The organism is Nocardia sp. NPDC057440, from assembly GCF_042802915.1.
GTDB lineage: Bacteria > Actinomycetota > Actinomycetes > Mycobacteriales > Mycobacteriaceae > Nocardia.
This window is the reverse complement of the sequence record NZ_JBHVDF010000007.1, coordinates 184,201-240,864: the sequence shown is the minus strand read 5'-3', so window position 1 is coordinate 240,864 and position 56,664 is coordinate 184,201. Positions and strand designations below refer to the sequence as shown.

Annotated in this window: 52 protein-coding genes (1 of these 52 only partly in view); 20 read left to right on the top strand and 32 right to left on the bottom strand. The window is 66.6% G+C overall.

Annotation, left to right across the window (positions count from 1 at the left end; translation table 11 throughout):
* Window positions 1-152: 152 nt before the first annotated feature.
* The 6 genes from ACFU4Z_RS17135 to ACFU4Z_RS17110 form a co-directional block, all read right to left on the bottom strand.
* A complete protein-coding gene (locus ACFU4Z_RS17135) occupies window positions 153-1,751 on the bottom strand; it encodes an amidohydrolase (RefSeq protein ID WP_379063901.1) in 1,599 nt (532 codons plus the stop codon).
* 28 nt (window positions 1,752-1,779) lie between these two features.
* A complete protein-coding gene (locus ACFU4Z_RS17130) occupies window positions 1,780-2,031 on the bottom strand; it encodes a hypothetical protein (protein WP_379063899.1) in 252 nt (83 codons plus the stop codon).
* Window positions 2,032-2,092: 61 nt separating this feature from the next.
* Complete coding sequence (locus tag ACFU4Z_RS17125; protein WP_379063897.1) at window positions 2,093-2,395, bottom strand: chorismate mutase; 303 nt, start codon at window positions 2,393-2,395, stop codon at window positions 2,093-2,095.
* Window positions 2,396-2,447: 52 nt separating this feature from the next.
* Complete coding sequence (locus ACFU4Z_RS17120; protein ID WP_379063895.1) at window positions 2,448-2,927, bottom strand: FxsA family protein; 480 nt, start codon at window positions 2,925-2,927, stop codon at window positions 2,448-2,450.
* Window positions 2,928-3,017: 90 nt separating this feature from the next.
* The gene (locus ACFU4Z_RS17115) at window positions 3,018-3,677 is read right to left on the bottom strand and encodes a response regulator transcription factor (protein WP_328400561.1); all 660 of its coding nucleotides are present in this window, start codon (window positions 3,675-3,677) and stop codon (window positions 3,018-3,020) included.
* Between the two features lie 150 nt (window positions 3,678-3,827).
* Window positions 3,828-5,003, bottom strand: coding sequence for a sensor histidine kinase (locus ACFU4Z_RS17110; RefSeq protein WP_379063892.1), 1,176 nt, complete (start codon window positions 5,001-5,003; stop codon window positions 3,828-3,830).
* Between the two features lie 298 nt (window positions 5,004-5,301).
* Between ACFU4Z_RS17110 and ACFU4Z_RS17105 the strand changes: the two genes are divergently transcribed.
* On the top strand, window positions 5,302-6,069 hold the full coding sequence (locus ACFU4Z_RS17105) for a sulfite exporter TauE/SafE family protein (protein ID WP_379063890.1): 768 nt from the start codon (window positions 5,302-5,304) through the stop codon (window positions 6,067-6,069).
* A 17-nt stretch (window positions 6,070-6,086) separates the two neighbouring features.
* On the opposite strand, the gene ACFU4Z_RS17100 is transcribed toward ACFU4Z_RS17105, so the two are convergent.
* Window positions 6,087-6,638 (bottom strand): TetR/AcrR family transcriptional regulator, encoded by a 552-nt coding sequence (locus ACFU4Z_RS17100; protein ID WP_379063888.1) that lies wholly within the window; start codon window positions 6,636-6,638, stop codon window positions 6,087-6,089.
* Window positions 6,639-7,097: 459 nt separating this feature from the next.
* On the opposite strand from ACFU4Z_RS17100, the gene ACFU4Z_RS17095 reads away from it, so the two are divergent.
* Window positions 7,098-8,627 (top strand): TldD/PmbA family protein, encoded by a 1,530-nt coding sequence (locus ACFU4Z_RS17095; protein ID WP_379063886.1) that lies wholly within the window; start codon window positions 7,098-7,100, stop codon window positions 8,625-8,627.
* Window positions 8,628-8,647: 20 nt separating this feature from the next.
* A complete protein-coding gene (locus ACFU4Z_RS17090; protein WP_379064301.1) occupies window positions 8,648-10,024 on the top strand; it encodes a metallopeptidase TldD-related protein in 1,377 nt (458 codons plus the stop codon).
* A gap of 52 nt (window positions 10,025-10,076) precedes the next feature.
* Here the strand turns inward: ACFU4Z_RS17090 and ACFU4Z_RS17085 are convergent, their stop codons facing one another.
* Both ACFU4Z_RS17085 and ACFU4Z_RS17080 read right to left on the bottom strand, forming a co-directional pair.
* Window positions 10,077-10,460 (bottom strand): PPOX class F420-dependent oxidoreductase, encoded by a 384-nt coding sequence (locus ACFU4Z_RS17085; RefSeq protein ID WP_379063884.1) that lies wholly within the window; start codon window positions 10,458-10,460, stop codon window positions 10,077-10,079.
* Window positions 10,457-11,026: a PadR family transcriptional regulator gene (locus ACFU4Z_RS17080; RefSeq protein WP_379063882.1), complete on the bottom strand. Its 570-nt coding sequence runs from the start codon at window positions 11,024-11,026 to the stop codon at window positions 10,457-10,459. Before ACFU4Z_RS17080 ends, ACFU4Z_RS17085 begins: the two co-directional genes overlap by 4 nt.
* Window positions 11,027-11,137: 111 nt before the next feature.
* Here ACFU4Z_RS17080 and ACFU4Z_RS17075 point away from each other — a divergent pair, with 111 nt between their 5' ends.
* On the top strand, window positions 11,138-11,857 hold the full coding sequence (locus ACFU4Z_RS17075; RefSeq protein ID WP_379063880.1) for a glyoxalase: 720 nt from the start codon (window positions 11,138-11,140) through the stop codon (window positions 11,855-11,857).
* A 14-nt stretch (window positions 11,858-11,871) separates the two neighbouring features.
* On the opposite strand, the gene map is transcribed toward ACFU4Z_RS17075, so the two are convergent.
* On the bottom strand, window positions 11,872-12,639 hold the full coding sequence (map, locus tag ACFU4Z_RS17070; protein WP_379063878.1) for a type I methionyl aminopeptidase: 768 nt from the start codon (window positions 12,637-12,639) through the stop codon (window positions 11,872-11,874).
* 98 nt (window positions 12,640-12,737) lie between these two features.
* Between map and ACFU4Z_RS17065 the strand changes: the two genes are divergently transcribed.
* Window positions 12,738-13,001 (top strand): helix-turn-helix transcriptional regulator, encoded by a 264-nt coding sequence (locus ACFU4Z_RS17065; protein ID WP_379063876.1) that lies wholly within the window; start codon window positions 12,738-12,740, stop codon window positions 12,999-13,001.
* Between the two features lie 19 nt (window positions 13,002-13,020).
* Here the strand turns inward: ACFU4Z_RS17065 and ACFU4Z_RS17060 are convergent, their stop codons facing one another.
* Window positions 13,021-13,299, bottom strand: coding sequence for a hypothetical protein (locus tag ACFU4Z_RS17060; RefSeq protein WP_379063874.1), 279 nt, complete (start codon window positions 13,297-13,299; stop codon window positions 13,021-13,023).
* 220 nt (window positions 13,300-13,519) lie between these two features.
* Here ACFU4Z_RS17060 and ACFU4Z_RS17055 point away from each other — a divergent pair, with 220 nt between their 5' ends.
* Entirely contained in the window at window positions 13,520-14,170 is a 651-nt protein-coding gene (locus tag ACFU4Z_RS17055; protein ID WP_379063872.1) for a histidine phosphatase family protein, read from the top strand.
* A gap of 269 nt (window positions 14,171-14,439) precedes the next feature.
* Complete coding sequence (locus ACFU4Z_RS17050; protein WP_379063870.1) at window positions 14,440-15,102, top strand: hypothetical protein; 663 nt, start codon at window positions 14,440-14,442, stop codon at window positions 15,100-15,102.
* A gap of 178 nt (window positions 15,103-15,280) precedes the next feature.
* On the opposite strand, the gene ACFU4Z_RS17045 is transcribed toward ACFU4Z_RS17050, so the two are convergent.
* The 3 genes from ACFU4Z_RS17045 to ACFU4Z_RS17035 all read right to left on the bottom strand — a co-directional run bounded on the left by ACFU4Z_RS17045 (window position 15,281) and on the right by ACFU4Z_RS17035 (window position 19,383).
* Complete coding sequence (locus ACFU4Z_RS17045; RefSeq protein ID WP_378674295.1) at window positions 15,281-15,970, bottom strand: alpha/beta fold hydrolase; 690 nt, start codon at window positions 15,968-15,970, stop codon at window positions 15,281-15,283.
* An 87-nt stretch (window positions 15,971-16,057) separates the two neighbouring features.
* A complete protein-coding gene (locus tag ACFU4Z_RS17040) occupies window positions 16,058-18,787 on the bottom strand; it encodes a LuxR C-terminal-related transcriptional regulator (RefSeq protein ID WP_379063867.1) in 2,730 nt (909 codons plus the stop codon).
* Window positions 18,788-18,861: 74 nt separating this feature from the next.
* Window positions 18,862-19,383, bottom strand: a complete 522-nt coding sequence (locus ACFU4Z_RS17035) for a MarR family winged helix-turn-helix transcriptional regulator (protein WP_379063865.1) — start codon at window positions 19,381-19,383, stop codon at window positions 18,862-18,864.
* A 575-nt stretch (window positions 19,384-19,958) separates the two neighbouring features.
* Here ACFU4Z_RS17035 and ACFU4Z_RS17030 point away from each other — a divergent pair.
* A complete protein-coding gene (locus ACFU4Z_RS17030; protein ID WP_379063863.1) occupies window positions 19,959-21,191 on the top strand; it encodes an MFS transporter in 1,233 nt (410 codons plus the stop codon).
* Window positions 21,192-21,274: 83 nt separating this feature from the next.
* Here ACFU4Z_RS17030 and ACFU4Z_RS17025 read toward each other — a convergent pair whose 3' ends face one another.
* Both ACFU4Z_RS17025 and ACFU4Z_RS17020 read right to left on the bottom strand, forming a co-directional pair.
* Complete coding sequence (locus ACFU4Z_RS17025; protein ID WP_379063861.1) at window positions 21,275-22,231, bottom strand: hypothetical protein; 957 nt, start codon at window positions 22,229-22,231, stop codon at window positions 21,275-21,277.
* A 259-nt stretch (window positions 22,232-22,490) separates the two neighbouring features.
* Complete coding sequence (locus tag ACFU4Z_RS17020; protein ID WP_379063859.1) at window positions 22,491-25,388, bottom strand: UPF0182 family protein; 2,898 nt, start codon at window positions 25,386-25,388, stop codon at window positions 22,491-22,493.
* Between the two features lie 168 nt (window positions 25,389-25,556).
* Here ACFU4Z_RS17020 and ACFU4Z_RS17015 point away from each other — a divergent pair, with 168 nt between their 5' ends.
* Window positions 25,557-25,838: a hypothetical protein gene (locus ACFU4Z_RS17015; protein ID WP_379063857.1), complete on the top strand. Its 282-nt coding sequence runs from the start codon at window positions 25,557-25,559 to the stop codon at window positions 25,836-25,838.
* 34 nt (window positions 25,839-25,872) lie between these two features.
* Window positions 25,873-27,417, top strand: coding sequence for a hypothetical protein (locus ACFU4Z_RS17010; protein ID WP_379063855.1), 1,545 nt, complete (start codon window positions 25,873-25,875; stop codon window positions 27,415-27,417).
* Between the two features lie 137 nt (window positions 27,418-27,554).
* On the opposite strand, the gene ACFU4Z_RS17005 is transcribed toward ACFU4Z_RS17010, so the two are convergent.
* Window positions 27,555-30,146, bottom strand: a complete 2,592-nt coding sequence (locus ACFU4Z_RS17005) for an MFS transporter (protein ID WP_379063853.1) — start codon at window positions 30,144-30,146, stop codon at window positions 27,555-27,557.
* Between the two features lie 483 nt (window positions 30,147-30,629).
* Here ACFU4Z_RS17005 and ACFU4Z_RS17000 point away from each other — a divergent pair, with 483 nt between their 5' ends.
* Window positions 30,630-30,788: a hypothetical protein gene (locus tag ACFU4Z_RS17000; RefSeq protein ID WP_379063851.1), complete on the top strand. Its 159-nt coding sequence runs from the start codon at window positions 30,630-30,632 to the stop codon at window positions 30,786-30,788.
* 112 nt (window positions 30,789-30,900) lie between these two features.
* On the opposite strand, the gene ACFU4Z_RS16995 is transcribed toward ACFU4Z_RS17000, so the two are convergent.
* From ACFU4Z_RS16995 to ACFU4Z_RS16980, 4 genes are all read right to left on the bottom strand, one after another.
* Window positions 30,901-31,431, bottom strand: a complete 531-nt coding sequence (locus ACFU4Z_RS16995; RefSeq protein WP_379063849.1) for a hypothetical protein — start codon at window positions 31,429-31,431, stop codon at window positions 30,901-30,903.
* Between the two features lie 539 nt (window positions 31,432-31,970).
* On the bottom strand, window positions 31,971-35,543 hold the full coding sequence (gene cobN, locus ACFU4Z_RS16990; protein WP_379063847.1) for a cobaltochelatase subunit CobN: 3,573 nt from the start codon (window positions 35,541-35,543) through the stop codon (window positions 31,971-31,973).
* A 245-nt stretch (window positions 35,544-35,788) separates the two neighbouring features.
* The gene (locus tag ACFU4Z_RS16985) at window positions 35,789-36,043 is read right to left on the bottom strand and encodes a hypothetical protein (protein ID WP_379063845.1); all 255 of its coding nucleotides are present in this window, start codon (window positions 36,041-36,043) and stop codon (window positions 35,789-35,791) included.
* Between the two features lie 166 nt (window positions 36,044-36,209).
* Window positions 36,210-36,650 (bottom strand): nuclear transport factor 2 family protein, encoded by a 441-nt coding sequence (locus tag ACFU4Z_RS16980; RefSeq protein ID WP_379063843.1) that lies wholly within the window; start codon window positions 36,648-36,650, stop codon window positions 36,210-36,212.
* 120 nt (window positions 36,651-36,770) lie between these two features.
* Here ACFU4Z_RS16980 and ACFU4Z_RS16975 point away from each other — a divergent pair, with 120 nt between their 5' ends.
* From ACFU4Z_RS16975 to ACFU4Z_RS16965, 3 genes are all read left to right on the top strand, one after another.
* Entirely contained in the window at window positions 36,771-38,009 is a 1,239-nt protein-coding gene (locus tag ACFU4Z_RS16975) for a precorrin-3B synthase (RefSeq protein ID WP_379063841.1), read from the top strand.
* 29 nt (window positions 38,010-38,038) lie between these two features.
* Entirely contained in the window at window positions 38,039-38,590 is a 552-nt protein-coding gene (locus tag ACFU4Z_RS16970) for a hypothetical protein (RefSeq protein ID WP_379063839.1), read from the top strand.
* A gap of 94 nt (window positions 38,591-38,684) precedes the next feature.
* Window positions 38,685-39,233: a hypothetical protein gene (locus tag ACFU4Z_RS16965; protein WP_379063837.1), complete on the top strand. Its 549-nt coding sequence runs from the start codon at window positions 38,685-38,687 to the stop codon at window positions 39,231-39,233.
* A gap of 142 nt (window positions 39,234-39,375) precedes the next feature.
* On the opposite strand, the gene ddaH is transcribed toward ACFU4Z_RS16965, so the two are convergent.
* On the bottom strand, window positions 39,376-40,248 hold the full coding sequence (ddaH, locus tag ACFU4Z_RS16960; RefSeq protein WP_379063835.1) for a dimethylargininase: 873 nt from the start codon (window positions 40,246-40,248) through the stop codon (window positions 39,376-39,378).
* A gap of 137 nt (window positions 40,249-40,385) precedes the next feature.
* Here ddaH and ACFU4Z_RS16955 point away from each other — a divergent pair, with 137 nt between their 5' ends.
* The 3 genes from ACFU4Z_RS16955 to ACFU4Z_RS16945 are packed head-to-tail and all read left to right on the top strand — an operon-like array spanning window position 40,386 to window position 43,058.
* A complete protein-coding gene (locus tag ACFU4Z_RS16955) occupies window positions 40,386-40,823 on the top strand; it encodes an Lrp/AsnC family transcriptional regulator (protein WP_379063833.1) in 438 nt (145 codons plus the stop codon).
* 43 nt (window positions 40,824-40,866) lie between these two features.
* Window positions 40,867-41,502, top strand: a complete 636-nt coding sequence (locus ACFU4Z_RS16950; protein WP_379063831.1) for a precorrin-8X methylmutase — start codon at window positions 40,867-40,869, stop codon at window positions 41,500-41,502.
* Window positions 41,499-43,058, top strand: coding sequence for a precorrin-2 C(20)-methyltransferase (locus ACFU4Z_RS16945; protein ID WP_379063829.1), 1,560 nt, complete (start codon window positions 41,499-41,501; stop codon window positions 43,056-43,058). The genes ACFU4Z_RS16950 and ACFU4Z_RS16945 overlap by 4 nt, the downstream gene beginning before the upstream one ends.
* Window positions 43,059-43,103: 45 nt before the next feature.
* On the opposite strand, the gene ACFU4Z_RS16940 is transcribed toward ACFU4Z_RS16945, so the two are convergent.
* Window positions 43,104-44,330, bottom strand: coding sequence for an MFS transporter (locus ACFU4Z_RS16940; protein ID WP_379063827.1), 1,227 nt, complete (start codon window positions 44,328-44,330; stop codon window positions 43,104-43,106).
* A complete protein-coding gene (locus tag ACFU4Z_RS16935; RefSeq protein ID WP_379063825.1) occupies window positions 44,330-44,980 on the bottom strand; it encodes a GntR family transcriptional regulator in 651 nt (216 codons plus the stop codon). The genes ACFU4Z_RS16940 and ACFU4Z_RS16935 overlap by 1 nt, the downstream gene beginning before the upstream one ends.
* Before the next feature lie 90 nt (window positions 44,981-45,070).
* Between ACFU4Z_RS16935 and ACFU4Z_RS16930 the strand changes: the two genes are divergently transcribed.
* Complete coding sequence (locus ACFU4Z_RS16930; RefSeq protein WP_379063823.1) at window positions 45,071-45,601, top strand: PadR family transcriptional regulator; 531 nt, start codon at window positions 45,071-45,073, stop codon at window positions 45,599-45,601.
* A gap of 20 nt (window positions 45,602-45,621) precedes the next feature.
* On the opposite strand, the gene ACFU4Z_RS16925 is transcribed toward ACFU4Z_RS16930, so the two are convergent.
* The 4 genes from ACFU4Z_RS16925 to ACFU4Z_RS16910 form a co-directional block, all read right to left on the bottom strand.
* On the bottom strand, window positions 45,622-46,371 hold the full coding sequence (locus ACFU4Z_RS16925; RefSeq protein WP_379064299.1) for a cobalt-precorrin-6A reductase: 750 nt from the start codon (window positions 46,369-46,371) through the stop codon (window positions 45,622-45,624).
* Window positions 46,368-46,961, bottom strand: a complete 594-nt coding sequence (locus ACFU4Z_RS16920; RefSeq protein WP_379063821.1) for a hypothetical protein — start codon at window positions 46,959-46,961, stop codon at window positions 46,368-46,370. Before ACFU4Z_RS16920 ends, ACFU4Z_RS16925 begins: the two co-directional genes overlap by 4 nt.
* A 99-nt stretch (window positions 46,962-47,060) precedes the next feature.
* Window positions 47,061-48,311, bottom strand: a complete 1,251-nt coding sequence (cbiE, locus tag ACFU4Z_RS16915; protein ID WP_379063819.1) for a precorrin-6y C5,15-methyltransferase (decarboxylating) subunit CbiE — start codon at window positions 48,309-48,311, stop codon at window positions 47,061-47,063.
* Between the two features lie 224 nt (window positions 48,312-48,535).
* Window positions 48,536-49,297 (bottom strand): SDR family NAD(P)-dependent oxidoreductase, encoded by a 762-nt coding sequence (locus ACFU4Z_RS16910; protein ID WP_379063817.1) that lies wholly within the window; start codon window positions 49,295-49,297, stop codon window positions 48,536-48,538.
* 156 nt (window positions 49,298-49,453) lie between these two features.
* On the opposite strand from ACFU4Z_RS16910, the gene ACFU4Z_RS16905 reads away from it, so the two are divergent.
* A complete protein-coding gene (locus ACFU4Z_RS16905) occupies window positions 49,454-49,861 on the top strand; it encodes a PPOX class F420-dependent oxidoreductase (protein WP_379063815.1) in 408 nt (135 codons plus the stop codon).
* Between the two features lie 60 nt (window positions 49,862-49,921).
* Here ACFU4Z_RS16905 and ACFU4Z_RS16900 read toward each other — a convergent pair whose 3' ends face one another.
* Window positions 49,922-51,049 (bottom strand): M24 family metallopeptidase, encoded by a 1,128-nt coding sequence (locus ACFU4Z_RS16900; protein WP_379063813.1) that lies wholly within the window; start codon window positions 51,047-51,049, stop codon window positions 49,922-49,924.
* 292 nt (window positions 51,050-51,341) lie between these two features.
* On the opposite strand from ACFU4Z_RS16900, the gene ACFU4Z_RS16895 reads away from it, so the two are divergent.
* Complete coding sequence (locus tag ACFU4Z_RS16895; RefSeq protein WP_379063811.1) at window positions 51,342-52,316, top strand: 5'-3' exonuclease H3TH domain-containing protein; 975 nt, start codon at window positions 51,342-51,344, stop codon at window positions 52,314-52,316.
* 138 nt (window positions 52,317-52,454) lie between these two features.
* On the opposite strand, the gene ACFU4Z_RS16890 is transcribed toward ACFU4Z_RS16895, so the two are convergent.
* The 3 genes from ACFU4Z_RS16890 to tatC all read right to left on the bottom strand — a co-directional run.
* Entirely contained in the window at window positions 52,455-53,225 is a 771-nt protein-coding gene (locus tag ACFU4Z_RS16890; protein ID WP_379063809.1) for a DUF4333 domain-containing protein, read from the bottom strand.
* Window positions 53,226-53,375: 150 nt separating this feature from the next.
* Complete coding sequence (locus ACFU4Z_RS16885) at window positions 53,376-56,081, bottom strand: DEAD/DEAH box helicase (RefSeq protein WP_379063807.1); 2,706 nt, start codon at window positions 56,079-56,081, stop codon at window positions 53,376-53,378.
* A gap of 2 nt (window positions 56,082-56,083) precedes the next feature.
* Window positions 56,084-56,664, bottom strand: the 3' portion of a protein-coding gene (gene tatC, locus ACFU4Z_RS16880; RefSeq protein WP_379063805.1) for a twin-arginine translocase subunit TatC. It continues 373 nt past the right edge of the window; the window shows 581 of its 954 coding nt (coding positions 374-954); its start codon lies off the right edge, out of view; its stop codon occupies window positions 56,084-56,086.

The following is a 56,664-nucleotide window of genomic DNA, read 5'->3' as shown; positions in this document are numbered from 1 at the left end:
CCCGCCGGCCCGTCCACCGGGTCCCCGCTGGTCATCGACCACAAATCCGATCGCATCGACCCGCGGCCCGCTGCGTGCGTCACGGTCGCGCACTCCGCGATGCAGGCAGCGTGGCGGCATCGAGATCCGATGTCATTGCGATACCGCTGGTTTCACGCTTCATGGATCGTTACTCCGCGGTGCACGGTCCGCAGACAGGTCGGCAGTACCGCATGCAGTTCCAGCGGGGGCAGTCCGGGGACTCGGGAACGCGGGTCGGTGGACCAGCGCTGCACCGTGTCCGCGGCTGCGGCGACGACGAGTTCGTCGGCGTCCCACACCGCGTAGGAGGCGGGAGCGCCGGGAACCAGCGTGCCCGCGATGCCGTCGCGGACGCCGCCTGCTCGCCACGCTCCTCTGGTTGCGGCCGCGAACGCGGCGCGCGGCGAGAGGCCGTGACCGGAAGTACGGTGCTGGACTGCGGAGCGGACGGCCGACCAGGGGTCGAGAGCGGTGACCGGTGCGTCCGATCCGATCGCGAGCGCGATACCGGCAGCGGCCATCGCGGCGAAGGGATTCAAGGTGGCAGCGCGGTGGCCGCCGAGGCGGGCGGCGTACATTCCGTCCCGCCCACCCCAGGTCGCATCGAAAACGGGTTGCACGCTGGCGATTACACCCCAGGCGGCGAGTTTGCCGATCTGCTCGGCATCGATCATCTCCGCATGTTCGACGCGGTGCGCGCGCGCGGCGACGGCCGGTCCGCCCAGAGCTGTCACCACCCGGTCGAATCCGGCGACGACCGCGTCCATCGCGGCGTCGCCGATAACATGGAAGCCCGCCTGGATGCCTGCCTCGGTGCACGCCTGCACGTGTGCGGCAATCGCGTCGGCGTCGATGTAGCCGATGCCGGAGCCGCTGGAGTCGGCATACGGCTCGCGCAGCCAGGCGGTGTGCGAACCGAGCGAGCCGTCGACGAATAGATCGCCACCCAGTGCGTGCACACCGAGTTCGCCGACCAGAGCCCGCGCCTCGTCCGCGGTGCGCACCAGCTCACCCCAGTAAGCACGAACTTCCACACCGTGCTTGAACTCGAGCAGTTCGCGCACGTCGGTGCGACCAGCGATCTCCGGTCCCGCGCACTCGTGCACGGCGACGATGCCGTGGGCGGCCGCGGCATCCAGAGCCGCCCGGCGGGCCCGATCACGATGAGCCCGATCCAATCCCGCGAGCACCGTCGTGCGCACCAGGTGATGCGCGGTGGCGCGCAAGGGTTCACCCCGGGTGAATCCGGTCGCTCCGGTCACCTGGGGCACGGCGTTCAACAGCGCGGTGGACACCACCGCCGAATGCGCGTCGACCCGCGACAGATAGACCTGACGGCCGCCCCCCACCGCGGCGTCGATCTCCTCGATAGTCGGCGGCCTGCCCTCGGCCCAGCGCGTCTCGTCCCAGCCGTCACCGAGGATCGCCCCTTCAGGATGTGCTGTCGCGTACTCGCGCAGCAGTTCCAGGCAGTGGGCGAGCGAACGCGCGAGCGACAGGTCCAATCCCGTCAGCTTCAAGCCGAGCGCCGTCACATGCACGTGCGGATCGACAAACGCCGGTGCCACGAACGCACCGCCGAGGTCGATGATCTCCGCATCGGGATGCAGCGCCCGGCCCGGTTGCTCGGCGCCGAGCCACACCACGGTCCCATCGGTCACCGCCATCGCCGTCGCGTCGGGTGAACTGGAACTGTAGAAGCGACCGCCGATCAGCAACTGGGTACTCACGGGAGACCAGTCTGCCGTATGTGGTTCGTCAGCCTTTCAGCGCCGCTTGCGGTGACTCGTCGGGCGGCAAGGCCAACAGCGCCATGACTTCGGCATAAGCGGGCGGCGACACACCGTGCCCACTGCCGGAAGCGCGGCAACCCGCCGCCATGGCGATCAGCTCCAGCCGTAGCGCCGCGGCCGTGAATCCGGAAATAGATTGTCCCGCAGCCGCCGCCGCCTGTCGGACGGCTGCGGCCAGCTCCTGACTCACCGTCACGGTGAGCTGCTCGGTGACCATCTGGGCACGATAGCCCTTCGGACCGCCGTGGGGAAAGGCCTGTGCCCAGCGGTCGAAAGCACTATGTGCCGACCCGGTCGCGAATCGCGGCCTGCTCCGCCAGTTCGAGTTCGATGAAGGCGCCGATCATTGCCCGCCATACCGATTCGGCGACCGCGGGCGCCAACCCCGCCGCTGCGGCGCGCTCCCGCGCCAGAGCGACTACCTGCTCTACCCGGGCCGGTGCTCGCACCGCTTGCTCATCGGTCTTGTGTGTGGCGGCCATGCGCACCAGCTCCTGGCGGTCGGCCAGGAGCCGGACCAGGTCCGCGTCGATCGCGTCGATGCGGGAGCGGACCTGTGGGAGTGACACCGGATCGGACATAGCGCTGAACCCTAGGGCACGGCGCGCCCTTCGGCAGTCCGACCTCGACCGTTCAGTCCTCGATCGCGCGCCGAGTCGACGGCCGACCGTCGTCGGACCACTCGGAGACGACCACGCCGTCGACGACATTCTCACCGTCGATGACCACGCCGCGGTAGGGCATCGCGGCGGCCAGGCGGCTGATGCGCCGCGCGCCGAGGGCGGTCACCAACGGCCGAATCACGAAGCGGGTCGGCGGCAGGAGGAGAAGCAGGCCGATAACCGAGGTGACCAGGCCGGGGATGGAGATCAGGAAGGTGCCTGCGGCAACGAGTACGCCGTTGGCGACAGCGGCGCCGGGGGCGGCCTCACCACGGCCCACGCGGCCGAGCTGCTCGAACACGCGCCGGCCCTGGGACCGGATCAGCAGCACCCCCGCGGCAGATACCCCGATCAGCACAAGGATGGCGGGAAAGGTGCCGATCAGCTGGCTGAGACCGAAGAGCGCGGCGAACTCGACGACCAGATAGAGCACGAACAACACGGCAGGCATAGCGCCCCTTTCGGACGATCTCGTTCATTCCAACGCACCATGGGCCTGCTTTTCTCCCGAGTGAGCCTGATATCTCGCTGAGACTCCCGCTTACCCGCCCGGCCGAACCAGACCGGTCTCGTACGCCAGCACGACCGCCTGGACTCGATCGCGTAGACCGAGTTTCGTCAACACCCGGCCTACATGCGTCTTGACGGTCGCCTCCGAAAGATACAACTGCTCGGCGATCTCCGCGTTGGAGCGACCAGCGGCGATCTGCTCGAGCACCTCACGCTCCCTCGCGGTCAGCACGTCGAGGACGCCGGGGTCGCGCATCCCACCCGGATCGTCGGCAATGAGCCGATCCAGCAGCCGCTTGGTCACTTTGGGTGAGACCACCGCGTCCCCCGCCGCCACGCTCCGAATAGCGGAGATCAGATCCTCGGGTGGGGTGTCTTTGAGCAGGAAGCCGCTCGCCCCTGCCCGCAACGCCCCCAAGGCGTGCTCGTCGAGATCGAACGTCGTCATCACCAGCACTCGGCAGCCGTCACCCGCGTCGACGATCCGCCCGGTCGCGGTGACACCGTCGACGACGGGCATCCGCACGTCCATCAACACCACGTCCGGCCGCAGCTCCTTGGCTCGTGACACCGCCATGGCGCCGTTCTCGGCCTCTCCGATCACCTCGATGTCGGGATGCGCACCCAGCACCATCTTCAACCCCATGCGCATGAGTTCCTGGTCATCGACAACGAGAACGGTGATCGGCACCTGCCCAATCTATCGTCCCTGCGGGTCCGCCCCGCCGGTCCCGCTTCGCCCGCCTTCCGATCCCCCGCCGCCCTTTTTCATTCCCCGACCGGCAGTCTCGCCCGCCATATCACGAAAGCCGTTGCACTGCTGCATGATTCCTGCCCAGCCTCAGGTCTCATCGGAGATGTCGAGCGGAATGGTCGCGCACACGCGCCAGGCGCCGTCGGGAGCGCGGCCCGTTTCGAGGGTGCCGCCGAGGACGGCGATGCGTTCGCGCATTCCGGCCAGCCCCATTCCGCCACCCTTGATCGCGTTGCCGTTCGGGTCCTGGACCGGGATGCCGCCGGAGTCGGTGACCTCGATCAGGACGTCGGTCTCACGCCGCAGTACCCGGACCCAGGCTTTCGGGTGCGGGCCTGCGTGGCGCAGGGTGTTGGTCAGTGATTCCTGGACGATGCGGTGCACGCCGAGGCTGACCTCGGGCGAGATGGTGTCGAGTTCCCCGGTCAGCTCGAGTTCGACGGCGAGGCCGGTGCCGCGCATCATCTCGACGAGCTTGGCGATGCCCGCGGTCCCGTGCTGCGGCACCTGCTCGAGCGCTGGTTCGATACGCAGCAGCGCGACGGTGCGGCGGAGTTCGCGCAGTGCCTCGCGGCCGGTGCTTGCGATGGTGGTGAGGGCTTGTTCGGCGGCGTCGGGGTCGCGGCGCAGTGCATACCTCGCGCCGTCGGCCTGCACGATAATCACGCTCACCGCGTGCGCGACGACGTCGTGGAGTTCACGCGCGATACGGGTGCGTTCGAAGGACACCGCGTCGTGCGCACGCCGTTCCCGGTCGTAGTCGGCGACCGCGAGTCGCGCCGCGACCTCGGTGTCGTAGGCGTGCCGTGCGCCGATGAACTCCGCGAGTGTCCAGCACAGCAGGAAGAACATCGCAGTGAAGATGGCGTCACTGCCCGCGGGCTTGTGTAAGAGCAGAAAGGAAAAGCTGCTGTCCACCGCGAGTCCCGCGGCGAACCACAGACCCTCGCGGCGGCCGACATAGGCGACCAATGTGTACAGCATGATGCCGAGCCCGAACAGCGCGATGTGGTCGGCCTTGTCCTCGGCCAAATATCCGACGACCGTGGAGGTGATCGACAGCGCCAGCATCGCGGCCGCCATCGCCCGCGGATACAGCCGGCGGAAGGCCACCGGACCGGGCAGTAGCACTCCGATTCCGAGGTAGGCGAGCTTGTGATCGGAGTTGGCCACGCCGAGCACCTCGAGCAGCAACAACGCCATGGCCAGCGCCGAATCCGCGACAAGGGGCCTACCGCGAAGCCACAGACTGAATCGGCGCACGAACATCAGCCTATGTCGGGGTCGAACGCACTCGATGGGCCTGTCGGGAGATCCCGCGTGTCAGACGGCCGCGATCGGCTCGGCGCGCCGGTTCGACTTTCCCCGCATGTCCGGCCCGGCTCTCACAGACCGGCGCGCCCGCCGATCTCGTCGATGCGGCCGACCCCGGCTCGGGCATGCCGGGCGATCCCAGTGCCGCATGGTGAACGCTTGAGAGATCCGCACGAAGCGGCAGGTCCACCACCGCAGCGCATGGGTACCGGCGAACCGGCCCACGATCGTCTGGTTTCCTGACCGCGTGGAATTTGCAGACTGGGCGGCCCTACTGGTCGCCGCGACCGCCGCGGGTTGGGTCGACGCGGTGGTCGGCGGCGGCGGATTGATCATCTTGCCGACCTTGTTCTTGGTCGCGCCGGGGATCACGCCGCAAACCGCGCTCGGCACAAACAAATTCGCGGCCGTCGCCGGCACGGGAGCCTCGGTGGCGACCTTCGCGCGGAAGGTTCCGATGCGCTGGCGGGTGCTGCTGCCCGCCGCGGGCATCGCCGCGGTGACCGCGGCGGCCGGTGCTGCCGCGGTCTCCCTCATTGACCGCGACCTGTTCATTCCGATCGTGATGGTGGTGCTGGTCGGGGTCGCGGTCTTCGTCACCGTGCGCCCCGCGATCGGTGTCACGATCGCGACACATCCGCCGACACGGCGCAAATTCATCTTGGTGGTCGCGCTCGCCGCCGGGCTTGTCGGTTTCTACGACGGCCTGCTCGGACCGGGCACCGGCACGTTTCTGATCATCACCTTCGCGACGCTGCTCGGCACCGAGTTCGTGCGCGCTGCGGCGATGGCGAAGGTGATCAACTGCGGGTCGAACGTCGGCGCGCTGATCTTCTTCGGCGTGACCGGTCACATCATGTTCGGGCTCGGCGCGGCCATGGCCGTGTGCAATGTGGCGGGCGCGATCGCCGGCTCACGCATGGCCTTGCGCAAGGGCGCGGAGTTCGTGCGGATCGTGCTGCTCGTGGTGGTGATCGTGATGGTGGTTCGGTTGGGCTGGCAGCAATTCGGCTGACGCGGGAAGCGCAGTGCTCAGCCGACCGGATGGGCGTGCATGGTGGAGTTCGAGGCCAGCCAGGGTTGCAGCACCCGCGAGGTCGTTTCGTGGATGTGCTGGTGCAGTCGCTCGCCGTCCTCCGCACCGGCGTGCGGACTCTGGAACAGCACGGTGAGCGCACCAGAGACAGCACCGACAACCGCACCGACCAGCGCCGCGGCGCCGACCTCGTCCAGTTCCGAGGGAAACGCGTGGTGCAGTTGCCTGGCGATCTCTCGCTGGGCGACCAACTGCGCGTGCGCCGCACGCCCGCTCACCGCGGGCACGATCCGCGAGACCTGTGCGCGCAATGCGGCGATCCGCGCGCTCAGATCGTCGACGAGATGTTCGCCGGGATTGTCGCCCGCCGCGCGCAGCGCACGCAGCAGCACCTCCACCGGACGTTCGCCGGGGCGACGGCTGGCAATCGCGACCACCGCCGCGCGCACGCGCTCGTCCTGCTCGGGGAACAGCAGTTCTTCTTTGCTCGCGAAGTAATTGAAGAACGTGCGGGTGCCGACCTCCGCCGCGGCGGCGATGTCGGCCACCGTCGTTTCCTCGTAACCTCTATTCTCGAATAGTTCGACGGCTGCCGCGAGGAGGGCGCGGCGGGTACGTTCTCGTTTGCGATCGCGGAGGGCGGATGGCGGCACGCGGGCACAGTACGGCATTTGGCGACTTGGGTCCGGTAGGCACCGTTTTCGCGCGTGCCGTTACCCCTTTGCGATGGTCGAAGCGCGATCCGTCCCGATTTGCGACGACCGGCGCAGCGTCCTGCAGCCTGTCCTTCCGATAGTGGCGAACCTCCGATCCTCGCGTCGCGGTGCGCCAGGGCGCGGCCGAAAATTCGCCCATTCAAGCGTTTTGGGCGGTCGTGATACCGGGCACCACGCAAGCACCGTGTGCCGCTTTACAGTTCATGCAACATTGCGCTGTGGGCATACGCGCGCGGCGTGTATGCGCTGTGCTGCGCCACCGCACCGAGCAGAGCGACTAAGTTGGTCCGGGTGAGCATCGTGACTTCCAAGGATGTGGACGCCGAGTTCCTTTCGCTTCCGCTGACCGCGCTCGCCGATGCCGCGTTGTCCGCGGCGAAGGCGGCGGGGGCCGAGCACGCGGATCTGCGGGTGCACAGGCTGGTCACCCAGTCGATCCGCCTGCGTGACGGCCGGGTGGAGGCGATCACGAATGCGACCGATCTCGGTTTCGCGGTACGCGTGGTGGTCGACGGCACGTGGGGCTTCGCCTCGCACGCCGCGCTCACCGCACCGGCCGCGGCCGAGGTGGCCCGCCGCGCGGTGACAGTGGCAACGACGCTGCGCGCGCTGAACCGTGAGCGCGTCGAGCTCGCCGCGGAACCCCGCTACGACAATGCGCGATGGGTGTCGTCCTACGACCTCGACCCTTTCGCCGTGCCGACCACCGACAAGGTCACGCTGCTGCAGGACTATTCGGGCCGCCTGGCCGCCGCCGACGGCGTCGACCATGTCACAGCCTCGGTGCTGCAGGTCAAGGAACAGACCTTCTACGCCGACACCGTGGGCTCGACCATCACCCAGCAGCGGGTACGGCTGTATCCGCAATTCGAAGCGATCACCGTCGATTCCGGGGCGGGAGTCTTCGAAACGATGCGCACCCTCGCGCCCCCCGCGGGACGCGGCTGGGAGTACCTCACCGGCGCCGACGACACGTGGGACTGGGGCGGCGAGCTCGCACAGATCCCCGGGTGGCTGGCCGAGAAGGTGAAAGCCCCGACCGTGCAGGCAGGCCCCACCGATCTGGTCATCGACCCGACCAACCTGTGGCTGACCATCCACGAGTCCATCGGCCACGCCACCGAATACGACCGCGCCATCGGCTACGAATCCGCCTACGCAGGCACCTCGTTCGCGACGCCGGACAAGCTCGGCACCCTGCGGTACGGCACCCCGATCATGCATGTCACGGGCGACCGAACCCAGGAGCACGGTCTTGCTACCGTCGGTTACGACGACGAAGGCGTTGCCGGGCAGCGCTGGGATCTGGTGCGTGACGGCGTCCTCGTCGGCTATCAACTCGACCGCGTGTTCGCTCCGCGTCTCGGGCTGGACCGCTCGAACGGCTGCTCCTACGCCGACTCCCCGCACCACGTTCCGATCCAGCGCATGGCCAACGTCTCGCTACAACCGGATCCCACCCGCGACACCACGACCGAAGAACTCATTTCGCGCGTCGAGAACGGCATCTACATCGTCGGCGACAAGTCGTGGTCGATCGATATGCAGCGCTACAACTTCCAGTTCACCGGCCAGCGGTTCTTCCGCATCCGGGACGGCAAGCTCGACGGCCAGCTCCGCGACGCCGCCTACCAGGCGACAACCACCGACTTCTGGGGCTCGATGGAGGCGGTGGGCGGACCGTCCACCTGGCGGCTCGGCGGTGCGTTCAACTGCGGCAAGGCCCAGCCGGGCCAGGTCGCCGCAGTCAGTCATGGCTGCCCGTCGATTCTGGTGCGCGGCATCAACATTCTCAACACCCGGACGGAGGCGGGCCAGTGAACGCGATCGGTACCGGCCTGATGCCCGCGGGCGCGGTCGTCGAGCAGGCGCTCGCTCTCTCGCGCGCGGACGAGGCAATAGTGATCGTCACCGACGCCAACGAGGCTTCACTGCGGTGGGCCGGCAATTCGATGACCACCAACGGTTCCTCGATTTCCCGCGACTGGGCGGTGATCTCGGTCTTCCGCGACGGACCTAACTCCGCGCGGGTCGGCAGCATCAGCTCGACCAGCGTCGACCCGAACGACATCGAGGCGATGGTGCGTGCCAGCGAGGCAGCCGCCCGCACCGCAGAACCCGCCAAAGACGCGATGCCGCTGCTCACTCCCGACATCGACGACGCCGCCGACTGGGCGGTGGCGCCGGGCAGCACCGGCATCGAGGTTTTCACCGACCTCGCCCGCGACCTGTCCAAGGGTTTCGACGGAGCCGATCGCCTCTACGGCTTCGCCCACCACCAGATCCACACCACCTGGCTGGGCACCTCAACCGGTATCCGACGCCGGTTCGTGCAGCCCACCGGTTCGGTGGAAATCAATGGAAAACGCGGCGCAGGCACCGACCTGGCCAGCGCCTGGGTTGGCGTCGGCACCGCGGACTTCACCGATGTCGACATTCCCCGCCTGCTCACCGAGCTCGCGCGGCGCCTCGATTGGTCCAAGCGTCGCGTCGAGCTGCCCGCCGGCCGCTACGAAACGCTGCTGCCGCCCTCGGCGGTCGCCGACCTGATGATCTACATGGCCTGGGAAATGGAGGGCCGCGGCGCGCGAGAGGGCCACACCGCCTTCGCCCGCGCGGGCGGCACCCGAATCGGCGAGCGGCTCACCGACATTCCGCTGACCCTGTACTCCGACCCGACGGCCGGTGGACTCGAATACCGTCCGTTCGTCGCGACATCCGCTTCCTCGGAGGCGCTCTCGGTCTTCGACAACGGCATGCCCGCGCAGCGGGTCGACTGGTTGCGCGACGGCGTCATCGAATCTCTTGTCTATCCACGCGCCACCGCCGCCGAATTCGATGCGCCCACCACGCTGCCCGCCGAGAACCTGCTGCTCACCGGCGGCTCCGGCGCCGATCTCGACGATATGATCGCCCGCACCGAACGCGGTCTGCTGCTCACCACGCTCTGGTACATCCGCGAGGTCGACCCGGCCACACTGCTGCTGACCGGACTCACTCGTGACGGCGTCTACCTCGTCGAGAACGGGGAAGTCACCGCCGCTGTCAATAACTTCCGCTTCAACGAGAGCCCCATCGATCTGCTGCGCCGCGTCAGCGAAGCGGGTGTGACCGAGACCACGCTCCCCCGCGAATGGAAGGACTGGTTCACCCGAACGGCAATGCCACCGTTGCGGATCCCCGACTTCCACATGTCTTCGGTCAGTCAGGCGACCTGACCGACGCAGGGAGCGGTCGGCAGCTGATCATCCCACCGTGCCCAGGGGATGGTCAGGCGACGGGCGTGATTTCGATGCCGATGGTGGCCGCTTTGCCGCGGCGCAGGGTGCTTCCGAGAATGACCAGCGGGCCGAGCAGCCAGTACTTCTTCTTGAGCAGCTTGCGGACCCGCTCGGTGCCCTCCGCATCGAGCACGCGTCCGGTGCCCTCGATCACCTCGCCGTGCGGCTTGCCCGAGGCGCTGCACGGCTGCACCGTGACGGCTGGGTTGCGGCGCAGCCGCTTCACCTTCCAGCTGTCGGTCACCGTCCACACATACAGCTTGCCTGCGTCAGCCGCCGCCCACACAGCGGTGCCGACGGGTGTGCCGTCTTTCCGGAACGTGGTCAGTAGAACATAATCCGCCTTGCCGACGGCCCCGAGCGTGTTCGTCATGAGGGCAGCGTATTCGGTCGGTCGGGCATCTGGTATTCGCCCGCTTCCAACCGTTCGAGCAGGCCGCCGGTCCAGCCCGCCAGGTGGCCGAACACTCCGCTCCACAATTCGAGCAGGTCGGTGGCGTGTGGCGGTTCGTAGCGGCCGGGGAACGACGGGATCATGGCGAGCAGGTCGTTGCGGACGGCTTCGCTGCGGCGGCGCTGTTCGCGCAGCTTCTCGATGACGTGCGCGCGCGGCAGCGCGTCCATGAACGCGATGGCGGCGCCGAGTTCTTCCATGTCGATGCTCACCAGCGCCTCGTCCATCAGCGCGCGGAACTCCGCCTCGCCCGCTTCGGTCACTTCGAACAGGGTGCGGCCGGGGCCTTGATCGCTGCCCTCGGTCCCGAAGGCGCTGAGTTTGCCTTCCTGGGTCAGTTGCCTGAGCGCGTGGTAGATCGAGCCCGGTTTGACGTTCGTCCACGTTTCCGCCCGCCAGGACAACAATTCGCGGCGCACCGCATAGCCGTAGGTGGGTTGACGCAACCGCATCACACCGAGGACGAGCAGCCGCACGGCCGACATGGACGAGCTCCTTTCAGCACGGAACAGCCATGCTACTCAAACTTGACTTCTGCCGGAACTGCACCCTAACCTCGGGTAGTCAAATTTGATTACTGCAGTGCGGAGGCAGACATGGGCGACACGGCGGTTCCAGTGCTCTGGAGCGGCGACCTGAACGACACCCTGGACTTCTATCGAACCCTCGGATACACCGTCACCTACGAGCAGACCCGCCCCTACAACTACGGCGCCGTCGAGGCCAACGGCTGCGCCCTGCATTTCGCCTCCGCACCCCCAGGCGCGGAACTCCCCACCGAACAGGTCGGCTGCCTGGTCATGATCGATGATGTCGCCGCCAGGCACCGCGCCTTCACCGAGGCGCTGCGCACCCGCTATGGCAAGGTCCCCGCGAAGGGCTGCCCGCGCATCACCCGATTCCGGCCCGGCCAGAGCAGATTCACGATGGTCGATCCGGTGGGCAACTCGGTGATCTACATCCAGCGCGACGAACCGATGGAGGTCGAGTACGGCGGCTCGCGTGAACTCGAAGGCCTGGCAAAGGTTGTGGACAACGCGCGAATCCTGCGCGATTTCAAGAACGACGACGAGGTCGCCATCCGCGTACTCGAGGTCGGACTCGGACGATTCGGCGGCGAAGCCCCCCGCGCAGACAAGGCCCGAGCCCTGTCCGCGCTGATCGAATTGTCCGTTGCCACGAATGAATCCGACCGTGGTGAACAGTGGCGCGCCGAACTGAGGGCCATGAAGCTTTCCGCGGCCGAGCGCACGTCGGTAGCGAAAGAAGTCCGCGCGGCCACCGATCTGGCCGACTGGCTATCCGACGAAAGCTGATCTGCGCAGCGCTGTCATCGGGCCAGGGTCAGGATCTCCGGTCCATCGGCGGTGATCGCCACAGTGTGCTCGGAATGCGCGGTGCGCGATCCATCGGCCGACCGAATCGTCCAACCGTCGGGGTCGGTGTAGATCTGGTCGGTCGTGGCCGCGAACCACGGCTCGATGGCGATCGTCAGCCCCGGCCGAAGCCGGTATCCGCGCCCGGCGCGCCCGGCGTTCGGTACGTGCGGGTCTTCGTGCATAGTGCGCCCGAGGCCGTGCCCGCCGAATTCGGTATTCACCGGATATCCGTAGCCATCCGCCACATCGGCGATCGCGGCAGAGATATCTCCGATCCGATTGCCGGGCAACGCCACTGCGATTGCCGCGGCCAAGGCCTCCTCCGTGGCCCGCACCAGTTGAACGGCCTCCGGCGCGGCCCTGCCGACGATTACACTGACCGCCGAATCCGCCACCCAACCGTCGACGCCGATCGCCAGATCCATACTCAGCACATCACCATCGCGCAGCGCGTAGTCGAACGGAAGACCGTGCAGCACAGCGTCATTGACCGATAAACAGACGGTGTTGCGGAACGGGCCCCGCCCGAACGACGGCGCGTAATCCCAGTAGCACGACTCCGCGCCTCGCTGCCGAATACGTTCGCGCACAATAGCTTCCAGGTCCAGCAGATTCACCCCGAGCTGCGCCCGCTGCCGCAGCTCGGCCAGAATCTCCGCGACGAACTCCCCCGCGACCCGCATCCGCGCGATCTCTTCCCGGCTCTTCAACTCCACCATCAACCTGCTCCATTCGGTATTTTAATACCACCCTAGCCGGTGCGGTATTTAAATACCAGTCACTTGCGGTATTTAAATACCGCCCATACGCTGGTCCCATGGTTCGCCTCCCACTGACGCCCGCACAGGTCGAGGCCGGTCGCCGCCTCGGCACCCGGCTGCGCGCCGCTCGCGCGGACCGCGACCTCACCGAAACCGCTGCCGCTGCCGGCATCTCGCCGGAAACCCTCCGCAAGATCGAAACCGGCCGCCTCCCCACCCCCGCTTTCGGCACGATCGTGTCCGTCGCCGCCGTCCTGAACATTCCGCTGGAAGATCTCGCCGACGCCTGGCGCTCCACCGGCCTGGCCGAATCCGCCTGACCACTGCATACCGGCGGCCCTATTGTTCGGAGGTGTCGCGAGGCGTAATGGCAATGCCGACCGACCGGTCCGCGCCCCTCAGTAGCTTGTGCCCGCGGATGGCGAGCTTGCCGACAATGCCGTACTTGTTCGCGGCGAGGCCGCGCACCCGCTCCGTGCCATCGGCATCCAGGATCTCAGCAGTGCCGGCGAGGACCTCGCCACCGCCGGTACGACCTCGGTTGTCGCACACCTGGACCGTGACATCGGGGGATTGCGGCGGATGCGCTTGACCTTCCCCGTGTCCGGATTGGTCCACACCACGATCCGGTCGCCGTCCGGCGCCACCCAGACCGGCGTTCCCACCACGGTCGACCTCCGTCCGATCGAGCACTTCCACGCCACCGACCGGTCCTGGACACCTAATCGACCAGGCCGACTGTCCCGGCCCCCGCCGATGCGCACTGAACTGCACGCTTGCGCGGATGCAAGCATCTAGTGCATGATTCGCCGACGCGAGAAGGGGAGGTGTGGTAGCGATGCGAACCATTTATGTTGTCGCGCACCCGGAGTCGACACACCACGTCGACGGACTGGTGGGTGGATGGTACGACTCGCAGCTCACGCCGGCGGGTTCGAACGCCGCGGATTCTATCGCCGAGGCGCTGCGGGCCAAGATCCCCGAGCATGCCGATGCGGAGTTGTTTTCGTCGGATCTACAACGTGCCTGGCAGGCCGCCAACGCTATCGGCGATCTGCTACACGTGCAGCCAGTCCTCGATCGCAGACTTCGCGAGAAGTCCTACGGCAACGCCGAAGGCAAGTCACAGGAATGGCTGAAGCAACGGTTCGTACCCCCGCCTGCTGTCGGGGAGCGGATGCGACACGATGAAGGCATACCGGGATCCGAGACCTTCGCTACATTCGGGCAGCGCATCTACGCAGCAATGGACACGATCCTGCAGAGCGATTGCGAACACCAGATCATCGTGACCCACGGCGGCGCAATCACATTCGTCGTGGCGGCGTGGACAAAGTTGCCGATCGAATCACTCGCCTACGCTCGATTCCACGCCGCTTCCGGAAGCATCACGGAACTCTACGAGGATGACTATTTCCACAACCGCCAAGTCGCCAGCCTCGGTGACACCCGTCATCTCCAGGGCATACGCCGTTTCGGCACATCCTGATATCTCGGCGAACCGGCACCGGTGCGAACCGCGCCGGTTGAGCGTCCAAGAGTCTGTCCTCGTCGAGCGCCCCTGAGAGCCTGGAGAAGCTCGACCTTCGACTGACGGGGCAACAGCGACGCCTCTTCCGCACGGACCGAGGCGAGGCGCTCACTGGAGTGCAACGTGATATGCACTCGGAAGCGGCCGGGCGCACTCTGCATTGGGCCGAAACATGGTGGGATGCTTGCGGATCCGTTCGTGTCGGTGCGTGCCGCTAGTCTGCTGGCATGGTCGGACCGGACTCGGCGCTGCGCCGACTGATGCGCGAGGCAGGGAAGCTGCTGCAGCCATATGGCTTTCACGGCTCGGAGGCAATGTGGGTGCGAGTCATGCCGGGTGGTGTGGCGTCGGTCGGTCGCACCCGGACACTGCGCACCTGGACCGGAGGGCAGCAGGTGCTCAGATTCGGACTGAGCCTGAGCGCTACACCGACCGCCTGGTGGGAATTCCATAACTGGCGCAATGCACAACTGGGTCTCCCGCTCACGCCGCTCGAGCAGGCGACCGGCCCCGGCCTGATCGACGGCCACGGCCTGCCCCATGACCTCACCGAGTTGTGGTCTCTGCGGGTCGACCCGACACAACCGGCCCGGCACACGCTGCAGGCAGACATCGACACCATCCGCGCCGATCTGCCTCGGCGCCTGCACGCCTACGCGCGCCGAGCGCTGCGGCTGCTGGAACCGGACCGATACCTCGACGAACTATTGGCCGACCCGACCCCGCAAATCGAGACCTGGGAGGCAATCATCGTCCTGCTCGCCGACCGCGGACCAGGACCACAACTCGACGATGTCTGCATCCGATTCCGGGCGTGCCTCGCGGAGCGGGACGCGGCGTACGCAGAGAACCTCATCGCGTACGCGCAAGGCCGTGCCGCCCTGGTGTGAGAGGGTACGGCCACTGGTTCAAGCCGTGCGCCGCACACCGCGGGATGCCGAACGAACAGCGCGACCAGCGACATGAGCTAAACGTCAACCATGAGCTGATGGCGAGCCATCCCCGTCCATTCGCCGCTCGGCCGCGAACGGACGGGGACCCGGCCGGTGGCCGCCGATCTGTTCGAGGCTAGGCCGCGCCGGCTGCGGTTCGGATGATGTTCGCGACCACGTCGGGGCGGGAGACATAGACTGCGTGGCTTCCCGGGGTCTCGATGACGGTCGCACCGATCCGTTCGGCCATCGATGCTTGCGCCGCGGGCGGGATCATCTTGTCCTCGGTGACTCGCAGGTACCAGCTGGGCTTCAGCCGCCAGGCGGCCTCACTCACGGTCCCGCCGAGCGCGTCCAAGCCCCACGGAACTTGGGAATCGGCCAGGAACGCCGCTTCCTGCGGCGAGAGATCCCCGGCAAACGATTCGTGGAACTTCGTCCTGTCCAGGAACAGGTATCCCTGCTGAGGTGCCAGGATCGGAGGCTGCGGCCCGTCTTGGGGGAAGCCGGCGATGAGTGTGTTCACCGACTCGCCCTTATCGGGAGCGAAAGCGGTGATGTACACGAGGGCGGCGACCTTGTCGTGGGTACCTGCTTCGGTGATGACCGCTCCGCCGTAGGAATGTCCGACGAGGACCACCTCGCCATCGATGTCGTCGAGGATCTGTCGTGTTGTCGCGGCGTCGTCGGCGAGCGACTTGGTCGGGTTCTGCACGACGCGCACGCTGGTTCCGTCACGAGTGAGTTCGTCATAGACCGCCCGCCATCCGGACCCGTCCACGAAACCACCGTGAACCAGGACGACCGTCTTGTTCTTCGCACTCATTCCGGGTCTCCTCTGCAGTGAAATGCTGTTCGGCACAACCGAATCTAGGTTCACGGCAGGGATGGTGAATCCGTCATTTGACGTAGGTCAGCCGGGACGTCTGCTCATCGCGTCACGCAGTGCACTGCGGGTGGTGATGCCGAGTTTCGGGAACACGCGGTGCAGGTGAGTGGAGACCGTCCGCGCCGAGAGGAACAGACGCTCGGCGATCTCCTTGTTGGTCAGTCCCGAGGCCGCCAGTTCGGCGACCGCCTGCTCCTGTGGCGTCAGCACAGAGCCACGGATCTCGGCGGGCGCGGACTCGCCGGCTGCTCGCAGTTCCGACCGGGTCCGTTCCAACCATGGAATCGCTTCCAGTCGTTCGAATGCCTGCGCCGCAGCGGTCAAATGGGCTCGGGCTGCGGCTGCTTCGCGCTCTCGACGCAGCCGTTCCCCGTACAGCAGTTCTATTCGGGCACGGTCGAACACCCATCGCTCGCCGTCGGGAGTGGCCAGCGCGTCGTCGAATAGTCTGCGCCAGTCGTGTGGATCGGTGACCGCGAGCGCGGCATTGGTCAGCATCCGGAGCCGGGAGGAAAGCCCGGGCACACCGGCCGTGACAGCGGCCTCAGCGTGGGCTCGCGCCTCGACGACCCTCCCGCTGCGGGCCGCTGCCTCGGCGAGGTCGAGCACCAGCCACACCGCGTGTGGTGTGTAGCGCGGAAAACCCCCCGGTGCGTTGACCGACGCCGCATGCCGGTACGCCTCGTCGAAACCTGAGCGCCCGAGCGCGGAAAGGCATCGAATATGGGATGAGTAGGCGGCGTAGGTCACGAGGTGCCGTGGCGCGGCCCACAGCAGCAGTTCCTCTGCGGCAAGGTCGGCGGCTTCGGAATGGCCACGAGCCGCATCGACGAGTGCGCGCAGGAATCGGCCGGGTCCCGCGAGCAATGTGTAGCCGAGCTCGGCACACAACTGCAGCCCCTCATCGCTGACCTCGATCAGTTCGTCCCAGTCACCTTCGAAGAAATCGACCTGTGCGATCAAGAACAGCGCTTCGATTGCCTTGGCGATCGCACCGCCACGGCGACCGTCAGCGATCACTCGCCACAAGGATTCGCGGGCGACGCCGATGCGATCGACATAGGCGGCCGCAGTCGCGACGCGGATGATTCGCAGTGGATCGGAGGAGAAGCGCAGCCCGTCCAGTGCGCCACCGAGCTGTCGCAGAGCTTTCTGCGTGGCTCCGACCGGGTTGACGAAGATGTTGTGTAGCAACGACAGCGTATCCGTCGGCTGTGGCGCGGCGCGCTCGAGAACCCCGCTGATGTCGTCCCAGAGTTCCGGTCGTCCGCTGAAGAAGCCGACATACAGCAACGTGTGCAAGGCCTCGACCATGGTGTCCTCGCCGGAACCGATATCACGATCGTGAACTCGAATAGTCGCGAGTAGCAACCTGCCTGCGGTGGTGGCGTCACCTTCATCGTTGAGCAGTTGGGAGGCCGCGGCGACTGCCGCTTCCAATGACGGTGTTTCGCGGACCTCGGTGCGGTTGGCTTCCAGCAGCAGGCGGGATGTGTCGGCGAGGTCGCCGGTGATCAGTGTCCCCAGATAGGCCGCGCGCGCTGTGCGCCGGGCGCGATCGGAGTCCGAGGTGCTCAGCTCAGCGGCTCGCAGCATCGCCGCCGTAGCGCGCCTGCTGTCGCCATGACGAATCATCTGCTGCGACAACGCTTCCAGCGACGCGGCGATCTCTTCGTCGGGACCGACCGCCGCTTGCCCGAGATGCCAGGCCCTCCGTTGTGGGTCCCTGACGAAGGCCTCGGCGAGTACACGATGGACCTGACGGCGTTCCTCGCTCGTCGACTGCTCGATGACCGCCGAGCGAATCAGCGGATGACGGAACTCCAACCTGCCTGTGCGAGGGTTCGCGCGGACAACCCCCGCGCGCTCGGCAGGCGGTAGATCGGCCGACCCCTCCGGTATGGGTGCACAGTCCTCCAAGGTCATGCTGTTTTCGGCACCGGCGAGAATGACGAACAACAGCATCCGCCGCGTTCCCTCCGGCAGCCCCGCGAGCCGATCGGCGAACAATCTCTGCAACCGGTCGGTCAGCGGCAAGAGTGTGGGCAGATCGGCCGGGGGGCCGCCCTTCTCGAACGCAATGGGCAACTCGAGCAGCGCCAGCGGATTGCCGTGCGCGTCGGCGCGTAGGCGTCGACGCACAGTCGCGGTCAGCGCGGGATACGCGGCGCGCAGCAGCGCGTCGGCGTTGCTGTCGTCCAGCGGCGCCAGGTCATGGACACGAAAACCGCTGCGGGTGAAGCCGTCGTCGGATTCCGCGCGCACCGCGACGACCATCCGGATGTCGATCCCTGTCCAGCGCCGGGCCGCGTAACTCAACGCCATCGTGCTGGACAGGTCCAGCCACTGCACATCGTCGACGATCATCAGCAGCGCAGCACCTTGTCCCGCAGCCGCTCTCAGTAGTGCCAGCGTCGCCGCGCCCGCGATCAGCTGCGATGGCATCGCCCCCGGTTCCAACCCCATGAGCACAGTCAACGCCTGCCGATGTGCGGCACTGAGCTCGCCGATTCCGTTCAGCAGCGGGTGCAGAAGCTGATTGAGCGCACCGAACTTCAGATCGGCTTCGTACTCGAGCGCCGCCGCCCGCAACACCCGAATGCCGTGGGACGCCGCGACATCGGCAGCCATATCCAGCACGGCGGTCTTTCCCACTCCTGGCTCACCGCGAACGACCAACACCGACTCGTCGCCGGCTGCTCCGAGGACGAACGCCGTAATCAGGCCACGCTCGACCTCACGACCAACCAACACGGTGACCCCAATCCCGTTCGACAGTACGGTTCACCGAATTGACGCCACCGGTGAACAGTAAGACAACCATTTCGCTACACAATCGCCTCAGCCAGCGTCTGGCTCAACTTGCGCAGCAGGTCGGTCAGAGCCAGCCGCTCATCGGCAGTGAGGCCGGAGATCAACCGCGCCTCGTTGTGGACGTGTTGCTCGACGACCTCGTCGATGACCGCACGGCCCCGGTCGGTCAGCTGGATCAGTCGACCGCGCGCGTCGTCTTCGGCCGCGCGCCTGCTGACCAGTCCGGCGCGCTCCAGTCGGTCGACTCGCTTGGTGACCGCCCCTGAGGTCACCATCATCGACTCGCACAGCTCACCGGCGCTCAGCTCGAACGGGCGGCCGGAGCGCCGCAGGGTGGCGAGCACGTCGAACTCGCCCCGGCCCAGGTCGTAGTCACCGAAGACTCGACAGAGCTGCTCGTCTAACGCCAAGTGCAGGCGGGAGATTCGGCCGATCACATGCATCGGGCTCGGATCGAGGTCAGGCCGCTCGCGGCGCCACTGGCCGACGATGTGATCGACGGCGTCGGGTTCGGGCGAATTGCGGTCCATAGCCATTCGTTGACTATACCTTCCATGGAAGATAGTTTATCTTCCATGGAAACTAACTTGGCGTCGAGACCTTCTTCCGTCACGTCGGCCCGGCTGTTCGATTCGGCGATCACCGCGCTCGCGCCTGCCGCATGAGGAACTACCTCTTCGCCGAACGGCGAGCTACTGCCGCCGGGCGGGCCCGCACCGTCCCCTCTGGCATGAAGAGCGGCCCGCAACTCCTTACCGTGGGCGTGACGGCGCCGGCACCTACGATCCGGGGAAGCACCTGCCCGGTAACGACCGGAGTGGTTGCCGCCGGACCGCCCATTGCCGGCCGCCGCCGTGCGGGCACTTCTGCGGGCCTGATTCTGCTGGCGGTCATCAGTGCCGTGCTACTCGCGCAAGCCCTACCGGCCACCCCACGAGGGCTCCGCACGACGACCCCCCGACAGCGACAACCCCGCGATGTCCGGACCGAAGCAATCGCGGACAGCGAAAGGGGGCGCCGATGACTACTCGATCAATATGACCGGAACTGCAAAAGTTCAGCTGGTCCGTTTATCTGCAAGTCTGCAACCTGAAACATCAGAGAGAAGAAATTGGCCACACAAGATGAACATCCATACTCGGCCCTGAGATCATGGCTGGGCGTTTCCGCAATAACAGCCAGCTTATTCGTCTTCGTCACTACTGAGCTGATGCCCGTCGGCCTACTTACTCCGGTAAGCTCGAGCCTGAGCATATCGGTGGGAGTTGCCGGACTGATGGTTACTTTGTACGGCATCTCAGCCGGGCTGGGCGTACCTTTTATCGTGGCATGGACCAGGCGGGTGAACCGCCGTATGCTGCTGTCCGCGCTGCTGGCGATATTGGCTCTGGGAAACCTGATCACCGCTATCTCGCCGAACTATCCGCTGGTCTTGACAGCGCGGCTGATCATGGGGTTTGCCAACGGGGTCTTCTGGGCCATCGGCGTTGGCATGGCGATGCGCCTTGTTCCGGGACGCCACGCCAGCAGAGCGGCCGCGGTCGCACTGTCGGGCATCTCCATCGCCACTGTAGTGGGCATGCCGCTGGGAACATTCCTGGAAAGCCTCACCAGCTGGCGAACCACATTTCTCATCTGGAGTGGCCTCAGCGCGCTGGTATTGTTCGCGGTCGCTGCCATAATTCCATCACTACCATCGGATAATGCGGTTTCGGTCCGGGAAGTCTTCAAGCTGCCACTCGAGAACGTGCGACTACGTGTGGTGATGTTTACCGTCGTATTATATGTACTCGGCCATTTCGGGGCGTACACTTTCATACGCCCCTTCTTGGAGAACCATTCGTCCGCGACGCCCGCCTACATCACCGGATTGCTGATTATTTATGGCGCAGGAGGGGCTGCCGGAAACTTTATCGCCGGATATACCGCCACCAAGAATTTGAGGGCTAGCTTCATCGTCGCGTGCACGGGACTCGTAGCGTCCTTGCTGTTGCTGCTCACGATCGGTCACGGACAGGCCGGTCTGATTATCTCGGTGGCCCTCTGGGGAATTTCCTTCGGCGCCATGAACCTGTGCCAGATCAACATGACGCTCGCCGCTGCGCCCGACACCTTTGAAGCCGCTATGTCACTCAACACCTTGGGATACAACACCTCGATCGCGCTCGGAGCACTCTTCGGTGGGCTGTTCGCCGACCATTCAGGTGTCCGAAGTGTCTTCTGGTTCGGTGTGGCGCTGACAGCGGCTTCGCTGCTCGTCACACTCGGCAGTCGCCGCAATCCCGCACGCACCGTCCCCGATGACGCGTCGGCCGCCAGTGATCAGCCGGTCCTCCAGTCCTGATGAAGGAGTGACCGACCAATCTCCTTGTAGACCAGCAGCGCTGCTCGGCGGTGTCGGGGAACACCCCGCGCAGCGCGCGAAGGTCATTGCCAGAGGCTCATGAAGATGATCTTCGCGTCGATCTGTGATTGCGCTCCGGCTCCTCCGATACCTTGGTGCGCCTCGGCGAAAACCCATGCACCGACATTGAGTTCGTAGTTGGTGTTGGCCTCCATCGTCCAGAACACCTCGATCACTGCGCCCGTGCCGAAACCGCCGTTGTCATAGTTGTAGTTCTCGGTCGGATGGCCGACCGATCCGCTCACTCGACCACGGAATCGCTTGTCGACGGCATGGGCCACCAGGCGACCGTTTTGCATGACCGTCATCTCGCATCCGGCCTCGACGGTCGCGTCGCCGTTGAACCCCGCGGCGGCCGCGCCGACATCGTGAGTGGACCGCAGCGACCGAGCCATGCAGTCGACCCGGTGATCCGAACGCAGACTCACGCCGTAGCCGGCGTGGGCGCTGACGAACGTGCCGGTCGCGCCCGGGGCGTTGCCTACCCGAGCATCGAGTGCGGCACGGCCAGTATCGTTTGTGATGATCTGCTTGAACGGCGGGCTTCCATTCAGGTCGTGCCATGACCAGGAGAAATGGTAGGGAATCGCGAAGAACTGCGTCGCCGGTCCTTGGAAGTCGCGGGTCGTGGTAAACGGGTAATCGAGCGCTCCCGCGGACACGTACCGTGACGGATTCTCCATGCTCGCCACCCCCAGTTCGCTGACGTCGAGGGTCCTGGTCCGCCCACGTTCGGCAGCCAGCTGCAGTGCGTCGGCACCGCGCGCACTGTTGCGCAACTGGTCGAGGAACGGCTCGGCAAAGGCGTCGGCCAGGGCGCGGTCCTCGGCGGCGAGTTCACGATGGCGCGTATTCTCCTCGATGCGCCGCGTTACCATTGTATTGATCGAGTTCCGGATTTCTTGTCGGCGGTCCTCCGGGATCCGCTCGTTGAACAGAGTTTCGGTTGTCAATGCAATCGTGTTGGGGTAGGTCGTCATCGCCGCTCCTTTCACGGCGCGGCACAACTCCGCGGGAATGTGGAGCGTGGCCACGCACCTGAGGACCGGTCATCTGATGCGCCGTGCAGCGCCCGACCGGCATTGATACGGAACTACTCGACTTCCATTCAGATGTACCCAAACGGTAGCCGGAACCGACGAAAGATCCGGGCTGAATGACTAAATGGCCTCCACTGGGCGGATCTCATCACATGTTCGAATCACCGTGGGGCAGATAAACGAAACTGTCCATTCAGCCCTATCGACCGGGACGTTCGAGGTCGTTCAACTCCTGTTGGAGACGCTCGAGGGCCGCGCGGATGGCATCGATCTGCGCGTTGAGTTCGGCTATCTTCGCCTGATCCACCGCTTGCGGGGATGGCGCTGGTGGGGGCGGCGGTGATACGGGCTGCCTACCCGGCGGCGGTGCGGGTGCGGGGCCGTCGCCGGGTGCGGTGGCGAGTCGGCCGGTACCGGCGCCGAACACCTGGTCGAGCGCCTCGGCCAGAGTCGGGGCGTAGCCGACGCGAACGCCACCGGTGCCGGGGTCACGGTAGCTGACGAGGACCCGTGCCAGTTGCGGGAACGTCGATCCGTTCGGTGTGGTCGAAATCCGCTCGGTGAAGAGTGGTTCAACGTAGAGCACACCACCGTCGGCGATGGGAAGGGTGAGCAGGTTGCCGTACTGGATCCGGTTCGAACGCTCGAGCAGGGTTCGCTCGGACGCCACTCTGGTATCGGAGATCATCGAGTTCTGGATCTGCTGAGGTCCCTGGGTGAGTGTGTCGGTGGGCAGCTGCAAGACGCTGATCTTGCCGTAGTTCTGAGGGTCGGAATGGGCGGAGACGTAGGCGGAGAGGAATTCCCTGTTGAAACCGACCATCGCGCTGGCCAGGCGGAACGACGGCCGAGCGTTGTCCGGGTCGCCCAGCAGGACGTAGAACGGAGGCTGGTGCGGGTTGGCGTCAACGGTCGGGTCACTGGGCACCGACCAGAAAGCGTTGGTGGTGAAGAACTCTCGTGGTTCATCGACGTGGTATTTGGCGAGCATCTCGCGTTGGATCGTGAACAGGTCCTCCGGGTACCGGAAGTGGGCTCGCAACTCGGCGGTGATCGACTCCTCGGGTTCGACCGTGCCGGGGAAGACGCTCATCCACGCCGCCAGAACCGGGTCGTGCTGGTCGACTTGGTAGAGGGTGACCGTGCCGTCATACGCGTCGACGGTGGCCTTGATCGAGTTGCGTAGGTAAGAGATCTCTCGGGGATGGCGGATGCCGATGCCGTCGCCCGCCTCGAGGGCTTCGAGCGAGCTGCGTTTGGCGTAGGGGTAGCCGTCGATTGTGGTGTACGCGTCGACGATCCAGACGATCCGGTTGTTCACGACCGCCGGGTAAGGGTTGTTGTCGGTCGTCAACCACGGCGCGACGAGCTCGACGCGATGGCGCGGATCCCGGTTGAAGATGATCTTCGATTCGGGACCGATCGCCTTGGAGAAGATGATGTTGCGTTCGGTGTAGCTGGTGGCGAAGGCCAGACGGTTGAGCCAGTTCCCGATCGAGACGCCTCCCGCGCCGGTGTAGGTGTACTTGGTGGTGTCGGTGTCGTATTCACGGGGTTCGGTGCTGCCGCCGACGATGGCATAGTCAGGGCTCGCTTGGGCGATCACCTCGCCGTAGTAGATGCGTGGCTGATCCACCGGGATCACTTGATGCCCGGACCCCAGGGAGGCGATGTCGCTGACCGCGTAGATGGGATATCCGCTGTTGCTGCTGGCGGCGTCGTGGTCGGCGTCGCGGACCGCGGCGTTGACGCGGTTGGCCGGCGCGGCAACGAAGCCGTTTCCATGGGTGTAGACGGTGTGCCGATTGACCCAGTGGGTCTGATTGCCGCTCAACGCATTCGGGGTCAGCTCGCGGACCGCCACCACGTAATCACGTAGTTCCTCGTCGATGCGGTAGCGATCCAGATCCAGATTCGCCGGGAAACTGTAGAAGTTCTTCAGTTGTTGCTGCTGAGTGAAGGTCCGCGAGAGCACATTCGGATCGAGTAGGCGGGCGTTGGCGATCGTGGTCACGTCCGCCGGAACGTCGGGCGGCGGCTTGGTGCCGACGCCGGGATAGGCGCGGTACTCGACCCGGTCGCCGCCGATCCCGTACGCCTGCCGGGTCGCTGCGATATTGCGTTCGATGTACACGCGTTCCATGTCGGCGGCGTTCGGGCGAACCGAGAACTGCTCGACAGCAAACGGCCAGACGGCTCCCACCAGGATCGACGAGAGCAGCAGCAACGCGGCCGCCATCGCCGGGATTCGGAGGTCCCGAACCACGACGGCGGCGAAGACCGCCGCGGCGCAGATGACGGCGATCGCGAAGAGAATCAGGCGGGCGGGCAGGACTGCGTTGATATCGGTGTAGCCGGCGCCGGCGAAGGTCGGTTCCTTGCTGCTGCTCGACAGCAGCGAATATCGGTCGAGCCAGTAGGCGGCCGCCTTCACGACGATGAACATGCCGGCGAACATCGCCAACTGGACGCGGGCGGCACGGATCAGGCCGCGCGTCTTTCCGGACAGCCGCAAACCCCCGAAGAGGTAATGCGCCGCGAGGCTGACCACGAACGCGAGAACGGTTGCGGCGAACAGCCAATTCACAACGAGTCGATAGAAGGGCAGATCGAAAACGAAGAACCCGACATCATGGCCGAACTCGGGATCCGATACACCGAAGGACCCGCCGTGGATGAACAGTTGAACTGTCCCCCAGCTCGACTGCCCGATAAGACCGCAGACCAGACCCACCGAGGCGGCGATGCCCAGCCCGATCCGCACCGGCCATCGGAGCACCACGGCGCGATACGGCCGAAGAACGTCTTCTTTCCCGGAGCCGGTGAACAGGGGCCGGAACCGGAAAGCGAGCCACATCGCCGCGAAAAGGATGCCGCCGACCACTACGGTGACCGCGGCGAACAGCGACAGGCGCGTGAGCAGCACAGTGAGCCAGACACCGCGGAATCCGACTTCACCGAACCAAAGCCAATTGACATAGACGCTGGTCAGACGAGGAATGACCAGCAACGACACGACGAAAGCCACGAGGGTGATCAACAGAACCCGCGTGCCGCGATGTAACCGCCGCAGGCTGGGGCCGTCGCGTGCGCTCATCTCCCACACTCCCGTGGCTGCGCCGAGCCCCATGGTGTATAGCCGACGCATGACCGTCTGGTCTGATTCTACCGGCGACGGGCGATCCCGCTGCCGGCGTACTTCGCGATCACGTGGGAAGTCGTTCCGTCCGGCACCATCGAGACCTTCTCGCGGTTTGCCGCAGTAATGACCTACTCGGTGGTGCCGGACGGAAGGTTTCTTGATATCGGTCCCAAAGCCGGTGTTATGTTGGCGATGCCACGTGCGTTGTTTCAGCTTGTGTTGTTCCGTTTATCGGCCGTCGATGCCCGCATCGGCGAATGGGTGTTTGTGCGTCACCGTCAGGTTCGAGCGCAATACCGATCGCGAGGACAGGAGCACGGTTGTGAGCAAGCCTCGATATTTCCGGCCGAGTACCGCAGTGATCGCCATGGCAGCAGCGGCGGTTTTCGTCCTGCCTGGATGTAGCGAAGAATCGTCCGTTACGAAGAGCACCGCGAATGTGGGCGAACAGTCGGGCGACAGTCCGCCGCGAAACCCGAATCTGGCCGCGGAGAAATATGCGGTCACCCATCTGGATTCCGGCCAGTCCGACAGTTTCCCCGACCCGGTGCCGCGCGGCACCTTCCACATCGACCCCAAGCAGATGCCGCGAGTGGCGACCGGGCCGGTCAACATCATCACGCTGGCGTCGACGGACTCGAAGTACCGGTGGATCTCCTCGACCTCCGGTGTGCGGTATGTCGACGTGTCCGACGGCGGGTTCCGGCAGGTCGCATCGATGGATACACCCGGTGTCGCGCCGATTCCACCCCAAGCGTTGGATCGGGTCCTGGATCAGAACTTCTCCGACGTAGGTCAGATCGAGAACGCCATCCGCGACGATTGGGGCGGGGCGACGTGGCAGCGGATCGCCAACGGCGTCTACAGCCTGGTCGACAAGGACAACAACGTCTATTACGTCACCCAGAACTCCGAGATCGTGAAGTTCGGGCTGAAGAACAAGGACAAGCCCGAGGACGGGATCGAGATCGTCGCGCAATTGGACTTCAAGCCCTGGCTGGGCGCGGGGATGACAACGCTGGGCATTCCGGAGAACATCGTCGGCGTCAACATGACCTACGACGGACATCTGACCGTACTCGGATCTCGCGCGCTGTTTGTCATCGACCGCACGCTGGCCGGTGAGCCCCAACAGGTCCGGTTCGGAGACGACGAAACCGTCTCCAATTCGATGGCCATCGACGAGAAGGGCGGCATCTACGCCGCGTCGGACAAGATCATGCGCAAGGTGGTATGGACAGGAAGCAAACTGTCCACTGCCGAAGCCGACGGGGCCTGGTCATCACCGTATGACTTCGGCCGCCAGCCTCCTGCGGTGAAGTTCGGTATCGGGACCGGCTCCACACCGACGCTGATGGGCTTCGGCACAGACACCGATGAATTGGTGGTGATCACCGATGGCGCCGACCATATGAAGCTGGTCGCGTTCTGGCGCAACAAGATCCCCGACGGGTTCACACAGAAGCCGAACACCAAATCCCATCGCATCGCCGACCAGATCGAGGTGACAGCGGGCCTATCCGATCCCAAGCCCGAGTTCATCCAGAGCGAGCAGTCGGTCGTCGTCAACGGCTACGGCGCGTTCGTGGTCCAGAACATCGGTGCCGAAGGCACACCCGATCGCCTGGTGGATGTGATCGCCAACGGGCCGGTGTTCCAACCTCCGCACGGCATGCAGCGATTCGAATGGGATCCGAACGCCGACAAGTGGACCTCGACATGGACCCGCGGCGACGTCGTCTCCACCTCGATGGTGCCCGCGGTGTCCAGCACGGCCGGGATCGTTTTCGTCAACGGCTACAGCAAAGCCGACGGCTGGGAGGTCACCGGAATGGATTGGAAGACCGGAGAAACCGTGCACCGCACCATCTTCGGTCAATCGAACCTCGGCAACGGCGCGTACGCGATCGTCGAAGCCCTCCCCAACGGCGACCTGCTGTTCAACAGCATCGGCGGCCCCTTCCGCGCCAAGATCGCCGAGTAAGCACGCGGGCCCCGGGCTGCGACAGTCACGAAGCCACGCGCTGTCGCGGCCCGGCACACCCGAGTGTTCACCGGGGTGATCCGGCGTGGCCCGATGCCGGATCGACGAGTCCAACTGCTGCCGGCGCATCTCGATGCTCAGCGATGGAACGCCGGATCATCCTGCCCGTAGCCGAGTTTCACGTCGTGGACGACTTCGCCACCGATCACCGTCACGCGACTGGACACCGGCGGATAGCCGCGAGCCACCACGGTGTACTGCCCCTCGGGGAGATCACTGACGACGTAGCGGCCGTTCTCGTCGGTGCGAGCCGTTGCGGTCAGGTCGCCGTCGGCATCCAGGACGGTGATCTGGACGTCGGGAACGAACCGGTCGCCGTCCGACCATGCCGATCCGGCGAGCACCGCCATCGGAGCCAGGTCGATGTCCTGGCGCAGCAGGCCGCTGTCGGGCACGGTCAGGGTGGCCGCGTTCGGGCGCATATGGTCGGCGACGGCAACCAAGGTGTAGGTACCCGACACGACGCCATGACAGACGTAAACGCCGTCAGCTGCCGTAATGGCCGCACCGACGACCTCGCCGCGCATATCGGTCAGCGTGACGGTCGCGCCGGCCAGCGGTTCGCCGCGCCGGGCCGATCTGACCACGCCCGACAGCTCGCCGGAACCCATGAGCGTCAGGTCCAATTGCAGGGCCCGGTGACCGATGGCGACGCTCACCGCCTCCGGCTGATGTCCGGTCGCGGAAGCGATCAGCACGTAGTTACCGCCCTCGGGCACGCCGATGACATACCCGCCGTCCGGATCGCCCGCCGCCCGGGAAACCTGGTGCCCACGCTGGTCGATCAGGGTCAGCGCGGCTCCGGGCACCGGCCGGCCGTCCCCGTGCCGGATGCGACCGCGGATCGAGCGGCGATCGGGTTCGGGACGGACGTCCATCGAATCCGGTTCTGCCACTGTCATTCCCGACACCGAGACCTGGTACACGCCGTTGCCCTGATGATCGACCGAGAGGCGTCCACCCGCCAGCACCGGCGCAGGCTCGGACAATGCCTGCGCGGCGCCCTCCCATACCTGGGACTCCTCCCCCATCGAGTCCGCGCCTACCGACTGCGCGACGAGCTCGGCGTACGCGGGCGCCGCGGACCCCGGGACCGGATCGTCCTGCAGCGGAATCTCCTTCATGAACACCAGCACCACCGCGCCGAGTAGCGCGACCGCGGCGGCGACGTAGAACACCCCCGACATGGAACTGGTGAATCCGGTCAGGATCGGCACCCGCAGTTCCTCCGGCAGCTCCGCGATCCCGCTCGTATTGCTCTGCATGCTGCTGAGCTGGGCAGCGTCGAAGCCGTCCGGCAGCTGTCCGCCGAATGCGTCGATGATCTTGTGCGGCAACAGGTTGAACAGAATCGTCAGGAAGACCGCGACCCCCAGCGTCCCACCCATCTGCCGGAAGAATGTCGCCGCCGCCGTCGACACGCCCATATCCGAACGCGGACCGGCGTTTTGGGCCGCGATGATCAGCGTCTGCATGCAGCAACCGAGGCCGACCCCGATGATCCCCGCGTAGACCAGCGGCTGCCACAGCGGGCTGTCATAGAGCACGCGCGCATGCAGCGCCGCACCGACCGCCATCACGAAGGAGCCGAGCACCGGCAGTGCCTTGTAATGACCGGTGGCCTTGGTGATCTGCCCGGCCACCTGCGAGCCGATCATGATGCCGAGCACCAGTGGCAGCATCAGCAGACCCGAGTTCGTCGGCGAGTAGCCGCGCACCACCTGGAAATACTGCGGCACCATCACGATGGCGCCGAACATCGCGATACCGACGATGAAGCCACCGATGATGGCGACGCTGAACGTCGAATTCTTGAACAGCCGCAACGGGATCAGCGCGGCGTCCTTCATCAGGAATTCGATGAACAGGAACAGCGCCAATCCGGCCGCGCCGATGCCGTAGCAGATCAGCGTGCGGTCGGAACTCCACCCCCAGTTCCTGCCCTGCTCGGCGACGATCAGCAGCGGCACCACACAGATCGTCAACGCCAACGCACCGAACCAGTCGATCCGGTGCTGCTGGCGCTGATGCGGCACATTGAGCACCTTGGCGACCACGCCGAGCGCCAGCACGCCGATCGGCACGTTCACCAGGAACACCCAGCGCCAGCCTTCGAGCCCCCAGAGGTTGTCGTAGTTGGAGAAGAAACCGCCGAGCACCGGGCCCAGCACCGTGGCCGAACCGAAGACCATCATGAAATAGCCCTGGTAACGCACCCGTTCGCGGGCAGGCACGATGTCGCCGATGATGGTGAAGGCCAGCGACATCAGCCCACCGGCGCCGAGGCCCTGGAAGGCGCGGAAGCCCGCGAGCTCGTACATCGACGTCGCGAAGGTGCAGGCGATGGAGCCGAGGACGAACAGGCCGATCGCGGTGAGATAGAAGGGCTTTCGCCCATAGATGTCGGCCAGCTTGCCGTACAGCGGTGTGGTGATCGTCGCGGTGATCAGATATGCCGTTGTCGCCCAGGCCTGCTCGTCGAACCCGTGCAAGCTGTTCGAGATCTTGACGATCGCCACGCTCACGATGTTCTGGTCGAGTGCCGCAAGAAAGATGCCGAGCAGCAGGCCGGACAGGATGGTCAGGATCTGCCGGTGTGACAGCGACGCGTCCTCGCCTGCGTCCAGGACCGGCGGTGCCGCCGGTGCCTGAATCGTGGAATTCGTCATGTAGGGGCCCTAATTCTGATCGGCTAGCTGCGGTGGAGTGTCTCGAAACCTGTTGCACACGGGTCACGAACAGTCGACCCGACACTCGACGAGGCCACGCGCCCTGGGATCTTGGCATGCAGTAGCTCGGCGAGCTCGACCGGTGCGCTGCGGGCCGTCGACGACGAGGCAGCGCGACACGGTAGCGGCCGGTATTCGATCCGTCCGGCCAGACTTCATTAGCACCTGAAACTAGTTGCGACCGCACACTATACAGACGCCCCTCCAGAGCGCCACAGCCGATCACCCGCCGCATCGACGCGGGCGAGGAGGTGAGCCGGTCCGCGACGCCGCCACCCGAGCTACCGCGCCCAGCAGCGACAGCAGCCGAAGCAATTGCGCGGAGGTTTCCCGCATTCCCCGATGATCTCAGGCTGTGCGGAAGGATTGCTTCCGCGATAGACCTGCGCGCTCCGAGGGAGCGGCGGGTGAGGTGCGCACAGGATGCCCGCCGCCGTCGGCGTGGAACCCGACGGGCCCGATCATCGTGTGGTCCAGGTCGGTTCGGACACCCCGCAGATGTCGACGCTCTGTCTCGAGCTACTCGATGCGCACCCGCGAGCCACCGCCGAGCGGTTCCGGAAAGCGGCGGGTGCCCTATGAATTCGTGGTGTCGAGAGATTTGAACAACGATATCCCCGGCCGGGCGGCGATTTCCTACCGAGCCCGGTCGAGGATATCCACGCGATGACTTATTCGAACCTTCGCTGACGGATCACTGGTTGGCGCCGATGATTCCACCGACGATCGCGCCGACGATACAGCCGGGAATCGCTGTGACGACGAGGAAGATGAGTCCGATGAGCGCCCCGACGACGCAACCGATCGCAATACCCGCAATAGTGGTGCCCGCGTCACCGATGTTCTGCAACGCACCGGGTTGCGGCGCCACGGCGCCGACCGGCGTCAGCGTCAAAGCCGTTGCCGTGCTGTCGATGTGCGGCGTGACCTGCACCTGCTGGCCTGCGACGGCCTGCACCGCCGTCGGCAGCGAACCGACCACCGACCCGTCGGGGGCCAGCACCGTGATCACGCCCGTGGTGGGCGTCACCTCGAACGTCCCCGATGCCAGCGTGACCGTCGCACTCGAACGGTCGGGCGCCACCGCGGCCGTGTAGACGACACCGCTGTCCATCCCCTCGAACTCGGCGCCAGGCGCCATCGGCTGACCGTGCGCGGTCGCCGCGACGATGCCGGTCGCGGCGACAGTGAACATCGTTGCCGCTATCAATCTCTTGATCATCATAAGACTTTCCAATCATCCGGCCGATTCGATTGACGTACCCCGAGAATCGGCAAATGGGACACGGATAATCATGCGCCCCAGACGCTATCGATGTCGACAGATTGACGAAATCGAATTGCCTTGCAAGATCAATTAATTCGCCTGCCCAAGAAATTAACTGGTTGCAATTTCCGTAATTTCATTTCACACCACAGCTGCGGAATCCGGCGGTGCCGACAAATAAACCGACATGTCGGTACCGCACCCGCTCGCGCCCTCGCTGATCGAGACAGCCGAATTGATGTAGAAGCGAATCAATCACAGTGCTCCGCAATGGATTCGGCCGCAGACACAAGTCCGACGCGACGTTGGACTACCAGCCGCAAGACCTTCGCGGACGACGCATCGTCGCGCACAGAAGAGGAACGACCATGAGGGAACTTGCGATCCGCGGCGAGGACGTCAGCAAAGGTGGCCGGGTCGGCTCGGTTGAGCACACCCGCACCGAGGCCCGCCCGGCCGGGTATCGAACCAGATCGACCGGCCGGGCCCGAGCAGGGCTACTCGAGTTCGCCCTCGGTCTCCAGGTAGACCTGCCGCAACCGGTCTAGCGTGGCCTGCTCCGGCTTCTCCCACAGATCCCGCTCGGCGGCCTCCAGCAGTCGCTCGGCGATTCCGTGCAGCGCCCACGGGTTGGACTGCTCCATGAACTTCCGGTTCACGTCGTCGAAAACGTAACTCTCCGCGAGCTTTTCATACATCCAGTCGGCGACCACGTTGGTGGTTGCGTCGTAGCCGAAGAGGTAGTCGACAGTCGCCGCCATTTCGAATGCGCCCTTGTAACCGTGGCGGCGCATCGCCTCCAGCCAGCGCGGGTTCACCACGCGGGCACGGAAGACGCGGGAGGTCTCCTCCGAGAGGGTGCGAGTGCGCACCGCGTCGGGGCGGGTGCTGTCGCCGATGTACGCCTCGGGGTTCTTGCCGGTCAGCGCGCGCACGGTGGCGACCATGCCGCCGTGGTACTGGAAGTAGTCGTCGGAGTCGGCGATGTCGTGTTCGCGGGTGTCGGTGTTCTTGGCGGCCACCGTGATCCGCCGGTAGGCGGTGCGCATGTCGTCCGCCGCGGGCGCGCCGTCGAGGTCACGGCCGTAGGCGAAGCCGCCCCACGCGGTGTACACCTGCGCGAGGTCGTCGTCGGTGCGCCAGCTCTTCGAGTCGATCAACTGCAGGATGCCCGCGCCGTAGGTGCCCGGCTTGGAGCCGAAGATGCGGGTGGTCGCGCGGCGCTGGTCGCCGTGCTCGGCGAGGTCCGCCTGTGCGTGCGCGCGTACGTAATTCGACTCCAGTGGCTCGTCCCGCTCGGCCACCAGCCGCACCGCGTCGTCCAGCAACGCAAGCACGTGTGGGAACGCGTCGCGGAAGAATCCACTGATCCGCACGGTGACGTCGATGCGGGGGCGAGCCAGCTCCGCGAGGGAAATGACCTCCAGCGTGGTGACACGACGACTGGCCTCGTCCCACACCGGACGGACACCGAGCAGCGCAAGGACTTCGGCGATATCGTCGCCGGAGGTGCGCATCGCCGAGGTGCCCCACACCGAAAGTCCGACCGAACGCGGGTATTCGCCGTGGTCGGCCCGGTATCGGTCCAGTAGCGAGTCGGCCATGGCCTGACCGGTTTCCCAGGCCAGTCGCGACGGCACCGCCTTCGGGTCGACGGAGTAGAAGTTGCGGCCGGTCGGCAGCACGTTGATCAACCCGCGCAACGGGGAACCGCTCGGGCCCGCCGGAATGAATCCGCCGTTGAGCGCGTGCAGGACCCGGTCGATCTCGATACCGGTCTGTCGCAGCCGCGGCACCACTTCGGTGGCGGCGAACCGCAGCACCTGCCGCACCGCGGGGTTGTCGGTGAGCGTGTCCACGGCATCGGCGGACCAATCGGTCGCTTGCAGTGCCGAGACCAACTCGCGCGCTTGGGCTTCCACCCGGTCGACGCGCTCACGGGCCTCGGTTCCGGATTCGTCGAGCCCGAGCGCCTCGCGCAGCCCCGGCACATTCCGCTCGCCGCCCCACAGTTGACGCGCGCGCAGCATGGCGAGCACCAGGTCGAGTTCGCTCTCCCCGGTAGGCGCCTGCCCGAGAATATGCAGGCCGTCGCGGATCTGCACATCCTTGATCTCGCAGAGCCAGCCGTCGACGTGCAGCAGCATGTCGTCGAAAACGTCCTCTTCCGGACGCTCGGCCAACCCGAGATCGTGGTCCATCTTCGCCGCGCGCATCAGCGTCCAGATCTGCTGCCGGATCGCGGGCAGTTTGGCGGGGTCGAGCGTGGAGATATTGGCGTGCTCGTCGAGCAGCTGCTCCAGACGTGAAATGTCGCCATAGCTTTCGGCGCGCGCCATCGGCGGGATCAGGTGATCGACCAGGGTGGCGTGTGCTCGACGCTTGGCCTGCGTGCCCTCACCCGGATCGTTGACAAGGAACGGATAGATCAGCGGCAGCTCGCCGAGCGCGGCGTCGGTGCCGCACGAAGCGGACATGCCGAGGGTCTTGCCCGGCAGCCACTCCAGGTTGCCGTGCTTGCCGAGGTGCACCATCGCGTCGGCGGCGAACCCGTCCGGTGCGGCGATCCATCGGTAGGCCGCGAGATAGTGATGGCTCGGCGGCAGATCCGGGTCGTGATAGATGGCGACCGGGTTCTCACCGAAACCACGCGGCGGCTGCACCATCAACACCACATTGCCGAAACGCAATGCGGCAATGACGATTTCGCCGTCGGGATCGGCGGAGCGATCGACATACAGCTCCCCCGGCGGCGGGCCCCACGCCTCGATCACGGCCTCCCGCAGATCTTCGGGCAGCGTGTCGAACCACACCGCATACTGCGTCGCGCTGATCCGGATCGGATTGCCTTCGAGCTGTTCGGCCGTCAGCCAGTCGGGATCTTGGCCGCCCGCGGCGATGAGCGCGTGTATCAGCGCGTCGCCATCGCGCTCCTCCAGCCCGGGAATCTCACCGGCCGGCCCCAGATCGTAACCGGCCGAACGCATCTCGGTGAGCAATCGGACTGCGCTCGCCGGGGTGTCCAAGCCGACCGCGTTGCCGATGCGGGCGTGCTTGGTCGGATAGGCCGACATCATCAGGGCGACCCGACGCTGCGCGGCCGGAATGTGACGTAGCCGCGCGTGCCGCACCGCGATACCCGCCACCCGCGCCGCGCGCTCGAGGTCCGGCACGTAGGTGGACAGGCCGTCGGCGTCGAATTCCTTGAATGAGAACGGCACCGTGATGATCCGGCCGTCGAATTCCGGCACCGCCACCTGAGTGGCCACATCGAGGGGCGAGAGCCCGTCGTCGTTGGCCTCCCACTGTGCGCGGCCGCTGGTCAGGCAAAGGCCTTGCAGGATGGGCACATCGAGCTCGGCCAGCGCCGCGACGTCCCACGCCTCGTCGTCGCCACCGGCGGACGCGGTCGCGGGCTTGGACCCGCCGGCCGCGAGCACCGTCACCACCAGCGCGTCGGCCTGCCCGAGCGTGTCGAGCAATGCGGGTTCGGCCGTTCGCAACGACGCACAGTAGAGCGGCAGCGGCCGCGCTCCGGCGTTCTCGATCGCGGCACAGAGCGCATCGATGTATCCGGTGTTCCCCGCGAGGTGCTGCGCGCGGTAGTAGATGACCGCGACGGTCGGGCCGTCGACCGTCGCCTCGGTGCGCTCCAACTCACCCCAGCTCGGCAACTGCACGGGCGGCTCGAAGCCGTGCCCGGTCAGCAGCACTGTGTCGGACAAGAAGTTGTGCAACTGACGCAGATTCGCCGCACCACCGGCGGCGAGGTAATTGTGTGCGTCGGCGGCGACGCCGCCCGGCACCGTCGAGCACTCCATCAACTCGGCGTCGGGCGCCAGCTCACCACCGAGCGCCACCATCGGCACTCCGCTGACACGTACCGCTTCCAAGCCGTCTTCCCAGGCCCGCTTACCACCGAGGATCCGCACGATCACCAGGTCGGCGCCGACGAGCAGAGCGGGCAGGTCCTCGACCAGCAACCGAGCGGGGTTGCCCCAGCGATAGTCCGCGCCACTCGCGCGCGCGCTCAACAGATCGGTGTCGGACGTGGACAGCAGCAAAATCACAGGTGACGGCCTTCCTCGGGTTACGCGCCCATCGGGTTCGTTGCTCGCCGGAGAGGGTCTGGCTTGTGACAGTGGCGCGACCGCACCGGAGTTTCACCGGTTTCCTCGTCGCCCGCCGAGCATCCAGATGCTACCTGCCAGGGCGGCCCGCACCTGCCACGTGCCTGTCTGTCGCCGCGGGCAGCCTCGTCGAGGCGCGTCTGTGCAGGATACGAACCCCGCGGATCGGGCGCTCAGTTCCCGTTCTACAAACGCGGGTCGAAGACCAGCCGGAAGTCCGTCAGGGACTTCCGATCTCCCACGGCACTGAACTCTCTGCCCGGCAGTTCATTCACCGGCAACCCGGCCTGCTCGGCGATCAGTGCCGCGGGCACCCACATCGGGTCCCGCGCCGAATGCCACGGTGTGTCTAACTGCGCACGATCCCCGAACACAAGAATCACGCGAACCTGAACGCGATCGGACGCCATACCTCCATGATGAACGTCGGAGAACGCCACCGGATAACGATGACGGCTCATCCACGGCAACGCGGCTATCCGGTAGCGGCGCGGGCAGCGCGCAAGTCGTCGACGATGTGGGTGCAGTCGGCATGGGTGGTGTACCGCAGGCCGGTGAGTCGGCGAAAACGAGCGGGCCGACAAGCCGCACCCGCGGGGCGGTGGGCTAGGTCAGGTCGGCGTTCCCCTCGATGACCTTGAGGTGGTAGTGGAATCGGTTGACGCGCCAGCCGGCATCGGTGCGTTCGGCGCCGAGGGTGTAACTGCCGATGAAGGTGCGGGTGGTGCCGTTGACGGCGTCGTTCTTCAGGTGGACGGCGATCGCGTCGGCGTGCACCGCGGCATGGTCGGACTGCAGGTCGATGAGGTAGTTGCCCGCCTGATGATGCACTGCGTCGAGGCCGGAGAGGCCGGCGCGCCAGTCGCCGACGATGTCCGCGGCTTCGCGGATGCCGACCGGGCCGCCGAAACCGCCGTCGAAATCGACCTTCGGGGTGAACACGACATCGAGCAGATCGTCCCAGCGCTTCTGATCGGTGTAGACGAACATCCTGGTCAGAACGTCGACAATCGCGAAACGGTCGGCGAGGGATGATGATTCGCTCATGCCAGCAGACTAGCGAACCCGCCGATACGCTGCCACACGACAAACGCGGCGCCGTGGGTAGTCCGCGCCCTGGGGTGACCTCGGGCCGAATGCCTGGCCGGGTCGTACGCTGGATGGGTCATGACGCGTACATCTCCCGACTCCTGCCCCGGCGTGCTGCGGCTGCATCAGGCGGCCGACGGACCGCTGGCTCGTATCCGTGTGCCCGGCGGACGGCTGGAAGCGCAGCAGTTGCAGGCATTGGCCGAAGCCGCCCGTGAGCTCGGCGACGGAAACATCGAGCTGACCGCGCGCGCCAATGTGCAGCTGCGTCAGGTGCGCGACGCGACCGAGCTGACCGCGCGACTGGAAACCGCCGGGCTACTGCCGAGTCACACACACGAGCGGGTGCGCAATATCGTCGCCTCGCCGCTGGCAGGGCGCGTCGGTGGTCGGGCCGACGTGCACCAACTCGTCCCCGAGCTCGACGCCGGGCTGCTCGCCGCACCTCGACTCGCCGACCTGCCCGGCCGCGTGTTGTTCACCCTCGACGACGGCCGCGGCGATGTCAGTGGTCTCGGCGGCGATATCGGCGTGCACGCCGTCGACGCCGACGAGTTCGCGGTCCTGCTGGCCGGGCTCGACACCGGCATCAGGGTGTCGGCCACCGATGCCGTCGACATCATGCTCGCCGCCGCGCACAGCTTCCTCGACCTGAGCTCCGGCCAGTGGCGGCTGCACGAAATCGACAACGGCGTCGAACGCATCACCGGCCTACTCGGACTCACTGCCCACGCCGATCGGCTGAAAATCGGTGCCACCCAAGACATTCCGATCGGCTGGCTGGCCCAGGACGACGGCAGGGTCAGCCTCGGCGCCGGGGTGCGGCTCGGGTCGCTGCCCGCGCGCACCGCCGAATTCATCGCCGCCGTCGAACGACCGGTCTTCGTCACCCCTTGGCGCAGCCTCGTGCTGGCGGACCTGGAGGAATGGCCCGCCGAGCAGGTCGTCCGCGTGCTCGCCCCGATGGGTCTGATCTTCGATGCCAACTCCCCGTGGCTGCTGGTCAGCGCCTGCGCCGGTCAGCCCGGCTGCGCGAAGTCGATCACCGACGTCCGCGCGGATGTCGGTGCCGCGGTGGACTCGGACCGGGTACTGCACGACAGCGCAACATTCGACTCCGACGCGTCCCACTCCGAACTCGTTCTGCCGCAGCCCGATCCGACCTCCTCCGACACCCCGAGCGCCCTCGTCTTCGAGTCCGGCGAGGTAACAGTGGGCGGACGGCAGCACTGGTCGGGCTGTGCACGCCGGTGCGGTAGGCCGCGGGGTGCGGTGACCGATGTCGTCGCCACGCCGGACGGTTATCGCGTCGACTGATCGCCCTCCTGCGGGAAAGGCCGTGCAGCATGACAAGTGACAGACTGAGCGACGACGAGATCCAGGCGATGTCCGACGACGAGCGCCGCGCGCTGATCAGCCGCTTGCAGCTGCCACCCGAGCGGGTGTTGCCCAGGCCGGAATTGGTCCGGATCCACCGCGGGGTCCGACTGACCCTGATGGTCGGCGGTTCGCTGGCACTCATCCCGTGGATCGTCTATCTCGCAGTCTCGCTGCCGTCCGATTACCAGGCCAGGAACTGGACCGTGACCTGGGTCGGCTTCGATACCCTTCTGGTCGCGATGATGCTGACCACCGCCTACCTGGGCTGGAAACGCAGACGACTGCTCATCCTTCCCGCGTTCGGGACCGGCCTGCTGCTGCTCGTCGACGCCTGGTTCGACATCATGACCGCCAACGCCGACGACGTCTGGTTCTCGGTCGGCATCGCGCTGATCGCCGAATTGCCGTTGGCCGCACTGCAGATCAGCGGCGCACTGCTGCTGTTCAAGTTCCTGACCGAAGCCCACCCACTCGCCGACCCCGCCGTCAGCGCTTGGCGTACGCAACTGCCCTTCTGACCCGCGCCACCGCGCGGGCGTGCCGCATCGGTCGAGAGTCGGAGCACCGGAAGGCATTCCGGGCTGTGCCGCCCGGAGCAACTATCCTTCCTCCATGATCGACACCGCACCTGAGGACCTTGCCCTGCCGGCCGCGCTGGCCGAGGTGGTCGAGATCGGCTTCGAGTGGGAGTGGGACGAGGAGACCGACATCTCTCACGGTTGCGACTTCGAGCCCTACACACAGTTCGAGGCGCCCGCGCGGACCGCGTATTGGTTCCGACTGTGGACCGGCAACGAAGCGGTCGACGGCAGTGAATTCCGATTCTTCGGAGCCACGGGCGCCGGTGACTACGCCGGGTTCTGGCTGGTTCGGCCCGCGACGCCGATCACCGAGCAGCCGATCGTCTATCTCGGTTCCGAGGGCGAATCCGGTCTGATAGCACGCAATCTCCTCGACCTGCTCTGGCTGTTCGCGGACGGTTACGGCCCGGCCGAGGCATTCGCACCGACCCATTTCGGTACGCGGGTGCCGAACGAGGCGTTCCGGGCGATCGCCGAACGGCACGGGCCGAGACCAGGCTATTGCGCTGCGGAGATCGTGGCTGCGGCGCGGGAGGAGTTCCCGAACTTTCCAGAACTCATCGACGCGATGTGCCGGTAGGCGAAACTCCTAGGCCGCGCGAGGACGTGAGCGCCAACGCGTTGCCGGTCGTCCCGCCGCGTCGGCCATGACCAACGGGGCGGGATGACCCGGAATCGCGGCGGCTCATCCCGACCTCGACGACGATCACTCCATAGATCGGCTAAGCCGCGTTCTCTTCTCTCCTCGGGTCATCGTGGATCTCGAGGGTGCAGCACTTGACCCCGCCGCCCGCCTTCAGCAGTTCCGACAGGTCGAGGCCGACCGGGTTGTACCCGTGTCCCCGCAAGGTCTCGATCAGGTCGACCGCCCTGTCACTGACGAAGGCGTTCAGGCCGTCGCAGACGCCGTTCAAGCCGAGCACCACCGCATCCGCGTCGGTGGCGACGATCGCGTCCGGATACAGCTGTGCGAGCAGCTCGCGGCTGGCCGTGCTGAAGGCGGGCGGGAAGTAGGCGATATTGGCGTCGCCGAGTGCCATCATCGCTGTGTCCAGGTGATAGAACCGCGGATCGACCAATTCGAGGGACACCACAGGCAGGTCGAAGAATCGCTCGACTTCGCGGTGGGCGGCAACCGAACTGCGGAACCCGGTCGCGGCAAGGATCCGATCACCGACGAGGAGGAAATCGCCCTCGCCCTCGTTCACCTCCTGCGCGCCGACGAGTTCGGTGAGTCCGCGCTGTGCGAACCATCGGTGATACGCGGGGCCCTCGGCGGCGCGTTCGGGATGGGTGAAGCGCGCCGACAGCGCCCGATCGCCCACGATGAGTCCGCTGTTCGCGGCGAACACCATGTCGGGTAGTCCCGGCTCACCGGGGACGAGATCGACCTGGTGGCCGTACTGCTCGAAGGTCGAGCGCAGGGTTTCCCACTGGTCGAGGGCTCGGGCCCGGTCGACCGGCTCGGTCGGATCCATCCACGGGTTGATCGAATAGAAGACATCGAAGTGGTCGGGGCGGCACATCACGAACCGTCGCGGTGATGGCTGTCGCGGGGTGGGTGGCTCGTTGTGGAGCGTGGCTACGGAGGTCAACGTGTCTCCCGGAGGTAGGCGCGGATCATTCGACTGACACGAAGGTAATTCGCCTACTATTGCGTCAGAAACAACGAATCGTTGCGTAGATCTGCGGTGTTGTGGCGAATCGTTGCGCGGCGACAGAGGGGTGTGGCGTGGACGACATCGACCGGCGGATTCTGGCCCACTTGCTCAGGGAGGCGCGCGCGTCGTTCCAAGAAATCGGCGCGAAAGTCGGCCTGTCAGCGCCCGCGGTCAAGCGGCGTGTCGACAAGATGGTGGCCAGCAGGCAGATCACCGGATTCACCGCCATGGTCAATCCCGCCGCACTCGGCTGGAGAACCGAGGCATATGTCGAGGTCTACTATCGCGACAACATCACCCCGGCCGAACTGCGCCGCAGCCTCGAACCGATTCCCCAGGTCGTCGGGGTCTGGACGATCGCGGGCGAGGCCGACGCGCTGGTCCATGTGATGGCCACCGATATGGCCGAGATCGAGTCGACCGTCGAACGCATCCGCGAGAACACTCGGGTCGGCCGCACGCGCAGCTCCATCGTCATGTCGCGCATCCTCGAACGGCCGCGGACCTGACCCGCGCCGACCTCGCTCGGCGGGCACTCCTAGGGTGGTCGGCATGTCCGACGTGCGTGCCAGCTACCTCACCGACGGGGCCGAGATCTATCGGCGCTCGTTCGCGACGATCCGCGCCGAAGCGGATCTGAGCGCGTTCCCGCCGGATGTGGCACAGGTGGTGGTGCGAATGATTCACGGGTGCGGACAGGTGGATCTCGCACCGGACGTGGCCTTTTCGCCCGGGGTAGTGGCGGCGGCCCGCACCGCGCTGCGCGCTGGTGCACCGATTCTGTGCGATGCCAACATGGTGGCGTCGGGGGTCACCCGCAAGCGGTTGCCCGCCGATAACGAGGTGCTCTGCACTTTGACAGACCCGCGCGTGGCCGAACTCGCCGCCGCACTGGGCAATACGCGCTCGGCCGCGGCACTCGAGCTGTGGCGGGATCGGCTCGACGGCGCGGTGGTCGCCATCGGAAACGCACCGACCGCACTGTTCCATCTGCTGGACATGCTCGATGCGGGCGCGCCGCGCCCGGCGGCGGTTCTCGGCATTCCCGTCGGCTTCATCGGCGCCGCCGAATCCAAAGACGCGCTGATCGACTTCGGCGGGGTCGAATTCTTGACCGTGCGCGGCAGGCGGGGCGGCAGCGCCATCACCGCGTCGGCGCTGAATGCGATTGCGAGCGAACAGGAATGACCAACAGCACGGTCCACGGGAAGTTGTGGGGTGTCGGGCTCGGGCCAGGCGACCCGGAACTGGTGACGGTCAAGGCGGCCAGGATCATCGCGGCGGCCGATGTGATCGCCTTCCACAGCGCCAGGCACGGCCGCAGCATCTCACGCGCGATCGCCGCCCCGTACCTGCGCGAAGATCAGCTCGAAGAGCACCTCGTCTATCCGGTGACCACCGAGACCACCGACCACCCCGGCGGATATCAGGGCGCGATCGACGAGTTCTACGAGCAGGCAGCCGAGCGTCTCGCGGCACATCTGGCGGCGGGGCGCTCGGTGGCGCTGCTCGCGGCGGGCGATCCGCTCTTCTACAGCTCCTACATGCACATGCACCGCCGTCTCGCCGACCGATTCGACGCCGAAATCATTCCGGGCATCACCTCGGTCAGCGCCGCGTCCGCGGCCCTGGGCACCCCGTTGGTCGAAGGCGAACAGGTGCTCACGGTGCTGCCGGGCACCATGCCCACCGACGAGCTCACCCGCAGGCTCCGCGACACCGACGCGGCCGCCATCATGAAACTCGGCCGCACCTACCCCGGTGTGCGCCAAGCGCTCTCGGACTCCGGGCGACTCGATGACGCCTACTACATCGAGCGCGCCAGCTCCGATCGTCAACGCGTCCTACGCGCCGCGGACGTCGACGACGCGGACGTGCCGTACTTCTCGATCACCCTGGTGCCGGGCCCGCAGCCGACTACCCCACTGCACTTGGCGACCAGCAAGCAGACGCGGCGCCAGGTCGCAACCGGACCGGCCGCCGCACCATCGATCGGTCTGCCGGGAGAAGTCGTCGTAGTCGGACTCGGCCCCGGCGCGGCGGACTGGACCACGCCGGAGGTGAGCAAAGCTCTCGCCGAGGCCACCGATCTCGTCGGCTACACCACCTACATCAACCGGGTGCCGACGCGCCCCGGGCAGCACAGGCACGCCAGCGACAATCGCGTGGAATCCGAGCGTGCCGCGATGGCGCTGGATTTGGCCAAGCAGGGCGCGAAGGTCGTGGTGGTCTCCTCGGGTGATCCCGGAGTGTTCGCCATGGCGGCGGCGGTGCTCGAAGAATCCGCCGACCCGCAGTGGGAAGGGGTGTCGGTACGGGTACTGCCCGGCATGACCGCCGCCAACGCCGTGGCCAGCCGAGTCGGCGCGCCACTCGGCCACGACTACGCGATGATCTCGCTGTCGGACCGGCTCAAGCCGTGGGAGGTTGTCGCCCGACGCCTCTCGGCCGTGGCCGCCGCCGATATGGCGATCGCCGTCTACAATCCGGCCTCCTCCCAACGCACCTGGCAGGTCGGCGCGATGCGGGATCTGCTGCTCGAACACCGCAAGCCCGACACCCCGGTGGTGGTCGGCCGCGACGTCGGCGGCCCCGCCGAGTCCGTCCGCGTGGTGCCGCTCGCCGAACTGGACCCCGCCGAGGTCGACATGCGCACACTGCTCATCATCGGCGCATCCACCACCGCGTCGAGGGACACCGACGACGGCCCGCGCGTCTACACCTCGCGGCGCTACCAACGCTGAGGGGTCGACCGCGCCGGGCTACCCGGCGTGACGCGGATTGACCGGTCAGCTTCGGTAGTTCCGGGCAACCACTGCCAGGCAGCCGGCGGCGGCCACCGTGGCGACCGCGAACATCGTCGGATAACCGAGACCCGTGGCCTCGTGCAGGAAGGCGAGGAGGGCGGGCACGCCGAAACCGAGATAGCTTGCCGAGTAGAAGACCGCAGTGAGGCCGGCCAGGTCGTCGGGGCGGGCGATTCGTTCGATCTCCTGAAGGCCCGCGACCAGCCCGATGCCGTATCCGGCACCGAGGACGATTGCGGTGACGACAGTGGACCACAGAGTGAGGGTTCCCGAAGCCAACGCCGCCGAGACCATTCCTGCGACGACCAGAATCAACGCCACCACTGCGGCGCGAGCGGTGCCCGGGCGGTCGATGCGCCGGGCCGCCGATTGGATCGCGAAGCCGCAGCCGAGGGTGATGACAGTGATCAGTGCCGAAAATGCGATCGGTGCATCGTGCACACGCGGTGCCATCAATGTCGGCATCACCGCGTAAGCCGTTGCAGCGGAGGTGAACAGCCACAGCGCGACCGGCAGTGCCACGTATCGGAATCTGCGGTGCGCGGCGGCGGGAACCCTCAGGTCGTCGATAAGACGGCCGGGATTCTCCTGCGGAACAACTGTTTCCGGTGCGCGCGCCACCCAGGCCGCGGCGATCAGACACAACACCGCGTTGATCAGATACGCGAGCGTATTCGGCAGCGGCGCCCACTGGGCGAGCACGCCCGCCACCCCCGCGCCGACGGCGAAGCCGCCCGTGAGGCTCATCGCCGAACGTCGCGCGCCGGTTCCCGCAGGCCGTTCGGACCCGAGCGGCGGCTGGGCGAGCTCTTTCAGCCAGCTGCTGCCCACCGCCATCGCCAGACCCAGCGCCACCCCGCACAGCACCCGTCCGGCCGACAGCATCGGCACGGCCCCTGAACCGAATGCCAGCAACACCGAACCCACGGCAGCGATCAGCGGCGCGGGACGCAGCAGTGCGCGACGGCCGTAGCGATCCGACAGCGGGCCGCCGATCAGCAGTGCGGGCACAATGCCGAGCACATACGCGAACAACAACATGTCCACCGTGGTGACGGGCAGTCCGTCGCGCTTGTACATCACCAGCAACGGGGTGAATTCGTTTCCGCCCCACGCGATCGCGAACATGGCCGCGGCAACGCCCCACCACGGCTTCGAGGTGGTCTCGCGCGCCGGCGATCGGGTGTCGATGGTGGCGAGCGTTGCCATCACAGCCCTCTCAGTTCCAGCTGGTGCACGCCCGCGAGATGCTCGACGAGCGCGGCGGCGAAGCCTGGCGCGTCGCCTGCCTCGATCAGGTCGGCCAGCCGCGCGTGCTGCGCGATGATCTTGTCGATGTCGGTCGAACCACGGTGCAGCGCAACACTGTTCATCCGCCGCTGCCGTTCGCGCAGCGAATCGTAGAAGCCGGTGAGCAGCGGGTTGCCCGCAGCGACGACGTAAGTGCGGTGAAAGTCGGTGTCTGCCACAGCGAAACGGGCGAAGTCCTTGGTGTCGGCCAGTTCCCGCTGCCGGTCGAGCGACTCTCGCAGGGCCGCGTCGAGCGTCGAGCGATCAACGGCGACCAGCGCACGCACAGCCCCGATCTCCACGACGTACCTGGCATGAGCCACGTGCTCGGCCTCCGCCGGCGGAATCGGCACTATCAGCGCACCGCGCTTGGGGTAGAGCCTCATCCACCCCGCCGCCTCCAGCCGGAGGAACGCCTCGCGAACCGGTGTCCTGGACATGCCGAGGTCGGCGGCGATCTCACCCTCGCTGATCAGCTCGCCGCCCGGCAGCATGCCCGTGAGAATGCGTTCCTTGACCTCGTGAAATGCGCGCTCGGCCGATGAATACGTCTTAGACACAAGTTGCATCTTAGATGGATCGCAGACGGAGCATCCGCCCACCCGTTGCCAGTCGTATAACATTCCACTATGGAACGTTGAGAGCGAAGGAGCTGTCCGTTGACGAAGACCGCGACACAACGCAAACCGCTGAATTCCACGGCCGCGTCACTCCTCGGGTTTCTGCACGAGGGCCCGATGTCGGGATGGGATCTGGTGTCCGCCGCGCAGGACCGCATCGGGGATTTCTGGACGATCACCCAGAGCCAGGTGTACCGCGAGTTGGCCTCGATGGATGCGTCCGGGCTGGTCGAGAAGGGCGAGACGGGAGCACGGGAGCGCACCCCCTATCAGATCACCGATGCAGGCCGCGAAGCGTTCCTGGAGTGGATTGCCCGCGATCCGGGCGGCGAGACAATTCGAGTGCCCTTACTACTGACGATGTCCTTCGGCGAACACCTCGACCCCGATCACCTCGACCAGATGATCGCCGCGAACCGGGAGATCCACCAGGAACGGCTCACCCGATATCTCGCCCAGGACTGCACCGGGATGCCGTCACATCAGCGCGCCACGCTGGAGTTCGGCATCGGCTACGAACGCGCGGTACTCGAATGGTTCGACCGGCTGCCGAGTCTCCTCGGCCGCTGACAGCACAGGGCAAGCACCACTCAGGCGCGGGAAGCGGACTGTGCACGCAACCACCGCACGGCGTCCGGCACGTTCTCCGCGACAATCGCCTCGGCCGGGAGCGCGGGACGGTCGATCATGACGACGGGAATACCCGCGCCGCGAGCCGCGACGAGTTTGGCGTCGGTTTGATCTCCCCCACTGTCCTTGGTGACTATCACGTCGATGCGATGCGATGCCAGCAACCGCGACTCGGTCTCGACCGCGAAAGGGCCACGTGCAAGCAGCAATTCGTGATGCGGCGGCAGGTTGCCCACCGGCGGGTCGATCGCGCGGATCAGAAACCATTGCTCGGCCAGGGCGGCGAAGGCGCCGATACCCTGCCGACCGATCGTCAGGAACACTCGATCGCCCAGTCCGACAACGGCTGCCGCGGCGGCCTCGAGATCGGGCACGCGGATCCACTTGTCTCCCAGACCCTCGGACCAGCCGGGCCGACGCACATGCAGCAGCGCCAGACCCGCACTCGCCGTCGCAGTGGCCGCGTTCGCGGTGATCGTGGCCGCGAATGGATGCGTAGCATCGATCACCACCTCGATCGCGTTGGCTACCAGCCACTTCCGTAGACCGTCGGCGCCACCGAATCCGCCGATCCGTACCGCGCCTTCAGGCAGCACAGGGTCGCTGACGCGTCCGGCGAGCGAGGAAACGATGTCGAATCCCCGCTCGCCGGACGCGATTTCGGCAAGTTCCCTGGCTTCCCGGGTACCGCCGAGAATCAGGATTTTCAGGGCTGGCCGCTGAAGTAGGCGATGCCCGCATTGATCAGGTTCGGTCCGCCCGCGATGAGCAGGCCGATGAGCGCACCCACCGGCAGCCCGATGCCGAAGAAGAAGAACCCGATCACGGCGCCGATGAGGGCGCCGAGCGACGCGCGCTGCAGTTCGGCGAAGAACCAGTCCTGCGACGCACTGATCTCGGCCGCGGACGGCGCGGCAGCGGTCGGCTTGACCTCCGGCGTCAGCGTCAGCCGCTGCGTCGAGGGATCGATGGCGGCCGCGATCGGGATGACATCCCCGTCGCCCACCTTGGCCGCGAGCGGGATCGAGGTGACGACCGCGCCCGCCTCGTTCTTCACCGTGACGTTCTTCTGGTCGGCATCGAGGCTGAACGCGCCGCCGGTCAAGGTGGTCACGATCGACTTGTCGACGATCTGCACCGCATAGCCGACGGTCTGGTCCTCGCCTGTGACGGTCGGCGAGGTCGTCTGGTTCTGCACCGCGGGCGCCGGGGCCGCCGGCGCGGCACCGGATGTGCCGACCGCGATACCCGTGGCGGCGATGGCCAACAGCGAGGTGGCGGCAAACTTCTTGTACTTCATCAATCTCCCAATCAGGAATCGGATTTCCGATCACGCTCGGATCTCGGGCCCGACCCTACCTGTTCACCTCGGCCTGCATCACCCTTCCGACCGAGGCTTTCACAGCGAATCCTTGCGTTCTTTGCGCACCGACCACTGCGTCACCGGCAGTTGCGGGCGCCATGCCGTGAACGTCCCCAATGGTTCCGCCCGGTAAATCTGAAACTTGCGCAATTCACCGCCGTAGGTTTTTGCCCAGGTCAGCAGCACCGCCTCCGATTCCGCGGTCACCGCATTCGCCACGAGTCTGCCGCCGTGGCGCAAGTGCGACCAGCATGTCTCGAGTAGGCCATTCTGGGTGATCCCACCACCGACGAAAACAGCGTCAGGAGAAGTGGATTCGGTCGATCCGACCTCGGTGCGCACCTCCCCGCGCACGACGACGTGCGGGACACCCAGGGCGGCGGCATTGTCGTCGATCTGCCGCCGCCGGCGCTCGAGCCGCTCGAAGGAGACCGCCCGGCAACTCGGGTGTGTGCGACACCATTCGATGGCGATGCTGCCCGAGCCGCCGCCGACGTCCCACAGCAGCTCTCCGGGCGCGGGCGCGAGTGCCGCGATGGTCAGCGCCCGCACTTCCGCTTTGGTGAGTTGCCCGTCGCCACCGAAAAGAGCGTCCGGGAGGCCGGGGACCCTCGTCGTGCGCGGGCCCTTCGAATCCGCGACGCATTCGATCGCCACGATGTTCAGCGGATCGCCCGCAGGCAGGTCCCAGCTCTGCGCGGTGGCCACCCGAACCCGCTCGGCCGGGCCACCCAGCTGCGCGAGCACCGTCACCGTCGACCCACTGAATCCGTTGCCGCGCAACAGCTCCGCGACCCGCTCCGGAGTGTTCTCATCCGCGCTGAGCACCAGCACCCGCCGCCGATCCGCCAGCTCCGGCAGCACCGTCTCCACCGGCCGACCGACCGCGCTGACCACCGGCACCTCGGCAAGTGCCCACCCCAACCGCGCACACGCCAGCGCAGCCGACGAAGGCTGCGGCAGCACCCGCAGGGCCGCAGCGCCGAACAGCCGCGCCAGCGTCACCCCGATTCCGTAGAACATCGGATCGCCACTGGCCAGTACACAGATCCTGGCCCCGGCATAGCGCTCGAACAACCCGGGCAACGCGGGCACCAACGGCGACGGCCACGCCACCCGCTCAACCGCCGGATCCACTGGCACCAAAGCCAACTGGCGCTGCGCTCCGAACAACACCGCGCATCCGGCGATCGTCTCCCGGGCTGCTCGCCCGAGCCCGTCCCACCCGTCGGCGCCGATCCCGACGACCGATATCACCGGGCCCGTCCATGGCGGGACATTCGCCATGGACACCTCGGTATCGATACCCGTTGTGGCAGAAACTATTTCGACTGGGTTGAGCGCTTCGGACACCGACCGCGCCGCGCTCGGACGCGCTTCGGGCTCGACATTGCGAGGCGACCGGCGGGCCGATCCGGCGACCGGAATCGATGTACTCCCCGACCGTGCCGTGCCCAATGCCGCCTCCGGCCGATCGCTCCCAGACGATCCGGCAGCAGGGATCGGCGCGGTCACCGCGGCATCCGCCGCCACACTGCCTGTGGCAGCAGGCGCATGACGAAGAACACCGGTTGCAGCACCCGTGGGCACCACACCCGACCTGCGCGGCGACGGAGACCATTGACCACCGCCTCGGCGACCTGGTCCGGCGTGCTCGAGAACGGAGCCGGGTCCATGCCCTCGGTCATCCGTCCGATCACGAACCCGGAGCGGACCAGCAGCAGGTGAACACCACTGCCGTGCAGCGCATCCGAAAGCCCTCCGGCGAAACCGTCGAGTCCAGCCTTGGCCGAGCCGTACACGTAGTTGGCCCGGCGCACCCGCACCCCCGCGACCGAACTGAACACGACAATCTGGCCGCTGCCCTGCGTACGCAGCAAATTCGCCAGCGTGGTGAGCACACTGATCTGTGCGACGAAGTCGGTATGCACCACCGCGAGCGCATGCGCCGGATCCTGCTCGGCCCGCGCCTGATCTCCCAGCACCCCGAACGCGAGCACGGTCACCCCCAGTCCGTCATGCTCGGCCGCAAGCTTCTCGAGCAATGCGGGGTGACTCGCCGTGTCATCGGCATCGAACTCGACGCAGTGCACCGCGGTCGCCCCGGCGGCAAGCACACTCGCGCTCTCCTCGGTCAACTCGCCGCTACGCCGCGCCGCGAGAATTACCACCCGCCCCGACGCCAACCGCCGCGCCACCTCGAGCCCGATCTCGCTGCGCCCACCGAGCAACAGCACCGGCCCGTCGGCAATCCCGCCACCTCGCAATCCCATGCCCTCAGTTTGCTCCCCCACCGCTGCGCACCCTGCGCCGACCATCCGACAACGCGACAGCACGCCCGCACACCGGTGATTCCGTGCGACCGTGGTGCCGCTCGGTCACCGACGGTCGCCACTGGCCGCCACATCGACCACGACTACGGTCGTGGGATGCCGACCAGCACAGCACAGCTGTCCCCGACCGCGCTCGAGTTCGTCGCCGAGCGGCATCTCGCAACGCTGACCACGTTGCGAGCAGACGGCACCCCGCACGTTGTCGCGGTGGGGTTCACCTGGGATCCCGAGGCCGGGCTCGCGCGGGTGATCACCAATGACGGATCGGTGAAAGTGCGCAATGTGCGCCGATCGGGGTACGCGGCGGTCAGCCAGGTGGACGGCATTCGCTGGCTCACCCTCGAAGGCCCGGCAACGGTCCTCGACGACCCCGACAGCGTCGCCGAAGCAGTCGATCGCTACGCCGGACGCTATCGCGTGCCCAGGGAGAACCCGACCCGCGTGGTGATCGCGATTCAGGTGCGGCGAGTGTTGTCGAGCAGCACACTCAGGACCTCGAGCTGAAGTCCGCACGCCTCGGGCGACTGCACGGTGCCCCTGCCGCAGACTGCGACAGTGCCCGGCTTACAACACCGTCAGCCCGTGCGGGCGATTGTTCATCGACTCGCAGCCGTCCTCGGTGACCACGACGATGTCTTCGATCCGGGCGCCCCAGTCGCCACGGAAGTAGATGCCGGGTTCGATGCTGAATGCCATGCCCGGCTGCAGGATCAGGTCGTTGCCCGCGACGATATACGGCTCTTCGTGCACGGAAAGGCCGATGCCGTGACCGGTGCGGTGCACGAAGGCGGGGCCGAAACCCGCGGCGGTCAACGGGTTTCGCGCCGCGGCGTCGATCGATTCGGCGGTCACGCCAGGACGGACCGCGGCGACCGCGACGGCCTGGGCCTGTTCGAGTTCAGCGAATTGCACCGCCACATCCGGGCTCGGTTCGCCGAGCACGTAGGTGCGGGTCGAGTCGGAGTAGTAGCCGGGCTCCACCGGACCGCCGATATCGATCACGACCACATCGCCCTGCTCGATGACCCGCTGCGACACCTCGTGGTGCGGGTCCGCACCGTGCGGGCCGCTGCCGACGATGACGAACGCGGCCGCGGTGTGGCCCTCCTCGACGATCGCGGCCGCGATGTCGGCGCGCACCGCTGCCTCGGTCCGCCCGGCGCGCAGCCACTCACCCATCCTGGCGTGCACCCGGTCGATCGCGGCTCCCGCCCTGCGCAGCGCATCGATCTCCGCGGCGTCCTTGACCATGCGCATTTCACGCAGCACGGGCGTAGCCGAAACCGGCAGGCCGCTGAAGGATTCCGCCAACGGCAGCAGGTGCAGTGCGGGCATCGCATCGGTGACAGCGACCCGGGAACCGACATGCAGCGCCGACTTCACCAGCTGATACGGATCGGTGCCGTCGACCCAATCGAACACCGGCAAACCGAGATCGCCCGCCGCCGAACCCTCCAGCGCGGCCAGCTCCAACTTCGGGATCACCACCGAGGGCGCAGCACCATCGGCCGGGATCACCAGGCAGGTGAGCCGCTCGAAGGATTCGGCCGCCGACCCGATCAGGTACCGCAAATCCGGCCCCGGCGTGATCAGGAGGGCATCGAGATGAGCGGCCCGCATCAGCTCGACGGCCCGCTCGAGCCGATTACCGTAGACATCCGCCGCGAATCGTGACTCCGTGTGCGAGCTCATACCCCTCGACGTTACCCGCCGCCACTGCCCGGCACGCCGCATACCCGCTTCTGCGACCGCAGCCGCTGGACTCGAGCTCGCCCGACCTGTGGCGGCGCAACACCGTTCATGGATCGTCGGCGCGACGGACAACGCCCGCATGGGCTCATCGAACTCAGCCCGTCGACACGAACCTCCGACGCGCGCCCCTGAACGCAGCGCCCGCGCGTCCGATCCGGACTGTCGGTGCCGAAAGCCGAGTCGGCAGCGCAGTCACCGAGGTTTGTCGGGATGGGCAGGTAGCCTCACCAGCGTGACTTCAGCCGCGACTTCCGGTGGACCTCTCCTGCTGCTCGACGGAGCGAGCCTATGGTTCCGCGCATTCCACGCGATCCCCGAGAAGATCACCGCGCCCGACGGCCGGTCGGTGAATGCGGTGCGTGGTTTCACCGACATGGTCGCGTCGCTCATCACCAAGCATTCGCCGAGTAGGTTGGTCGTTTGTCTCGACCTGAATTGGCGACCTGCGTTCCGTGTGGAGCTGGTGCCCTCGTACAAGGCGCATCGGCTCGACACCTCGACGGACGCCGCCCCCGGCGCGGAGGAGGTGCCGGATCGGCTCACCCCGCAGGTCGAGATGATTCTGGAGGTGCTGGCCGCGGCGGGCATCGCGGCAGGCGGCGCGGAGGGGCTGGAGGCCGATGACGTGCTCGGGACGCTCGCCACCCGGGAGCGCACCGACCCGGTGGTGGTCGTCAGCGGTGATCGTGATCTGCTGCAGTTGGTGCGCGACGAGCCTGCTCCGCAGGTGCGGGTGCTCTACGCGGGTCGTGGACTGGCCAAGGCCGAACTGTTCGGCCCCGCCGAGGTCGCGGCGAAATACGGTGTGCCCCTGGCGAATGCGGGACGGGCCTACGCGGACATGGCGACACTGCGCGGTGACGCATCGGACGGGTTGCCCGGAGTGGCGGGCATCGGTGACAAGTCCGCCGCGCTCTTGATCTCCCGCTTCGGTTCACTGGAGGCGCTGCAAGCCGCCCTCGACGATCCGGCCGCGGATCTTTCGCAGGGTGTGCGCGCGAAGCTGCGGGCCGCCGAGACATATCTGAAGGCCGCCGCTCCCGTGGTCCGCGTGGTCTGCGATGCCGAAGTCGAACTCTCCCGATCGGATACGCTCCCCACGACTCCCGCGGACCCGCAACGGCTGCGCGAACTGGCCGCCGAATACAACGCGGAAAGCCCCATCGCGCGCTTGGTCACCGCGTTGACGGCGGCCAACGCCTCCTGACACGCCGCACAACGGAGTCGGTCGGAGTGCGCACCTCAGTGCAGCGCCGATGAAATGATGTGCGCCGGGCGGTATTCCGCCCGGGCTCGGTGACTCACCGGGCGCCCGCGCCGCAGCGCGAGCGTCCCGGTATCGAAGTCAGTTGGGACGGCCGACCTCATAGGTACCGTCGTCCTTGGTGATCTTGACGGTGACCTTCTTCTGCTCACCACTGACCTTCAGGCTGCAGGTGAAAGTCGCGTCGACCTCGACCTTCTGGCCGGAGGGGCAGGACACATCGGCGACGTCCTGGATGCCGTAGGAGTCCGAAAGCACCTTCTTGACGCCGTCTTGCACCGCGGTGTTGTCCAGCTCGTCCTTGCTGGTCAGCACCAGCACCAGGGCGATGATGGCGCCGACCACGAGCAGCGCGCCGACACCGAGGCCGATGATCAGGCCTTTGCCCTTGCCACCGCTCTGGGTGGGGATCTGCTGAGCCTGTCCCCATTGCGGCTGCTGGCCCTGCTGACCCCACTGCGGCTGCTGGCCCTGCTGGCCCCAGTCCTGCTGGGGAGGCTGCTGCGGCTGCTGGCCCCAGTCCTGCGGACCCGGCTGGGCGGGCTGCTGACCCCATTGCGGCTGATTCGGCTGGCTGGGCTGCTGACCCCACTGCGGCTGATTCGGCTGGCTGGGCTGCTGACCCCACTGCGGCTGATTCGGCTGGCTCGGTTGCTGACCCCACTGCGGCTGCGGAGGCTGCGACTGATCCCACTGCTGGGTCGGCGGCGCAGTCTGCGGCGTCTGGGACTGGCCACCCCACGGCGACGGCGACGCGCCACCGGGTGTCTGCTGTCCGCCCCACTGCTGGGTGGGGTCGTTGCGTCCCTCACCGGGACCAGGGGCGTCGTTCGGTCCGTACGGGCCGCTCATCTGCTTGCCTCCACTCGCATCGTTGTACATACGGTAGCCCCCCGCGTGAGACTCGTCGCAGAACAGAACCAATCCCATTTCCGAACCGATCCTGTCCGACTCCTCCGCCACGGTCGGTACGCGAAAGAAATCAAATCACAATCGAATCGGCTACGCCGCGTCCACCGCGACGACACCCCGTCGGATTGCCCGCACCGCCTTCGCCGCGGTCCCGGCGATCTCCGGGTCATCGGCGGTGCTGTGGATCTGATCGAGCAGGTCGATCACCTGCCTGCACCAGCGCACGAAATCGCCCGCCGACAGCGGGGTGCCCCGATCGCCGCTGGCCAGCAACGACTCGGCCAACCCGTCGCCACGCGCCCATTTGTACACACCGGTGACGAATCCCAGATCCGGTTCGCGGGTCGGCTGCAGCTTGTGGCGGGCCTCGTCCGAACGCAACTGCGTCCACACCCCGACCGTGCCGCCGACCGCCCGCCGGATCGGCTCCGTCGGTCCGCTCGCGCCGAGATATCCACCCTCCTGGCGTGATTCGTAGACCAGGATCGACACCACGGCGGCCAGCTCGGCGGGCCCGAGCCCACGCCACAGTCCCAGGCGCAGGCATTCGGCGACGAGCAGGTCGCTTTCGGCGTAGATCCTGGCCAGTCTGCGCCCCTCCGAGGTCACCTCGCCCTCCTGCACGAAACCACGCTCGTCGAGCAGCGCGAGAATCCGGTCGAAGGTTCGGGCCAGCGAGTTCGTCGTCGCGGCAACCTTCTGGCGCATGGTTTCGGTCTCGCGCGCCAACCGGTTGTAGCGCTCGCCGACGCGGCTCATCTGCTCACGATCGGCGCGAGTGTGCGCCGGATGCGAGCGCAGGCTGCGCCGGAGTGTGTCCAGTTCCCGATCCTCGGCAGCCTTGGATCGCTGGCCACGCCGCTGGCGGCCCGGCGCCGAGATTCCGGTACTGCGCAGCGCCGAGGCCAAGTCACGGCGGATGCTCGCGGTCCGGTGGTCGACCCGGCGGGGCAGACGCATATGACCGAGCGCCTTCGCGGGCACCGGGAAATCGGCGACCGATACCCGGCCGGCCCATTTGTCCTCGGTCAGTACCAGCGGGCGCGGGTCGCCCGGGGTGGCATCCGGTTCCAGGATGACCGCGAGCCCAGCCCGGCGCCCGGACGGAATCGCCACCACATCACCGCGTCGCAGCGACGTCAGCGAGCTCACCGAAGCGCCCCGGCGGTCGGAGCGGTTCTGCTGTTCGAGCTGCCGTTCTCGTTGTTTGATCCGTTCGCGCAGCGAAATGTATTCCAGGAACTCACCGTCCGCGCCGCCGAGCTGGGTGCGCAGTTTGCGCAGCTGGTCCTCGTTGCGTTCGATGCCGCGCACGAGCCCCACCACCGAACGGTCGGCCTGGAACTGCGCGAACGAGCGCTCGAGCAGGGCGCGGGCCTCCGCGGCGCCCATCCGGTCGATCAGGTTGATCGACATGTTGTAGCCGGGCCGGAACGAACTGCGCAGCGGATAGGTCCGTGTCGAGGCGAGACCGGCCACCGCACTGGTGTCGACCTCCGGCTGCCACAGCACCACCGCGTGGCCCTCGACGTCGATGCCGCGGCGGCCCGCACGGCCGGTGAGCTGGGTGTATTCGCCCGGGGTCAGCTCGGCGTGCGACTCACCGTTGTACTTGACCAGACGCTCCAGCACCACCGTGCGCGCGGGCATATTGATGCCCAATGCCAGCGTCTCCGTAGCGAATACGGCCCGCACGAGCCCCCGCACGAACAATTCCTCGACGGTGTGCCGGAAGGCGGGCAGCATGCCGGCGTGATGCGCGGCGAGCCCGCGGTGCAGCGCCTCGCGCCACTCCCAATAACCGAGCACTTCGAGATCGTCCTTCGGCAGATCTCCGGTGTGCTTCTCGATAATGGCGTCGATCGCCTCGGTCTCGTCGTCCCTGCTCAGGTCCAGCCGAGAGCGCAGGCACTGCGCCAGCGCGCCGTCACAGCCCGCCCTGCTGAAGATGAAGGTGATCGCGGGCAGCAGCCCTTCGTCGTCGAGCTTGGCGAGCACTTCGGGCCGGGGCAGCGGGCGGAAGTCTCGACGTGGCCCGCCGCCGCGACCGTTGCGCGGCCCACCCCAGCTGTTCATCCGGTCCGCGCTCTCACGCTGCCGGATATAGCGGACCAGGTCTTCGTCGACGAGGATCTTCTGCTCGCTGGAGTCGGTGTCGAACAGGTCGAACATCCGCCGCCCGACCATCACGTGCTGCCACAGCGGCACCGGGCGTGTCTCGTCGACCACGACGGCGGTGTCGCCCCGCACGGTCTCCATCCACGCGCCGAATTCCTCGGCATTGCTGACCGTCGCGGACAAGCTGACCAGCCGCACATCGGGCGGCAGGTGCAGGATGACCTCTTCCCACACCGCGCCGCGGAATCTGTCCGCGAGGTAGTGCACCTCGTCCATCACCACGAAGGCCAGCCCGCGCAGCGCATCCGAGGAGGCATAGAGCATGTTGCGCAGCACCTCGGTGGTCATCACCACCACCGGCGCACCCGGATTGATCGACTGGTCTCCGGTGAGCAGACCCACCTGATCGCGGCCGTGCCGCTCGGTGAGATCGGCGAACTTCTGGTTGGACAGCGCCTTGATCGGCGTCGTGTAGAAGCACTTTCCACCCGCGGCGAGCGCCAGATGCACCGCGAATTCACCGACGACGGTTTTGCCCGCACCGGTCGGCGCACACACCAGCACGCCGTGGCCGCCCTCGAGGGCCGCACAGGCGTCGCGCTGAAATGGATCCAGGGTGAAACTCAGCTCGGCGGAAAACTTTGCCAGCTCGCCTACCTGCGACCGGTGATATGACACCGTCAGAGGGTATCGGAGTAGTCCGACATCGGTCGCCCAGATTTCTCTGTCGGTTCGACGATCGACTCGGAGGGCCGGATCGGCTCTGGGCCGCTGAGCGAGGAGGCTTCCTCATCCGACAGCGCCGCAAGACTTTCGCTTTCCTTGCGTGCGCGACGCCGATCGTTGATCCGGGCGAACTGCACGGCCACCTCGAACAAGACGGTCAGCGCCAGAGCCAGCGCCAGCATCGAGAACGGGTCCTGCGGAGTCACGATGGCGGCAAAGACGAAGAGCCCGAAGATCAGTCCGCGGCGCCATGCCTTCAGCCGGGCGTAGGTCAGCACCCCGACCAGGTTCATTCCGACGATCAGCAACGGTGTTTCGAAGCTGATGCCGAAGATGATCAGCAGCTGAATGATGAATCCGAAATACTGCGAACCGCTCAGCGCCGTGATCTGCGCGTTGTTGCCGATGCTCAGCAGGAAGCTCAACGCATGGGCGACAACGACATACGCCAGCACCGCACCCGTGGTGAACAGCACGGTGCCGGACGCCACGAACCCGACCGCGTACTTGCGCTCCTTGGCGTACAGGCCCGGGG

What these genes read in the sequence shown, in the direction of transcription:
- ACFU4Z_RS16945 (WP_379063829.1), top strand. Translation starts at nt 41,499, where the DNA reads ATGACCAACAGCACGGTCCACGGGAAGTTGTGGGGTGTCGGGCTCGGG.
- ACFU4Z_RS16970 (WP_379063839.1), top strand. Translation starts at nt 38,039, where the DNA reads ATGACAAGTGACAGACTGAGCGACGACGAGATCCAGGCGATGTCCGAC.
- cbiE (WP_379063819.1), bottom strand. Translation starts at nt 48,311, where the DNA reads ATGGCGAATGTCCCGCCATGGACGGGCCCGGTGATATCGGTCGTCGGG.
- ACFU4Z_RS17055 (WP_379063872.1), top strand. Translation starts at nt 13,520, where the DNA reads ATGCGAACCATTTATGTTGTCGCGCACCCGGAGTCGACACACCACGTC.
- ACFU4Z_RS16890 (WP_379063809.1), bottom strand. Translation starts at nt 53,225, where the DNA reads ATGAGCGGCCCGTACGGACCGAACGACGCCCCTGGTCCCGGTGAGGGA.
- ACFU4Z_RS16980 (WP_379063843.1), bottom strand. Translation starts at nt 36,650, where the DNA reads ATGAGCGAATCATCATCCCTCGCCGACCGTTTCGCGATTGTCGACGTT.
- ACFU4Z_RS17005 (WP_379063853.1), bottom strand. Translation starts at nt 30,146, where the DNA reads ATGACGAATTCCACGATTCAGGCACCGGCGGCACCGCCGGTCCTGGAC.
- ACFU4Z_RS16975 (WP_379063841.1), top strand. Translation starts at nt 36,771, where the DNA reads ATGACGCGTACATCTCCCGACTCCTGCCCCGGCGTGCTGCGGCTGCAT.
- ACFU4Z_RS17065 (WP_379063876.1), top strand. Translation starts at nt 12,738, where the DNA reads ATGGTTCGCCTCCCACTGACGCCCGCACAGGTCGAGGCCGGTCGCCGC.
- ACFU4Z_RS17015 (WP_379063857.1), top strand. Translation starts at nt 25,557, where the DNA reads ATGACCTACTCGGTGGTGCCGGACGGAAGGTTTCTTGATATCGGTCCC.
- ACFU4Z_RS16965 (WP_379063837.1), top strand. Translation starts at nt 38,685, where the DNA reads ATGATCGACACCGCACCTGAGGACCTTGCCCTGCCGGCCGCGCTGGCC.
- ACFU4Z_RS17120 (WP_379063895.1), bottom strand. Translation starts at nt 2,927, where the DNA reads ATGCCTGCCGTGTTGTTCGTGCTCTATCTGGTCGTCGAGTTCGCCGCG.
- ACFU4Z_RS17090 (WP_379064301.1), top strand. Translation starts at nt 8,648, where the DNA reads ATGCCCGCGGGCGCGGTCGTCGAGCAGGCGCTCGCTCTCTCGCGCGCG.
- ACFU4Z_RS17035 (WP_379063865.1), bottom strand. Translation starts at nt 19,383, where the DNA reads ATGGCTATGGACCGCAATTCGCCCGAACCCGACGCCGTCGATCACATC.
- ACFU4Z_RS16940 (WP_379063827.1), bottom strand. Translation starts at nt 44,330, where the DNA reads ATGGCAACGCTCGCCACCATCGACACCCGATCGCCGGCGCGCGAGACC.
- ACFU4Z_RS17045 (WP_378674295.1), bottom strand. Translation starts at nt 15,970, where the DNA reads ATGAGTGCGAAGAACAAGACGGTCGTCCTGGTTCACGGTGGTTTCGTG.
- ACFU4Z_RS16935 (WP_379063825.1), bottom strand. Translation starts at nt 44,980, where the DNA reads ATGCAACTTGTGTCTAAGACGTATTCATCGGCCGAGCGCGCATTTCAC.
- ACFU4Z_RS17000 (WP_379063851.1), top strand. Translation starts at nt 30,630, where the DNA reads ATGCCCGCCGCCGTCGGCGTGGAACCCGACGGGCCCGATCATCGTGTG.
- ACFU4Z_RS16900 (WP_379063813.1), bottom strand. Translation starts at nt 51,049, where the DNA reads ATGAGCTCGCACACGGAGTCACGATTCGCGGCGGATGTCTACGGTAAT.
- ACFU4Z_RS17025 (WP_379063861.1), bottom strand. Translation starts at nt 22,231, where the DNA reads ATGACGACCTACCCCAACACGATTGCATTGACAACCGAAACTCTGTTC.
- ACFU4Z_RS16905 (WP_379063815.1), top strand. Translation starts at nt 49,454, where the DNA reads ATGCCGACCAGCACAGCACAGCTGTCCCCGACCGCGCTCGAGTTCGTC.
- ACFU4Z_RS17080 (WP_379063882.1), bottom strand. Translation starts at nt 11,026, where the DNA reads ATGTCGGCCGTGCGGCTGCTCGTCCTCGGTGTGATGCGGTTGCGTCAA.
- ACFU4Z_RS17125 (WP_379063897.1), bottom strand. Translation starts at nt 2,395, where the DNA reads ATGTCCGATCCGGTGTCACTCCCACAGGTCCGCTCCCGCATCGACGCG.
- ACFU4Z_RS16910 (WP_379063817.1), bottom strand. Translation starts at nt 49,297, where the DNA reads ATGGGATTGCGAGGTGGCGGGATTGCCGACGGGCCGGTGCTGTTGCTC.
- ACFU4Z_RS17020 (WP_379063859.1), bottom strand. Translation starts at nt 25,388, where the DNA reads ATGAGCGCACGCGACGGCCCCAGCCTGCGGCGGTTACATCGCGGCACG.
- map (WP_379063878.1), bottom strand. Translation starts at nt 12,639, where the DNA reads ATGGTGGAGTTGAAGAGCCGGGAAGAGATCGCGCGGATGCGGGTCGCG.
- ACFU4Z_RS17075 (WP_379063880.1), top strand. Translation starts at nt 11,138, where the DNA reads ATGGGCGACACGGCGGTTCCAGTGCTCTGGAGCGGCGACCTGAACGAC.
- ACFU4Z_RS16920 (WP_379063821.1), bottom strand. Translation starts at nt 46,961, where the DNA reads ATGAAGTACAAGAAGTTTGCCGCCACCTCGCTGTTGGCCATCGCCGCC.
- ACFU4Z_RS17130 (WP_379063899.1), bottom strand. Translation starts at nt 2,031, where the DNA reads ATGGTCACCGAGCAGCTCACCGTGACGGTGAGTCAGGAGCTGGCCGCA.
- ACFU4Z_RS16995 (WP_379063849.1), bottom strand. Translation starts at nt 31,431, where the DNA reads ATGATGATCAAGAGATTGATAGCGGCAACGATGTTCACTGTCGCCGCG.
- ACFU4Z_RS17050 (WP_379063870.1), top strand. Translation starts at nt 14,440, where the DNA reads ATGGTCGGACCGGACTCGGCGCTGCGCCGACTGATGCGCGAGGCAGGG.
- ACFU4Z_RS16950 (WP_379063831.1), top strand. Translation starts at nt 40,867, where the DNA reads ATGTCCGACGTGCGTGCCAGCTACCTCACCGACGGGGCCGAGATCTAT.
- ACFU4Z_RS17085 (WP_379063884.1), bottom strand. Translation starts at nt 10,460, where the DNA reads ATGACGAACACGCTCGGGGCCGTCGGCAAGGCGGATTATGTTCTACTG.